Below are 57,671 nucleotides of genomic sequence, written 5' to 3'. Positions count from 1 at the left end.
TAAATTTAATGACATACTTTTCTGGCGATGATGTTGATGGCGAATATGCTATTGATGTTTTGATGGTCGCTAAATATATTGAACGTATCGGTGACCATACGGTTAATATTGCTAAATGGGTAATTTTTTCTATTACTGGGCAATTAGACGGAGATGACATATGATTTACTGTGTTGAAGATGATGATGATATTCGTGAATTAGAACTTTATACTCTAAAAACAGCGGGATTTGAATCACAAGGTTTCGCAGACGCAGCTGACTTTTGGCAGGCTATGCAGGTACAAAAGCCTGATTTGATTTTACTAGACATTATGTTGCCCGGTAGCAGTGGATTATCTATTTTAGAGGAGTTAGAAGAAAATAGTGCTACCACTGAGATTCCTGTCATAATGGCAACAGCAAAGGGAACTGAATTTGATAAAGTTAAGGGGCTTGATATGGGAGCAGATGATTATCTTGTTAAGCCTTTTGGTATGATGGAGATGATTTCTCGGATTAAAGCAGTTTTACGTCGAAGTCAAAAAAATTATAAACCCAAGCAAGTTCGATTTGGAAATCTATTACTTGATGTTCAGAATTATGTTGTGAAAAAAGATAATCAAGTGATTCATTTGACTTTAAAGGAATTCGAACTTTTAGCTCTTTTGATGCAAAATCCTAATCGAGTATTCACTAGACAAGATTTACTTGAGCAAATTTGGGGAGTTGAGTTTTTAGGTGAAACAAGAACTGTTGACGTTCACATTGGAACGCTTCGAACAAAACTTGGTGATGCTAGTCATTTTATTCAAACCATTCGAGGAGTAGGTTACCGACTGGAGGATGATAATGGTTAAGAAAATTTTTCGTTCAACACTTTTAGTGAGTTTAGGTATCCTTTTTTCGGCAATTTTACTGATTATGGGAACACTTTATGGCTATTTTGCCCAGGTTCAAAAAGAGCAATTGAAAGCTGAGACCTTATTGGTTGCTCAAGGTGTTAATCTTGAAGGGAAAAAATATTTTAATCATTTGAAGGTATCAGGGATACGTATGACTTGGATTAATCACAATGGAACAATCCTTTATGATAATGAATCCAATCCTAAAAAAATGGACAGCCATTCTGATCGTGAGGAATTCAAGGAAGCTTTGCATGATGGCTATGGAGAAAGTACGCGTTATTCTTCAACCTTAACAACTAAATCCTTATATTTGGCACAGCGCTTAGATGATGGAAGTGTTATTCGATTGTCAGTGACACAGCATAGTTTATTGCTTTTGTATATTAGAATGTTCCAGCCGTTTGCATTGATTATTCTATTAGCGATGATTTTATCAATTTGGGCTGCACGATACACAGCTAAACGTATTGTTTCACCTTTGAATGATTTAGATTTAGATCAACCATTACAAAATGAAGCTTATGATGAGATCTCACCATTATTGAGACGGATTGACTATCATCAGAGAGTATTAAGTGAACAAGAAGCTCTATTGAATCAGAAAAAGGAAGAATTCGATACCATTATTTCAAAAATTAGGGAAGGTATTATTTTATTAGACGCAAAGCGCCGTGTAATTAGTATTAATAATGCTGCTCAGCAACTGTTTATGGTAGATCGAAATTGTTTAGGAAAAGATATTTTACAAATTACTAGAGATTTATCGTTTAATAATTGGTTAAGGTCTGGTTTATCTGGTAAAAAACAAGAGGGAATTATTCACTTTGGCAATGATAGTTACAAAATTCTTATCCGTCCAATTTTATTTGATAATAAGGTGACTGGGGTTGTTGTTCTATTATATGATGTGACCGATCAGCTACAGTTGGAACAATTGCGACATGAATTTACTGCGAACGTTTCACATGAGTTAAAAACACCATTACATGTTATTTCAGGATACTCAGAGATGCTTGCTAATGGAATGGTTTCAAGTGATGACACTCCTTATTTTGCAAGTAAAATTTACAAAGAATCTCAACGTTTGGTTCATCTAGTAGAAGATATTATTAATCTTTCTCACTTGGATGAGACTGATCAAGTACCAATGGAAATTTTAGATATTTATGCCATTGCTAAAAATGTTCTGGATAGCTTAGCAACTAAAGCAAATCAAAGAAATATTCATTTACAATTGACAGGTCAATCAGTCAAGATGTTGGGAAATCCTGCTTTAATTCACTCAATCTTGTACAATCTATGTGATAATGCAATTGTTTATAATCGTGATGAAGGTAGTGTAGATGTAGCTATTACATCAGATAAAGATCATATCTTTTTAACAATTAAAGACACTGGCTTAGGGATTCCAAAAGAAGAGCAAGAGCGAATTTTTGAAAGATTTTATCGTGTTGATAAAAGTCGTTCACGAAAAGTTGGTGGAACAGGGCTAGGATTGTCGATTGTGAAACACGCTCTAAATCTTCATAAGGCAACTATTCAAGTTCAAAGTCAGGAAAATGTCGGAACACAGATGCTACTTACATTTAATAAATAAAAAGTTGAACCTTTTGGTTCAACTTTTTAATATCTTATTTTTCTACCGGAAGCTTGATGCTTGATTGGTCCAAATCAACAGTCAAAATGTAGTTGCTGTTATCGCGGATAGTGTGTTCGAAGTCTGTTGTGTAGAGAAGGACACGTAAATTATCACCTTTTTGGAGTTTGTAGATGCTTGGTTGAAGCGTGAAATCAAGTGTCATCCATTCGTTTGGATTAATGTCTTCAATTGTCAACAAATCTGTGCGGTTTTGAAGATTGAGAACACCTTTTGTAATGACACGTTCTTGTGTTTTGACAAATGGGAGTTCCTTAAGAGCTTCGCGTGAGAAGTTGCGACCATTATCGATAGCATGTAAAGCTCGATTAGTTGGCACATCTTTGAAACGTTTTTTAGGACCATAATCAAGGACTTGAGCAGAAAGAATGCCCTTGTTTTCACTTGATTTAAGCGTTAAATGCAATTCTACTTGACCGTTGATATGGTAATCTTGGTTGATTGGAATATCAAGGCAAACAGCGTTAGCTTTACCAGCAAACAAATCACTCTTGAAGTTTCGGAAGTTTTTGCTGTAACGCTCAAATTCATCTTTGCCGTAATGGTTATCAATGATTTGACGGTCTTTTCCAAGTGGTAAAGTTTCTTTGGTATCACTACCAAATTCAGTAAGACGACTTGTCCAAGTTTGTTCCTGACTATTATCCTGCCAAATCAATGTTGGTAAATCAAAGTGATTATCTTGACCTAAGAGTTTTTGAGAGAGCAAAGCATTCATGCTTTCACGGAAATCAATGGATTGCCAGTTGTGCATGTAGACGTGCTCACCATTGTGAAGGAAGGCATGTTTTTCAACAGAGCTTGGTAATGCGTTAAAAATGTTAAAAATGTGACGTGGTTTAACGTTCCAATCTTGAAGACCGTGTGTGTAAACACAAGTAGCTTTAACTTTATCAGCATGTGGAAGATAGTTGCGGTCGTGCCAGAATTGGTTGTAATCACCAGAAGTGCGGTCGAGTTCCGCAGACTGTTCGTCAAGAAGTTTTTGATAGTGCTCGTTATTACGTAGATAATCACCAGAGAGCAAATTACGTGAGTAAGTCAATTCGGTAAGGACATCGAGGTCTTCACCAGGGTAACCACCAGGGCTGCAGACAAGACCATTTTCACGGTAGTAGTCATACCAAGATGAAATAGCTGATTCAGCAATGATGACTTTTAGTCCTTCAACGCCGGTTGTGGCAAGGGCAGTTGACATAGTCCCGAGATAAGATTTACCAGTGGTACAAACTAAACCATTTGACCAATCAGCTAGCACTTTTTGATCACGACGGTGGCTAGAAAAGGCGATTGCTCTGCCATTTAACCAATCAATAACAGCTTTAAAACTTTCTACTTGAGCGTAATCACCACTTGTCATAAAGCCATTTGAACCAGCTGTTCCAACTCCAGAGACATAGATATTGGCAAATCCGCGAGCTAAGAAATAGTCATTCAGGGTATAAGGGTCGATGAAGTTGAAACTTTCTTCAGTCTCACCCACTGGAAGATCAAGGTCAGGAGTTTCAAGTGGCTCGAAGTCACGTGTCTCAACACTGATTTTACCAGCGGGTTTAACAGCTAAATCGCCTTCCATTTTGTAAAGTTTCTTGTCGTTAGCAACGCCATTTGTTCCTTCGTGGTAAGGACTTGCAGTCATCATGGTTGGCACGTGATGTTTGGTATTTGGTCGAATGATATTGACTTTAATCAAATCTAATTGTCCATCTTGATCGGTATCAAGAGGAGATTGAACGTAGACAACTTCACGAATCAAGTCATTCGTATCAAATGTTGCTAAAGATTTGCCGTTGAAGAAATGGTAATCATTATCAACCGGAATCAGACCTTTGCTGATTAAATCATCAAGTAAAGTCATTCCGCCTTTTTGACGACTCACAAGTAGGTGGTAAAGGGCTTCAATAATGTGTCCTTTTTGATAATTGATTGGAAAGTCGATTTTTTCTAAAAAGTCAGTTGTATCTGTAAAATCAACGTGTGGTGTGAATCCGAGTAATTGAAGGGCAACGGTATAAAAAATATCTGCCGTTAGAGGACAATCAGATTGGAAAAATGTCAGTAAATCTGTCTCGAAATCTGCGATAAGATTGTGAAGTGGGTAATCCGTGTCTTTATAATTAAAGAAAATCTTACGACAGAAGTGCTCCAGTGCCTCTTTATCAGATTGACGTTTGTTAAGCTCAAATCCAAGAGCTTGTAATTCTTGTTCACAAGCATCGGCAGGCCTTGGTATGTAAGAGAATTGGTTATATTTCATGAAAATTTCTCCTTCTAAAAGTAAACGTTTTAATTTTACAGATAACCTTTACATTATCTATTATACTTGATAAAATGTTAGTTGTCTAAACTATATTTTTTTTGGAGGAAACAAAAAGACATGGACTTTTCATGGACTGTGAAATACATCACAGAATTTATTGGAACAGCTCTTCTTATCATCCTTGGTAACGGTGCTGTTGCAAACGTTGATCTTAAAGGTACAAAAGGACACAACTCAGGTTGGGTTATCATCGCTCTTGGTTATGGTTTTGGTGTTATGATGCCAGCTCTTATGTTTGGTAACGTTTCTGGTAACCACATCAACCCTGCTTTCACAATTGCACTTGCAGTTTCAGGTTTGTTTGAATGGTCACACGTTGCTCAATACATCATCGCTCAAGTACTTGGTGCAATGTTTGGTCAATTGCTTGTTGTTATGGTTCACAAACCATACTACCTTCAAACTGAAAACCCAAATGCTATCCTTGGTTCATTCTCAACTATCTCAGCTGTTGACGATGGTACAAAAGAAACTCACAAAGCTGCATGGGTTAATGGTTTCTTGAACGAGTTCCTTGGATCATTTGTACTTTTCTTTGGTGCAATGGCTCTTACTAAAAACTACTTCGGTGCACAATTGATTTCTCAATTGACTGCTGCAGGTTATGATGCTTCTACAGCTGCAACTCAAGTTGCTCCTTACACTACAGGTTCACTTGCTGTTGCTCACATGGGTATCGGATTCCTTGTTATGACACTTGTAACTTCACTTGGTGGTCCTACAGGTCCTGGTCTTAACCCTGCACGTGACCTTGGTCCACGTATCGTCCATGCTTTGCTTCCAAAATCAATTCTTGGTGAACACAAAGGCGATTCTAAATGGTGGTATTCATGGGTACCAGTTGTAGCTCCAATCCTTGCTGGTGTTGCTGCAGTTGCCTTGTTCAAATTCTTATACCTATAAGATTACAAGATAATAAACCAGAAAAGAACCTTCGGGTTCTTTTTTATTATGCCAGGAGAGCATAATTTCTTGTCAAACTGACTATTTTTTTCTAAAATAGAAAAGACCCGGTCCTTATTTTGTAAGAACTTGTATAACATCATCTAACAAAAAACACTGTGAGGAGATAATTATGACTTTATTTAACGGAGTCACGTTTAGGCATCCCGTTTTACGTATCAATAATCGTGATCACAACATCGATTTTTATCAAAAATTAGGCTTTAAATTAGTGAACGAAGAAAATGCTATTGCTGTATTTTCAACAAAACAGCGAACTGCTCGTTTCGTCATTGAAGAATCACCAGCACCAGACACTCGTGCTGTTAAAGGTGATAAAAAAGTTAATAAAATCGTTGTTAAAATCCCTAAAGCAAGTGAGATCGAAGGAATTTTAGGTAACGGTATTGATGTGGAACGACTTTTCAAAGGTAAACGAGGCTATGCTTTTGAGACAGTATCTCCAGAAGGTGACCTCTTCCTCTTGCATTCAGAAGACGATATTCAGGAGTTAAGAGAAATTGATAACCAAACATTTCCTGAAAATGACGCCTTAAAAGAAGTTTCTGATTTCTACTTTGAAGGTTTGACACTTAATGTTGCTGACAAAGCTGGTACTCAAGCTTTCTATCAAACTGTATTCGGTGGTAAATTGCCATTAGATCTTCAGTTTGAACAAGGAAATGGAGCAGATTTAACTGTTGACCCTCAAAAAACATGGGATTTGGAAATTCTAGAATTTAAAGTTCCTAAGAACTATGATCTTAAAGCTTTAGCTGATTATTTAGAAGCTAAAGGACAATCTATCTATCTAGATAAAAAAGAAAGTGTCCTGGTTCTTTCAGATCCTAGTCAAGTTGAAATTTGGTTTATCAAATGACAGATTTGCTAGACATTATCAATGATCAGATTGATCGCAATATTTATCATGGAGCTAGTTTAGCTCTTTTTAAAGACAATCAATGGACAGAGCACTATATTGGAACGATTGATGGTAAGAATCCTGTTGTTTCTGGTTTAATATATGATTTGGCCTCTGTATCTAAGGTGGTTGGTGTCGGAACAGTTGTTATTTCACTTGTCCGTGAAGGAAAGTTGGATATTGATGCGCCGCTTAAGCAATATTATCCTGATTTTCATGAGGAGAATCTGACGCTTCGCCAACTATTAACCCATAGCAGTGGGATTAATCCTTTTATTCCAAATCGTGATGCGCTTAATGCCAAGGAGTTAAAAGAGGCTATTAATCACATTACGGTAGAAGATAAAAAGGATTTCTTGTACACAGATATTAACTTTTTATTGCTTGGTTTTATGTTGGAAGGTATTTTTGGAAAATCTTTAGATGAGTTTTTCAAGGAAAAGGTATTTGAACCTTTTGACATGACTAAGACAGGTTTTGGGCCAGTTAAAGGTGCTGTGCCAACGGTAGCTGGAATTTCTGACGGCCTTGTCCATGACCCTAAAGCTAAGGTGCTTAAAAATCACGCCGGCTCAGCTGGGTTATTTTCTAATCTTGCTGACCTTAAAAAACTGTGTCAGCATTATCTGACGGATGATTTTGCGCGTGATATTTGGCAAAACTTTAGTCATGCCAATAAAGAACGCTCGCTAGCTTGGAATAAAGAGGGAGATTGGCTTGACCATACAGGTTATACGGGAACTTATGTGGCTATTAATCGCGAAGAACAAAAAGCGGCTATTTTCTTAACCAATAGAACCTATTCTTACGATGACCGTCCGCTTTGGATTAAAGAACGTCAGAAAATTTCTAACTGGATTCAGGAAAATTTTTAAAAAGACTGCTATTTTTATGAAAACGTTTTACTTTTTCTCGGCTTTTTTAGTGCGAAAGTGCTATAATGAAGGTAACCAGAGAAAAGGAGGACAAGGTTATGGCAGATGTACTTACTGTTGTTTTCAATGTTGAAAGTGAAGCTTATCAAGCATTTTCAGAATTAAAAGCTTTCAAGCAAGACAGCCACACCCAAATCGCACAAATTGCCTTGGTCAAGAACGAAAATGGTAAAATCACTATTAAAGATTCTGTTGATTTTGATGATACCAGCCATGAATATGCAACGATTGGTGGAATTGTCGGTGGTTTGATTGGTATCTTGAGCGGACCGATTGGTGTTATTATCGGCTACGGTATCGGAAGTCTTGCCGGTGCTGCGAGTGGTAGTATGACAGACGCTACCAACAATAGCTTGATTGAAGAAGTGACAACTAAGCTACTTGATGGCGATGTTGCTGTTATTGCTTTGGTGCATGAAGAGGATGAAAGTATATTGAACCATGTCTTTGCTCCTTATAAGACAAATATCATGCGTTGGGATGCTGTCGCTCTTGCTCGTGAAGTTGAACTTGCAGGTCAAGTTCAAGATGAACTTTATGACAAGGTTCAAGAAGACATGAACGAACGTCGTGTTAATCATTTAAAAGAACAAGGTAATGATATTGCAGAAGCCATTAAGGCTAAATTCCGTCGCTTACGAGGAAAAGAATAGTTTTAAGCAGTCAATCGCTATTCATCTCTAAACAGTGAAAAATAAACACTCTTGACTTTCGGTCAGGAGTGCTTTTTTATTTTATAAAGTTTTCATCATGCTGATATGTTGGATGCCTGCTTCCTCAAATTCTTCACCAAAGGGAGTGAAGCCAAGTTTATCGTAAAAGCCTTTTGCTGTTAATTGCGCATGAAGAATCATTTCTTTAAACCCTTGTTGTTTACAAAAAGTGATGACTTCTTCTAGAAGGTACTTTCCAAAATGCTTTCCTTGATGGTCAGGAAGAACTGCCATGCGTTGCAAAGTTGCTTTGCTGTGGTCTTGATTTGGCAAAATGCGGCAAGTAGCGACAGCATTTTCTGAGTCATTATAAAGGACAAAATGCAGACAATAAGCTTCGTTTTCATCGATTTCAAGAGATAAAGGAACACCCTGTCCTTTTACAAAAACGATTTGTCGGATTTTCATGGCATCTAAATAGGTGTCTGAAAGTGTATTTCTGGTTTGTTTGATTTTCATAGCTCTATTTTAAGGACAAAAAAAGACTCTGTCAACTGACAAAGTCTTTTTCGATATTTATTATTTAGCAGCAACAGTTTCAGCAACGTCATCCATTGAAAGAACTTCGTGGAAGACGCGTTGTGTCAATTCTGTCTTTTGTTCTTTAGTAAGGTATTTAGTGTTGACACAGTAACCTGAGATACGAACGATAACATCTTCACCATTCATAATCTTGTCATAAACATCTTTGAGGTCCATGACGTTTAAGTTAACGTGTTGTCCACCGTTTTCGAAGTAACCGTCAAGGATAGTTACCAAGTTATCAACTTGTTCATCAAATGTCTTACCAAGAGCGCGTGGAGAAACTTGAGTTGTAAGTGAGATACCATCTGCAGCGTATGAGAAGTCAAGGCTTGCAAGAGAGTTCAAGTTTTGCAACCAACCACCGCGAGCTTTGTTAGATGGGTTAGCACCTGGTGAGAAGAATTCAAGTTTAGAAAGGTTTACAGTACCATCTTCGTTGAGGTAAACACCTTTGTGAACTGGAGAGTTACCAGTTTGTTTAGAGTAGGCAACGTTTGAAGTGATTGTAAGAAGTGATACAGTAGCTTCAGCGTTCTTGTAAAGTTTGTGGCTACGAAGACGAGTAGTGTAAGCTTCTACCAACCATTCAGCAAGTTCGTTAGAACGAGGGTCATCTTCACCCCAACGAGGGAAGTCACCAGTTGTTTCGTAGTCGTAGATGTAACCATCTTCGTCACGGATTGGTTTAACAGTAGCGTATTTGATTGCTGACAAAGTATCAACAGTATTGGCAAAACCACAGATACCGAATCCCATGTTGGCACGTTGTTTAGTTGGCAAGAATGCCATTTGAACAGCTTCGTAGTTGTATTTATCAGTCATGTAGTGAATGATGTTAAGGGCATCTACGTAAGTTGAAGTCAACCAATCAAGAGATTTTTCAAAGTTAGCTTTAACAGTTTCGAAATCAAGGATTTCGTCACGAACTGGTTCAATATCAAATACTTTGTAATCTTTGTGGACATCGTCGTAACCACCGTTCAAACCAGTAAGAAGAGCTTTAAGGACGTTTACACGAGCACCAAAGTATTGGATGTTGTGACGTTGTTCTTCGTTTTCTGGGTCAAGTGGTGATACACAACATGAGATACATGACATTTCACCATAACCGTCTTTAGCCATTGTTGTTACACCTTCGTATTGGATTGAAGAGTGTTTGTGTGACATTTTCATACAGTAGCGACGGAATGAATATGGCAATTTATCGGTCCAAAGAACTGTCAAGTTTGGTTCTGGAGCGTTACCGATGTTATCAAGTGTGTGCAAGAAACGGTAGTCCATTTTAGTAACACGGTGACGACCGTCAGCACCCATACCAGCCATAGATGTAGTGATGAATGTTGGGTCACCTGAGTAAAGTTCGTCGTAAGCTTTAGTACGAGCAAATTTTACAGTACGAAGTTTCAAGACAAAGTCATCGACAAATTCTTGGATTTCTGATTCTGTGAAAGTACCACGAGCAAGGTCACGTTCGGCAAAGATATCAAGAACGATTGGGACACGTCCAAGAGAAGTAGCAGCACCGTTGATAACACGACATACGGCCATGAAGGCGATGTTTACCCATTGGATAGCTTCTTTAACGTTCATGGCTGGTTTACGGACATCAACACCGTAAAGGTCACCAAGTTTAACAACTTCACCAAGAGCTTGGTATTGCATGTTAACTTCTTCGCGAAGACGAATAGATTCTTCGTCGATTTCAGTGATAGCGTTCCAGTCGTTAACTTTTTCTTGCATCAAGTAGTCTGCACCATAAAGAGCAAGACGAGCATAAACACCGATGATACGTCCACGTGAGTAAGCATCTGGAAGACCAGTTACTGTGTGAGCGTGACGGGCACGGCGGATATTAGATGTATAAGCGCGGAAAATTCCGTCATTTACTGTAGTAGTGTATTTTGTGAAAATTTCATGAACAGCAGGATCTGGTTCATAACCATGTTCTTTAAGTGCTGTTTCTGCCATGCGGATACCACCTTTTGGCATGAAATTCAATTTGAACAACTCATCATTTTGAATACCGTAGATTAATTCATCGTCTTTTGAAATATAGCCGGCAGGAATATCTGCGATTGATGTTGGACGAGTGTCCATTGGGAAACGAGTTGCTTCGTATTTAGCTTTAGTGTCTTCAATGATTTTCTTGATTTTAAGAGAGCGTTCAGTAGCTGGTGCTAAGAAGCTTTCATCACCATCATATGGTGTGTAGTTAGCTTGAACGAAGCGAGAAACGCTGGCTTTTTCTTTCCAGTCAGTACCTTTAAAGCCTTCCCAGGCTTTTTCAAAAACATCTGCATTTGTTTTAACAGTCGCCATAATGAGATTTCTCCTTAAATTCTAGTAACAAGTCATCTGTTACATTTACAAGTATAAGTTTAGCACAAAGGAAGCGTTTTCCCAAGCGAAAAAATTGGAAAAAACAAGAATCTTTTCTAGTACAGTTTCAGAAACTTGGACAACTGTACTAGAAATTTGTAAGTTTTGCTTGAAAGCAATGAAAATTGTTATAATAGAGTCAGAAAGGACTGGATGATGCTTATTTTTCCATTAATTAATGACACTTCTCGAAAAATTATTCACATTGATATGGATGCCTTTTTTGCATCAGTGGAAGAAAGGGATAATCCAGACCTCAAAGGAAAGCCTGTGATTATCGGCTCTGATCCGCGTAAGACAGGTGGACGAGGCGTCGTATCGACATGTAACTATGAAGCCAGAAAATTTGGCGTTCATTCGGCCATGTCTTCAAAAGAAGCTTACGAACGTTGTCCACAGGCTATTTTTATTTCTGGAAATTATCAGAAATACCCAGAAATCGGAATGCAAATTCGTGAGATTTTCAGACGTTACACCGATCTTGTTGAGCCTATGTCGATTGATGAGGCTTACTTGGATGTGACTGAAAATAAACGCGGCATCAAGTCAGCGATTAAAATCGCTAAAATGATTCAATATGATATTTGGCAAGAAGTTCACCTGACTTGTTCAGCCGGTGTCTCTTATAACAAATTTCTAGCTAAACTAGCTTCGGATTATGATAAACCGAAAGGTTTAACCTTAGTATTGCCAGAAGATGCGCAGGATTTCTTGAAAAAATTACCAATTGAAAAATTTCATGGTGTTGGTAAAAAATCAGTTGAAAAGCTACATCAAATGGGTGTTTTTACGGGGGCGGATTTATTAGAAATACCAGAGATGACCTTGATTGACCATTTCGGGCGCTTTGGCTATGATTTGTACCGTAAAGCGCGAGGTATTTCAAATTCACCAGTCAGACCCAATCGTATTCGAAAATCTATTGGGAGTGAACGTACCTACAGTAAACTACTGTATGAGGATGCTGATATTAAGTCGGAGATTTCAAAAAATACACGTCGAGTTGTGGACAGCTTAATGCGAAATAATAAAGTTGGTCGCACTGTCGTTTTGAAGGTTCGATACGCGGATTTTTCGACTTTAACCAAGCGTAAAACACTAGATGATGTCACCAATGATTTTGAGGTGATTGACCAAGCTGCTCATGCGATATTTGACAGCTTAGAAGAATCAAAATCTGGCGTGCGTCTTCTTGGGGTTACTATCATGGGATTAGAAGATAATATTCGTCCATTAAATCTCTTTTAAAAATTAAAATACCGTCTTAGCTCAAGTTCTGAGACGGTATTTGATTTCTTAAAAGTTATTGATTAACACTTTCAGAATCAGTCTCATCGTCTTCTTTGTCTAATAGCTGCGCTGCTTTGTTGTACACATAAGCATAAAGTCCCAAAAAGACAAGTGGCAAAACGATATTGAATGGTGAAAGTGGGATATTGAGATATACAGTCAAGGCAAAGCTTGCAAGATTGTAAACAACAGTATAAATCAAGGCAATGCGGTAAGGTGATAAACTTGGAGCATTGTCTTTGATTTTTGATAAGTTTTTGAATGCTAAAACAGCTACAATGATGTTAACAACAAGAGCGATAACAGCAATAATAACGTTGCCCACATTGGTAGTAGCTTCAAGAACCTTGATTTTTTCAGCATCAAGTTGTCCTTTAAAGGTATCAAAGTTATTAACTAAGACATAATAGCTAATAATACTCCAAACCTTACTTAAAGCAGCAAGAACATTTACCCAAGCGATAAAAAGCGTCCAAGAACGCAAAGATTGACGAATTTTTTCATAAGAAACCATTTCAAACCTCCTAAAAACAATGGTAATCCTATTATGATAGTACAGATATTATAACACAATTTCCTTATATGTAAACACTTTTCTGTCAAGAGATGTTATATCAAGAAACCCTTTAGTTTCAAGGATTAAATCGTTTTAAGCCTCTAAATGTTTTAAGTGTAAAGCTATTCTATCATCTGAAAATTTATATTTATACAAAATAAATGCATAAGAAAAACTAGGAATTTAGTACAAAATTAACCTAGTTTTTTCTTTTTATTTTTTGAAAAATTGTTCGATATCTTCTTGAGTGATACCAATCATTGGATCAATAAATGGAAGATTTTCTTCTGTTAGACGGTATTCTTTGACGTTATCTGGTTTGTCTTCGTCAAAATCAAGGCTAAGTTGAACAACTTTTTCGGATTTTTCTTCTTCTACGTGAGCAGAAGAAGAACTTGTTTTATCTTCTAGTGGCTCATTTTGGCTTTCTTCTGCCTCGGCTTGATTTTCTATCGTTTCTGAGTTGTCAAGTTTTTCTGGATTTGCTGTGAAGCGTTGGACGAGGTAAGTCTTGCGTTTAGAGCCTTCGTTTTTTATGGCGTAATCAAAGGCAGCAATCTCTCCCAGCATGACTAATTTACTTTTAGAGCGGGTAATGGCTGTGTAAATCAGATTGCGTTGTAGAAGACGACGACTTTGGCGTGTGATTGGCAGAATAACTACTTGGAATTCACTCCCTTGTGATTTGTGAATGGACATGGCGTAGGCAAGCGTGATTTTGTGCCATTCGTTACGAGGGTAAATCACTTCTGTCCCATCAAAAGACATGTAGAGTTCATCTTGCTTTGATTCTGTGTATTTGGCGGGAATCAAGTCTGTGATATATCCGATATCACCGTTAAAGACATTGAGTTCGGCGTCATTAATCAAATGAAGAACTTTGTCCCCTTTACGGAAATTCATATCACCAAAGGCAAATGATAATTGGTCACCGAGTGGATTAAGCAAATCTTGAATGATTGTATTGAGGCGGTTAATGCCGGCAGCACCACGGTACATAGGCGCAAGAATTTGAATTTCTTGAGGGCTAATGCCGCTTTTAATAGCTGCGCTGACAATTTTCGGAATCATCTCAGGAATATACTGGGCACCAGCTTCAAAGTAAGAACGGTCCGCTTTTTTCTGGGTAAAATCAGCTGGCAAGACGCCTTGTCTCATCTGATTAGCTAGAGTGACAATAGTCGAATCTTCAGATTGCCTAAAGATTTTTGTCAATGCTATTTGTGGAAGAGTTTTGATTTTAAGCAAATCAGCTAGCACTTGCCCAGGCCCAACGGATGGAAGTTGGTCGCTATCTCCAACAATAATGACTTGAGTATTTGATGAAATGGAGCTAAAGAGCTGATTAGCTAGCCAAGTATCTACCATTGAAAATTCATCGATGATAATCAAATCACAGTCCAAATAATCATCCATGGCTTGATAGTCATTGTCACCGTTTAATCCAAGATGACGGTGGATGGTTGCACTTGGAAGCCCAGTTAATTCGTTCATGCGACGTGCTGCACGACCTGTTGGCGCAGCAAGAACGATTGGAATATCTTTTTTCTCTAAATCAATGCCGTGCAAATCAGCATAAGCAGCAATCAAACCATTAATGACGGTTGTTTTACCAGTTCCTGGTCCCCCAGTCAAAATGAAAACTTTACTTTGAAGTGCTTCTTTGATGGCATTCTTTTGAACGGTATCATAGGAAATGCCAAAGGTGTCTTCGATGTCTTCAATTTCTTCTTGTAAGTCTTGATCTGAAAACTGTTTAGTTAATGGAGTATCAAGGATGCGTGTTAGATTTTTTTTGATACCCGCTTCGGCATAAAATAGTGTGTTATCAAAGATTTTTGTGCCGATATTTTGCACCTTGTCTTCAGCGATAAGCGTAGATAATTCCTTAGCAACAGCAGCAGGGTCTAGCTCAATTTGGCGGGCTTCCTCTAAAATGGTAATAGCATTTTCTAGTAAATCACGCGCCTCAACGTAAGTATCTCCATTTTCAACCGAGGTTTCAAATAAGCTGTGAACGAGTGCTGCACGAAAACGCTGCGGTGCATCTGCCTCAATGCCCAATTGTTCGGCGAGCTGGTCCGCAATTTTAAACCCAATGCCTTGAATATCTTCAACCAATTGGTAAGGATTTTCTTGGATAATCTCTAAACTTTCTTCCTTATAATGATTGAAAATATCAATAGCTACACGATTGGTTAAGCCGTATTCAGCGAGTTTTGAGAGGATTTGCTCAGTACCATAGTTGAGCTTTAATTTGGCAACAAAATTGTCACGATTTTCTTTAGATAGTCCTGAAATGCTCTCGAGCTTACTTGGGTCTTCTAGAATTTTATCAATCGTATCATCACCGTAGAGTTGGACGATTTTTTCAGCTGTTTTCTTCCCAATGCCTTTAAAGTGGTCGCTTGAAAAGTACTTGATGAGCCCAGAAGATGTTGGTTTTGTTCGCTCGTATCTGGTAACTTTTAGCTGTTCACCATATTTTGGATGCTGGGTTAATTCTCCCCAGAAGGTGTAGTTTTCGCCTTCGATGACATCAGCAATGGTTCCTGTGACAATGATTTCAAAATCATCAAAGTCAGAATCGGTATCTTCGATTTCGAGTAATATGATTTTAAAGAAGTTACTGGCGTTTTCAAAAATAATACGGTCAATGGTGCCAGAAAAAAAGTATTCCATAAGTCATCCTTACTTGATTGTTATAGTGGCTTTATTATATCATTCGCCAATGTGATAGACAAACATCGCATTAAAAAGACCTAACTCATGTGAGTTAAGTCTTCATTGAACTTAGTTGACGCCTCCAATTTTTGAGAGTGGCCAGAAGCGGAATTTGACTTCGCCGACGATAGCTGATTTTTTGAAGGAACCAACTTCACGGCTGTCTTTTGAAACGATGCGGTCATCTCCAAGCAAGAAATACTGATTTTTGGGAACTTTGACAGTAAATTCAGTGCTGCCATCCTTAGCAGTAGTGAAGGCATCAGAGCTTTCAGCTAGTTGTTGGAATAAGGTGTTGTAAGAGTAAATGTCTTGCAACTCATCATCATCGAAAGCTTTTTGGTATTTGTCTAGATAAGGTTCACTTGTCTTTTTACCGTTAACGTAAAGGGTATCGTCTTTATAGGTAATGGTATCACCTGGGAGTCCGATGACACGTTTAACGATTTCTTTGGTTTTGTTACCTTCTTTTTCTTTCGCTACAACAATATCAAAGCGATCAATTTTGGCAGTTCTTAGAACGATTAGGCGTTCTCCATCAGCCAGTGTAGGGTCCATAGAATGACCGTCAACACTCACAGGCTGGATAAGGAAAAGACGAACAAGACCAAGAGCGATGAAAAAGAGGATAAAGGGTCCCCATTCTTTGATGAATTGTTTCATAATTGGTTCCTCGATGTTATTTTTTTAATAAATTTTGTGCTTTTTGGGTGTTTGCAAAGTGGAGTTTTGCAGTGTGTTCTAAACCAGGCATGCCGTAAGCTGCTAAAATTTGACTAGCTACTTTATCAGATTTGCTACCAGCACCACTTGTGAGTTTGTACTGTACTTCTTGGCTTAGCTTATCTAAATTCTCTAAGAAAAGGTTACGGGCGATAATGGAACTAACTGCGACAGCTAGGTATTTTCCTTCAGCCTTTTCTTCTAGCGTTAGAGGATTGTCAAAGTGATTTACCTCATTTTTGAGGTATTTTTCGTAATTTTGACGGCTTGTAAAAGCATCAATCACGATTTTTTCAGGTTTTACACCATCTTGCAGCAGCAGATAAATGGCTTGGTTATGAAGTGCAACCTTGACAGAGACAGCGTTATGCATCTTGCCCTTTCCGACGACTTGGTTGTATTTTTGAGGGGACAATAGCAGAGCTTTATGCTTGATTTTCTCTTCTAAGATTGGGGCGATTTGGCGAATTTTGCTATCTGTTAAATTCTTAGAATCATCGACACCAAGTTTCTTTAAAAGCGCGTGGTCATCAGGAGTTACAAAACTAGCAACAACCGCTAAGCCACCAAAGTAAGAACCGTTGCCAACTTCATCTGAGCCGATTAAAGGCATGGCTTGACCAGCCTTAGTATCTTGTGTATCTTCTGACGCTTGATAGCCAAATTGGCTTGCGATTTCTTGTGCAGCATTTCCCTGAAAAACGACTTTACCAGAGGTGTACACAAGCACTGTGACGCCATTTACTTTTGCGGCAAAAGTGACGTAGGGATTATTGTTTGCGACTTGTTTGCCAGACAGTGTTTTAGTGAGGTTTTGCAAGTCAGTTTTCCCTAGTTTCATAACAATTGTATTCATAATTTTATTGTAACATAAAAAGATGACAAGGTGGCAAAATAGCCTGTTGAAACTGGGATTTTCACGCTTTCATTTTACGAAATGTTTATTTTAAGGTATAATGTCAAGGAGGTGACTATATGGAAAGCAAAAATCGTTATAAATTCGTCTTTGGAGAAAAGTCGCTCACATTGACAACAGATAAGGATAACCTCTTTATGGAGGAAGTTGAGCGTGTAGCCAAAGAAAAATATAATACAATCAAAGAAAAATTACCACAAGCTGATAATGAAACGATTGCTATTTTGATGGCTCTCAATTCGCTTTCAACTCAGCTTAGTCGTGAGATTGAAGTTGAAAAAATGGAAAAAGAATTGACGGCTCTCCGTTCTGAGGCGATTGACGATATTAAGGAGAAAGCCAGCAAATCTGATTCTGATGAGGAATAATATATGTTATCAGTTTTTATTTTGCTGATTTTAGCTTGGCATTTTTACATTGGTTATTCACGTGGCATTATCTTGCAAGCTTATTATTTTGTAGCTAGTATTGTGTCATTAGTCGTGGCTAGCCGGTTTTATGAAGCGTTGTCTGAAGAGATTACTTTGTGGATTCCTTACTCAAATGCTGGGCAAGGTGCTAGTATGAATTTCTTCACAGATGTTAATATTTTTGATTTAGATAGAGTTTATTATGCTGGGGTGGCTTTCACAGCTATTTACATGCTGGTTTATGCCATCTTTCGTTTTATAGGGATTTTGGTGCATTTGGTACCGATTCATCATTTTGATAGTGTCAAGCTTAATTGTTTTAGCGGTGTCTTAGCCGTTTTGGTAGCGCTAGTCTTTTTCGGTTTAGTCTTGACATTACTTGCAACAGTCCCAATGTCAATGGTTCAAAATCTTCTCTCAAGCAGCTGGATTGCACGTTTGATTATTAATTATTTCCAACCATTGACAGGTGTTATTAAGGCACTTTGGGTAACAGCCATTTTAGGATAAGAAGAAGGGCGTTTAGCCCTTATTTTTGTATGAACATGAGTGTGCTAAAAGAGCACTAGAATAAGGTAAGTTTTGGTATAATAGTGATATGAATAACAGAATTTTAGAACAGTTAGAATTTGATAAGGTCAAGCAACTTTTTGCTGGCTATTTACAAACTGAACAAGGGCAAGATGAATTGCGTAAGCTTGCTCCAATGACAGATTCTGACCGTATCTCACGTTCTTTTGCTGAAATGTCAGATATGGAGCAGATTTTTGTTGAGCAACATGGCTTTGGTTTAGGCAGTTTACGTGATATTTCTGAAAGCATGCGCCGCTTGGAATTAGATGCGGATGTCAATGTTTCAGAGATTATTGATATTAAGAAAATCTTGCAAGTATCAGCAGAAGTTAAGCATTTCTATAATGATTTGGAAAATGTTAACTTGACGGCTTTAAATACTCTTTTTGAGAAAATTGAACTTTTGCCAAGTCTGCAAGGAAGCTTACAAGCCATTAACGATGGTGGATTTATTGAGAATTTTGCAAGTCATGAATTAGACCGAATTCGTCGTCAAATCAATCATGATGAAAGCAGAGTTCGTCAAGTCTTGCAGGACATTTTGAAAAAGCAAGCTGACCATTTGACAGAGACTTTGATTGCTAGTCGTAATGGACGTGCGGTTTTGCCGGTGAAAAATAGCTACCGCAATCGCATTTCAGGGGTTGTACATGATATCTCAGCATCAGGAAGTACGGTTTATATTGAGCCGCGTGCAGTGGTGCAATTAAATGAAGAAATCACACAATTACGAGCAGATGAACGCCATGAAATGGCTCGTATTTTACGCGAATTGTCAAATATGCTTCGCCCTCATACTAATATTATTCGAAATAATGCTTGGGTTTTGGGACATTTGGATTTTGTGCGTGCAAAATTCCTCTTCATGCAAGAAAATAAAGCAGTTGTCCCACAGTTATCCACAGATAAGACTGTGCAACTCTTGCAAGCTCGTCACCCGCTGTTGACAAATCCAGTCGCAAATGACCTGCATTTCTTGGATGAATTGACAGTTATCGTCATCACTGGTCCAAATACCGGTGGTAAAACTGTCATGTTGAAAACTTTGGGATTGGCACAATTAATGGCGCAATCTGGTCTACCGATTTTAGCTGATAAAGGTAGTAAAGTTGCTGTCTTTAATGAGATTTTTGCTGACATCGGTGATGAACAATCTATCGAGCAAAGCTTGTCAACATTCTCAAGCCACATGACAAATATTGTGGATATCTTGGCAGCTGCTGATAAAGACAGCTTGGTCCTTGTGGATGAATTGGGTGCAGGGACTGACCCACAAGAAGGAGCAAGTCTTGCCATTTCTATCTTGGAACATTTGCGTTTAACGCAAGTCAAAACCATGGCGACAACCCACTATCCTGAGTTGAAAGTTTACGGCATCGAGACAGAATTTGTTGAAAATGCCAGCATGGAATTTGACACAGAGACTTTGAGTCCAACTTATCATTTCATGCAAGGTGTGCCAGGGCGTTCAAATGCCTTTGAAATTGCTCGTCGATTAGGTCTTGCTGAAGTGATTGTCAATGAAGCAGAGCGTTTGACGGATTCTGATACAGATGTTAACCGCATCATCGAACGTTTGGAAGAACAAACGCATGAAAGCCGCAAACGTCTTGACCACATCAAAGAAGTGGAACAAGATAACCTCAAATTCAACCGTGCAGTCAAGAAACTTTATAACGAATTCTCACATGCCAAAGATAAAGAACTTGAAAAAGCTTCTGCTAAGGCACAAGAAATTGTGGATAAAGCTATGGCTGAAAGTGAAGAAATCCTCAAAAATCTTCATCACAAAGCTAGTCTTAAACCACACGAAGTTATCGAAGCTAAGAGCCAGTTGAAAAAATTGGCGCCTGAAGTTGATTTATCGAAAAATAAAGTTCTTAAGAAAGCCAAGAAATTGCGTGCACCGCGCGTGGGTGATGATATTATCGTCACAGCTTATGGTCAACGCGGAACCTTGATTAACCAAACCAAAAATGGCAAATGGGAAGCACAAGTTGGTCTTATTAAGATGACACTTAAAGAAGACGAATTTAGCCTTGTCAAAGTTCAAGAAGAAGCGCAAAAACCTAAGAAAAAACAAGTTCATGTGGTTAAGAAAAGCAAGAAATCTGCTGGACCACGTGCACGACTTGATTTACGTGGCAAACGCTACGAAGAAGCCATGCAAGAATTGGATGAATTTATCGACCAAGCCTTGCTTAACAACATGGCTCAAGTTGATATCATTCACGGTATCGGAACAGGTGTTATCCGTGAAGGGGTGACAAAATACCTTCGACGCAACAAACACGTCAAATCATTCGGCTACGCTCCACAAAATGCAGGTGGTAGTGGCTGTACAATTGCAAATCTAGGGTAAAAAAACTGTCCAATGGACAGTTTTTTTCTGTGAATAGACAAAAGCCTGCAATTTTGCAGGCTTTTTAAATGTAGAAAATGCAAATCAATTTATTTTTGTCCAAGCAGAATCATTTGGTCGATGGCATGACGAGCACCTTTGATAGTGTCTTCGTCAAGCTCAATCTCTTCACCTGCTCGTCCAAGTAAACAGTTGTAAATGTCAGCTAGAGTTGTCATTTTCATGTTGTGACAAACACATTCAGTTGATAGAAGATAGAAGCGTTTATCAGGGCATTCAAATTGTAAGTGTTCAACAATGCTGCTTTCAGTACCAATGATAAATTCTTTGTCAGTGCTATTTTTAGCGTAAGCCATGATTTCTGTTGTACTTCCAGCAAAATCAGCTAACTCAGTAACTTCAGCTAGACATTCTGGGTGAACCAGTACTTTAGCATTTGGGTGAGCTTCACGTGCTCTGAGCACATCGCGTTTACGCATGCGCATGTGTGTTGGACAACCACCTTTGAAAAATTCAAATTGTTTATCAGGACATTGTTCAGCGACCCATTGTCCAAGATTGCGGTCAGGGACAAAAAGGATTTTATCGTTGTCAATGTTGTTGATAATTTTGACAGCTGAAGAAGATGTAACGCAGACATCGACCATTGTTTTCACTTCTGAAGTGGTGTTGATATAAGCAACGGTAGTGTAGTCTGGGTGAGCATCTTTTAGCCAAGTAACAATTTTTTTGTCAATTTGAGCTGCCATTGGGCAACCAGCCATTGGGTTGGCTAGAAGAGCTGTCTTTTCAGGTGATAAAACTTTAACGGTTTCTGCCATAAAGCGCACGCCACACATCATGATGGTATCTTGTGGTGCTTTGGCAGCATATTTACTTAAAGCAAAAGAATCGCCTACAAAATCGGCAACTTCCCAAATGTCGTGACTTTGGTAGGCGTGTGCTAAAATACAAACCCCTTTTTCTTTTTTGAGACGTAAAATTTCGTCTTGCATCTCTCTTGTATTCATTATATGTTTATGGGATCCTCCTAGGATTGTCTTAGTTATATATTATAGTACCGAGTCAAGAAGGTGTCAAGACACCTGTAAATAAATTTTAGCTAGGTGTCTTGTCAGGTGTCTTGATTGGTGGTAAAATATGTTCTAAGTCGTATGATTTTAATTGATAAGAGTTGATTGAAAAAGTTCCTAAAGACTGATTTAAGTATGCCTCGCATTGATATCATACAGAAAATGAGAAGCTTATGCTTAGGTTAGTGATGATGGTATTATAGGAATTCTTTTTTTATCTGACTCGCCAAATGGATTGTTTATTCAACAATCGTTAAAAAAGAAGGTTTGTATGAAAACAAATGTACTTATTGTCGGTAGTGGTTGTTCAGGACTTTATACAGCCCTTAATTTGCCACAAGAACTTCAAATTACTATTATCTCTAAAGATACATTAGAACACAGTGATTCATTCTTAGCCCAAGGTGGTATTTGTATGCTAAAAGATGAGTCGGATTACGATTCATTTTTTGAAGATACTTTGCGTGCTGGTCACTACAAAAATGACAAGGTTTCTGTTGATTTGATGATTAAGTCATCACCTGATGTTATCAAAGATTTGATTGGTTATGGTGTTGATTTTCAACGTGATGAAAATGGTAACCTAGCCTTCACTCGTGAAGGTGCTCACTCTGATAAACGTATTCTTTTTTACCAAGATACTACAGGTAAAGAAATCACAAGCAGACTGTTAGCTGCGGTCAAAAAACGTCCAAATATTACCTTGATGGAACACACTTGTCTTCTTGATATCTTGGAAGAAGATAACCGTTGTTATGGTGGTGTGGTCCGTCTTGAAAATGGAGATTTGCAAAAAATCACAGCTGATGTGACTGTTCTTGCTAGTGGTGGTGTCGGTGGTTTGTACAAAAATAGTACCAACTTTAAGCATTTGACTGGTGATGCGCTAGCCATTTCCCTAAAACATGACATTGAGCTTAAGGACATGTCTTATGTGCAAATTCACCCAACAACCCTTTACCAAGAAAATCCAAAAGAACGTTCATTCTTGATTTCTGAGTCCGTTCGTGGTGAAGGAGCTCTTTTATATGATAAGAATATGAATCGCTTTGTCGATGAATTGCAACCGCGTGATGTGGTAGCACAAGCCATTTTAAAACAAATGGAAAAAGATGGGACAGACCACGTCTGGGAAGATTTGCGTACCATTCCGAAAAAAGAATTGGAAGAACATTTTCCAAATATCTTGGCACACTGTCGTGAGGCTGGTTATGACCCATTCACAGAATGTATTCCAGTTGTGCCAGCACAGCATTATTTTATGGGTGGTATCAAGGTTAATCACCATAGTAAGACAAGTATGGACTTCCTTTATGCCGTTGGTGAAACAGCTTGTAATGGGGTTCACGGTCAAAACCGTCTAGCAAGTAATTCTCTACTTGAAAGTCTCGTTTTTGCAAAACGCGCAGCTAAAGACTTGGTTGCTAAGTATGAGAGCGTATCAGAACTTCCAAAAAATTTGGCTGAGCTTGATTTGCTAGATTATCAAGATGACGATATCTTGGCAGACGACTATAAAAAATTAGTTGTTGAAAAATTAACAGAAAATAATCAACTAGAAACTGTTATCGGTTAATGGTTGTGAGATATGAGAAAGGATAATGATGTTAGATCCAATTACCCTAAAATTAAATGTTGATCCGCTGATTTTGAGCGCTCTTTCAGAAGACATCAATAACGAAGACGTGTCAACTAATAGTGTCATGCCAGAAAATGTAGCTGGTCAAGTTGACTTGATTTGTAAAGAAAATGGGATTATCTGTGGACTTCCTGTTTTCGAGCGCGTCTTTTATTTACTTGACCCACAAACGAAGTTTGACGTTTTGGTGAAAGATGGCGATGCTGTTAAGGCGGGACAAAAGCTTGGCACAGTCTATGGTGACATCCGTGTGCTTCTTTCAGGAGAACGCACAGCATTGAATTATCTGCAACGCATGAGTGGGATTGCTACTTACACCCATGAAATGGCTGAGCTCCTAAAAGACAGTCCAATCACGCTTCTTGACTCACGTAAGACCACACCTAATAACCGTATTTTTGAAAAATACGCTGTTAAAATCGGTGGCGGTAAAAACCATCGTTACAACTTGTCTGACGGTGTTCTTTTGAAAGACAACCATATCGGTGCTGCTGGTGGTGTTAAAGAAGCCGTTCTTGCTGCCAAAGCTTACGCACCATCTGTCCGCAAAATTGAAATTGAAGTGGAAACACTTGAGATGGTTAAAGAAGCCGTTGAAGCAGGTGCTGATATTATCATGCTTGATAACATGGACCATGACCAAATGCAAGAAGCTGTTGCTTTGATTGCAGGCAGAGCAGAAATTGAAATTTCTGGTAATGTGACTAAGGCTAATGTCGCTTCTTACTTGGACTTGGATGTGCAGTACGTCTCAAGTGGTGCCCTTACTCACTCTGCTAAAATCTTGGATTTATCCCTTAAAAATTTGCATCCTGTTGATAAATAAGTGGATAAGTTTTAAGGCAAAAAAATTATTGTTCAAAAAAATCCCTAGCTCGTTGAGTTGGGGATTTTGTGTTGATAACTAAAAAAGAAATAAAAATAATCCACAGATAAGACCAATAAGATAACCTGCCACGACATCACGCGGGTAATGAACCCCACCTAGCACACGACAAAAAGCAATGACAAGCGATAGAATTAGTAAAATAAGACCTAAAAAGCTTGATTGTGTCAACACAGCCATGCTAATGATGCTAGCAGAAAAGACATGACGACTTGGAAAAGAGTGCCCTTTGGTATCTTTAGAAATGAGTGGTGTGATGTTCCAAGTCTCATAAGGACGTGGGGCATTAAGCAAGTGACGACCAAGCGACACCAAGACAAATGATAACCCTGGGATAAGAATAAAAATAAAAAGTTTGTCAGGAGTGTTGATAAAAAGGTGGATAAGAAGAAGTGGGTAAACCAGATACATGACTTTGGTTAATAAACTGTTGATAACTTGTAAGCTGCGGATAGCTGCTGGTTTATCTTGAAAAGTTTTTGTTAGCTTGTTATAAAATTCAGCGTAATTTTTCATAAGAATCCTCTATCTAATAATAGTTTTATTATAGCATACGAGCATACCAGATAAGGAAAATGAGAAGACTTTCAAAAAATCATTTTTGCGTAGCAATTAGTTGTCAAAAAGACAATTTTCCCGTAAAATAGGCTCATAAACTAATAGAAAAGGAAAAAGAACTTTGGGATGCTAGGCTGATTCGTATCCGTTTTTTAATGAAAAAACAAGTCAGTCCATCTGGGAGTTCAAGGTAATTACATTATGGCACACAATATTACTGATGCTACATTCGAAGCAGAAACAAATGAAGGTCTTGTCCTTGTTGACTTTTGGGCAACTTGGTGTGGTCCATGTTTGATGCAAGCTCCAATCTTGGAACAGTTGTCAGAAGAAATGGACGAAGACGAACTTAAAATCGTTAAAATCGATGTTGATGAAAACCCAGAAACAGCTCAAAAATTTGGTATCATGTCAATCCCAACATTGCTTTTCAAAAAAGATGGCGAAGTTGTGAAACAAGTCGCTGGTGTTCACACTAAAGACCAAATCAAAGCAATCGTTGCTGAATTGAGCTAATCAAGCATTTATAGACGACAAACTCCCGAAGTTTTCGGGAGTTTTTTGGTGTCAGAAATAGTATAATGGTAAAAAAGCTAAAGAAAAGGATTTTAGGAGGACGTGAGATGAATTTCTATAATTTAGATTACATAACGCAGCATCAGTCTTTTAATCTGGTTTTGAGGTCTGTGATTTTGATTGTCTTGCTTGCTATTGTGATACTGACAAGTCTACATTATATGCGAAATAGGCTGAAGACGCGTCTTCGCGATATTAGTATTGGTATCGTGGTGTTGATGTTCATTCTTCTGGGGATTCAAGTTGAAGATTACATGCAAAATAACCATGATTTTTCACAGTCACAAGTTCTTGTCAAATTCATCAAAAGTGTGGCTACGGATAACGATTTAAAACCTGAGGATGTCTTAGTCAATTCAACAACCTTAAAAGATGGTATCATCGTTCGTTATAATAAAGAAGACTACACTGTTCATCTGAATGATGATAATAATTCTTACACACTTGAGCGCACACACGTGATTGATCACCGTGTTTACCTTAATGGAGGAAAGTAGCCGATGAATATGTATGTGTTGATAAGTATCAAATTTTTCCTAGGAATTTTAGCGACGATTTTACAGATTAACGTTCTCGGAAAATATGAATTTTCAGCAAACACACCGTTAAATCAGATTCAAAACTTTGTCCTTGGTGGCATTATTGGTGGTGTGATTTACAACAGTTCGATTTCTATTTCGACCTTTTTAATTATTTTGTTGATTTGGTCTTTGGTGGTTATTATCGTAAAACTCTTGATTAACAATAAATACATTAAATCTGTTGTTGTGGGAAATCCAGTGATTTTGATTAAAGACGGCAAAGTAAATGTGGAAAATTGTGCACAATTAGGTGTTACAGCAGACCAGCTGATGCTCCATTTGAGAATGGAAGGTTTGAATTCGACCCAAGATGTGAAGAGTGCCATTATGGAGCCAAATGGCAAGCTAACGATTCTAGATAAAAACTCGGAAAATCCGAGATTCCCACTGATTAGCAATGGTTTCATTAATTACGATGTCTTAGAATTAATCAATCAGGATGAAGATTGGCTGCTAGAAAAACTTAAGAAACAAAATATTGATAACCCTAGAGAGATCTTTTTAGCTGAATACTTAAATGGAAAATTGTACCTAGTCCCTTATTCAGAAAAATAAAATTGATAAAATCACCAGATTTTCTGGTGGTTTTTCTTTTCTTTTTCGAATAAATAAGTAGGAGGAAAAGAGATGCGACTTGTAACGATTTTTGGCTTGTTATTGCTAGCCTTTTTATTTCATTGTGGGGATGCTAAAGCTGAAACGGCAGATAATATTCAATTTGTAAGTCTTGATGAGGTCAAGGGTAAAATGGCAGCCAAAGAGGACTTTTATTTGCTGATTGGTCGGCTTGATAATGTCGATACTCAAAATGCTCTGGACAGACTCAGTCAAATTGATCAAGTGATTTATTGCCTTGATACCAAAGACATCGATTATGTTGCTTACAAAAAATTTGCCAAGAAATACAATATCAGAACCATGACACACTTGGCACATTTTCGTGGAAAATATCAGTTTGCAGTAGCTAATGTCCTAACTGTTGATTTAGCAGGATTTTTTGCAGTTTGAGTGAAAAACTGCTATCTTTTTTTAAATTTGTTATACTAAAGCTGACATAAAAACACATCACAGTTGGTAGTCTGCGAGTACAGTAATTGTATCAGTAACCTTCCCCTTCCGAGGTCGTCCATTGTCAATTCATATCAAGGAGGGGCTGTTATGAAAATGACAGTATATTTTGATGGTGCATTTTGGTCAGCTTTAGTTGAATTTACGGATTCGAATAAACGTTACAAGGCTTTTCGTTATGTATTTGGCAAAGAGCCAAAAGACGATACAATTCGACATTTTGTCGATTTTTCTTTAGGAGAATGGCTGAGCAAATATGATAAGTTTGAAACCAATCTTAGTGTTGAAGCGTTAGCTATTTCTCAAAAGAAAAAGAATCCAAAGCGTATGCAACGAGAAATTAATAAAGCAAAACGCAAGCCAGCAGTATCAACTAAGGCTCAGCTTGCTAAGCAGGAGATGCATGAACAAGCTAAGAAGATGAAACAGTCTGACCGAAAATTAAGACGGGAACTTGAAAAAGAGCGAAAGTTCACACTTAAGCAAGAAAAGCGTCATCAGAAAAAACGGGGGCATTAAGGAAGTTAAGCTTTCTATAAGAAAAAATTCAGGTTGGCTTAAGCTAGTCTGGCTATACTATAGTCAATCCTAAATAAACTTTCTTTTTCATAGTTGTAGCAGCTGTTGACATAAAGTAGCTGTTGCGAATCTCCTAGAAATTCCAGATTTTAAATCTGGAATTTTTTTGTATGTAAGAGGATTTGAGATCATCAAAAGATTGTGAATTACGTAAAAAAGCACCCTTTATCTTGGCGGATAGGGTGCTTTTCTTATGCCTAGAAGATTAATTCTAAACACTCTCCTTGGTGTTGACTATTTAGTCAAGATATTCAGCGATGGCTGTATCAGTTGCGATACGTCCAAATGTGAAGATGTCTGTTAATGAGTTACCACCGAGACGGTTACCTGCGTGAAGACCACCTGCGACTTCACCAGCGGCAAAGAGTCCTTTGATGACCTTGCCATTTTCGTTGATAACGTGAGCGTGTGTATCGATTTTCAAACCACCCATGGTGTGGTGTGTGGCTGGTTTACGTGGTGTCGCGTAAAATGGTGCTTTTTCGACCTTAAGGTCAAAGGCACCTTTGTCAAATTCAGGGTCGTGTCCAGCGTCAACGTAAGAATTGTAATTGGTAATTGTTTCTACCAAAGTAGCTGGATCAATATTGATTTGCTCTGCTAATTCTTCTAAGGTATCAGCGCGGAAAAGGGTACCGGCTTTGACTTGTTCATCGATTTTTTCTTGACTGGTATTGTAGGCTGTTTCTTTGATATTTTCATCGGCAATCAGATAGAAAAGCCCACCGTTATCAATGGCTGCTTGTGATAATTGGTCACGGCTACCATATTCATCAACAAAACGTTTACCTTTGGTGTTGACCATGATAAAGTTTGCTGGCGGAACTTGAAGACCGGTAAAAAGTGCACCAGTCACTGGGTCTGATACGGGCATCATTTGGCTGAATCCCATTCCGACAAGGTCTGCACCAACAGATTGACCAAGTAGGATACCGTCACCAGTAGCAGCAGGTGTATTTGATGTCGCAATGTCATCATCGATTTCTGACCAATAAGTGTTGTATTGTTGAAGCATTTTAGTATTGGCAGCAAAACCACCTGTTGTCAAAATCACAGCTTTACCATTGACGGTAATGGTTTGTCCATTGCGTCCGCTACCTTTAACACCTGTGACGACACCATTGGTTACAATGAGTTCTTTAACTTGGGTGTCTGTTAGAATAGTACCGCCATTTTTCAAAACGAAATCTTTCAAGACAGCGATATAAGCAACTCCCATCGGAACTTTTGGTTTATGACCACGACGCCAAATAGCACCAACTGGCATAGTTACTTCGTCACGTAAGAATTCAACACCGATATTTTCAAGCCAACGAACAGATTCAAGAGCACGTTCTGTTAAGACGCGAATGAGTTCGTAGTTCCCGTGAATTTCGTGACCTTTGAGGTCTTTACGTTTACCGCCAAGATAAGTTTGGATGCGGTAGAGAAGTTTTGAGTCAAAGAGGTAAGTTGGGTCTTTGAGGTATTCTTCAATTTCGGTCTTAAGAGCACGGAAATCAGGCAAGAATTCAGGGTCAATAGTTGATTCATCAATGTCGTGAAGCTCTTGTAAATTGTGCGCTTCACCAGGATTGGCAGGAAATGTATTTTGCCAAGCAGGGTCAGGAGCATTCATTGGTCCACCAGCACGAACAGTGTTTCCACCGACAGCTGGGAATTTTTCAACGAGAATGACTTTTTTGCCAGCTTGAAGTGCACGAGCAGCTGCGGTAAGTCCAGCACCTCCGCCACCGACAATGACAAGGTCAGTATCATAATTCTTATCTTCTTTGTCTAGAGCTGATGGTGCTTTTGGACGTGAACGAAGGGCGTCAGGATTAGCACCAGCTTGGCGCACCGCACGCGCGACCCCATTTAGGACACCTTTTGAAGTAACTGAAGCACCAGAAATGGCATCGACATTAAGGGTTTGTCCTTCGATGATTTCATCTGGAATACGTGTGAAGACCACGTCAGCAATACCACCAGTTTCACCAGAAGAATCAATATCAATAGCTTCAATGCGGTCCTCTGACAAAGTCACAGACATTGGTAAATCACCGTTGTGACCGACAGTAGTGACGTGATAAGTACCAGGTTCAAATCGAACTTCTTCAGGTTGGTTGAGTTGATTAGCAATATTAGCAAAGCGAATAAAGCGGAAGAAGCAAGATTCCAAGAAATCAATGGTTCCTTGGTCTTTGAGGTCACCATTTTCATCAAAGGCATGTTGGACACGTCCAAGTAAAAATTCACTACCAGGCATGACAACGGCATTAACTCCTGGGGCGTCTAGAATTTGACGTAGGTGAAGTTGGGCGCGTGAAGAGCCTTGAATATCGTATGAAGCTCCCACAATCATAATTGGCTTGCCTGTCAAAGGGTGAATGTTAAATGACAACCACTCGATAAGACTATTTAGGCTTGATGGAATGGTGTGATTGTGTTCTGGTGTAGCGATGATAACCCCATCAGCTTCAGTGATTTTAGTGTTGAAAGTTTGGATAACAGCAGACTCTGTTTGATCATCAGTTTCATTAAACATTGGCACATCAGTGATTTCTAGAATTTCAATGTCTGCTTCTTTGGCAAAATGTTTTGCCATGTATTTGAGTAGAAGTCGGTTGTATGAGTGTTTGGCATTTGTTCCGACGATGGCCACTAATTTCATAATAAACCTCCTAGTCTTTTTCCCAAGCAAAAGCTTTTTTACGGTCAGTATTAGCTTTGCTGACAACTTGATTGGTAATGTCTACAAAAGCTAGAAATTCCTTGAAATTATCTTCCAGTTCAGCGACTTTTTCAGGGTTATTTAAGTTAAAGTTGTCATCTAACACTTGTTCGGAATGACCAAGAAGAAATTCTGTGCCAGGCATGATACGAGCTTTTAATTCAGGAGCATCCAAGATTTGACGAAGATGAGCTTGAGCGCGTGAGGTTCCCAGTGCTCCAAGAGAAGCTCCCACGATCATGGTTGGTTTATTGATTAGCGCGCGACTTGTGTAGGCAATCCATTCAAGAGCAGAAGATAGCGGTGCTGGAATGGTATGGTCATACTCAGGTGTAGCGATGATAACCCCGTCTGCGCTAGCAATTTTTTCAGAAAATGCAGCAACAACAGCAGGAGCAATCTTATCCTCAGGTTCATTGAAGGCAGGCAAATCCTTGATTTCAAGAAGTTCAATATCAGCCACATCAGCAAAATGCTTAGCCATAAATTTTAACAACTTACGGTTTGTTGAACGAGCTGAATTTGTCCCAACAATAGCAACTAATTTCATATAGTCTACTCCTTTTACACAAATAATTACCTTTATCATACTCCTTTTTTAAAATAATTGAAAACGTTTTTGTTATAGGAGAGGAAAGTATCATTTTTTAGGAACATAGTATGACAAGAAAAAAAGCCCTGAAAAATCAGGACTTTTACTTGAGGATACGTTTTTAATATCTGTGAACGATTCATCTTGAGATATTATCATTAGGAATGGCTATATTATAAAGCTTTGCTTAAATTGGTCTTAATCAATTTTCTTAAGATATTCTGCCAGCATCTTCTTCTGTGGTGTAGCCATGGGGAAGTCTTGAAGTTGGTCTTGTGAGACCCAGCGGAGTTCCTTATTTGTAGTCACTTCGTTTGAGTTTACCAAACCTTCAAGAAGTTCGATAGTCCATTTTTGATGGCTAAAGGTGTGTTTGACTAGGTTGAATTCTCGCTTGGTCCAGTCAGGAGCGACCTGATAATCTCTTTCAAAAAGTGCCTTTTGTGAAACGGTTTGAAGGGAAGTGGTATCTTTTTCAAATAAATCTAGCTGCTGTCCGATAAAGTCTGTTTCCACGATTGGAAATGACCAGAAGCCGCCAAGCAAACGCCCATCAAGATTTTTTTCTAATAAGAAATCACCTTTGCTATTCCGAATGACAAAGGCTTGAATTTGCAGCGGCTTTGGCTTTTTCTTAGGGAGTTTAATCGGGTATTTATCGTAAGTTCCATGCAAATAAGCTGCGCTGAAAAAGCGAATAGGAGACTCATCTGGACGAGGATTCTTGGCTGATTCGATATCTGTTCCCAGATCCATCAGTGCTTGGTTGAAATCCCCAGGACGTTCTGGGTCAATCAAGATTTCCATAATCGCCTGGAAGATTTTGCGGTTTTTGGGGTCACCAATATCGTAATTGACTTCAAAAAGTCGTGCCATCACGCGCATGACATTCCCATCAACAGCAGGTTCAGGTAATCCAAAAGCAATACTAGAAATAGCGCCAGCAGTGTAAGGACCAATCCCTTTTAAAGAAAGAATGTCCTTGTGATTATCTGGAAAGACACCATCAAATTTTTCCATGATTTCCTGAGCTGCTTTTTGCATATTACGCACACGTGAATAATAGCCTAGCCCTTCCCAAGCTTTGAGCAATTTCTCCTCAGGAGCATTTGCCAAATCTCCAATTGTCGGGAACCATTCTAAAAAGCGCTCATAGTAAGGAATTACCGTAACCACCTGTGTCTGTTGCAGCATGATCTCAGAAATCCAGATAAAGTAAGGGTTCTTAGTTCTGCGCCAAGGTAGGTCGCGTTTTTCATTATCATACCAATTGAGCAGGGTACGGCGAAAAGAAGCAATCTTTTCATCGTCCCACATCTCAATCCCATAATCAGTTAAATTAATCATGTTTCCATTTTAGCAAAGTTCATATCTTAAGGGTAATAAAAGTTCTTGGAAAAAATTTTTAATAAAAAGCACATATCTCTTGACAAAAGGTAAGCGGTTACATTATAATAAAAGTGTAAAGAAGGATGACAAAAGAAACGAAGTAAGGAGGTAACAGTTCTTATGATGAAACCACATGTCGCCCGGTATAAAAATGGTGATAAAGTCTCTAGTCGGAGTTAAGTAGGCACAGTTAACTTTACGTTATGGAGGTGGCGCTTATGTTGAAATTAAACTTAGGACGCTATAAAAATGGTGATTAGTCACTTTGATTAGCCATAAAGATTTATACCTCAAATCTCAAAAAATTTGTAACAAAAGAAACATCGGAGGAACGTCTTATGTTGATGATAAATGTAGGTCGTTACAAAAATGGAGACTAACAACTAGTTGAATTTAGGTCAATGAAGGAGTGATGTCACATTTTAGATGAAGATATTAATTGGAAGTGAACGATTAGAAATAGCTGGTGCAAGAAATAATACCGGTTGATCTTGTTGCTAGTAACAGTAGTAATCGAAAGGGCTTCTAATCATATTGCTTCCATGTTTGAAAAAAGCTTTTAATTTTTTAATGAAAGTTGTGATAGATGTGAAAGCAATCAATGTAGGCCGTTACAAAAATGGAGACTCAAAAAAGATATGGCGACGAGTCAATCGCCCTATCAAAGAAACAGAAAAAAAATAATAATTATCGTTGTTATGTGAGTATTTTCAATTAATGGAGGTATCTTATGAACGTAGCAAGATATAAAAATGGTGATACTTTAGCTAGTTGCATAAAATAGCTAAAGGAGTGATACCAATGTAAAAAAGTAGTGACTAAAAAACTCATGGAGGTATATGTACAATGCTGAAAATGAATTTAAATCGCTATAAAAACGGAGATAATAATCTAACAGCCTAACTCCTTATGAGAATGGTATGTTAGATGACATACGAAAAAAATTTTTTGGAAGCTGAGACAAAGAGCTCAGCTTCTTTTTTTGTCTTTAAAAGATATTTTTTCATAAAACCAAAATTGCCGAAATTTTTTAAGAAAATCTACAGAAAATAATTGAAAATCAAAGTCAAAAGTACTAAAATAAGATTAAAGGAAAACGCTTAATAATAAGAAGAATCGAGGCGATTTATGTGAGTAGAAGTAATTTTCGAAGATTAAAACGTATCGAACTATATGAAATCATGCTAGCGCAGAGTAAAGAAATCGACCGATTAAGAGATGAATTGGCAAAAGCCAATGAAAAATTAGAAAATCAAGAGATAAAACTAGCCAACGCTGGTTCTATCGCAGAAGCTTCCCTTAGTTTGACAAAAGTTTTTGAAGAAAGCCAAAGAGCAGCAGACTTGTACCTTAAGAATGTCAAACAAATGAATGGAGAAGCGGAGTATGAAAAAGGATAATGAAATTACTCTTCCCACAACCAGTGAGATTGAAGAGTTATATAAAAAAGCGAAATACCGTAAACTTTTTACCGAGAAGATAAGAAGTACGGTTTTTATGTTAATTGTTGTAGCTGCCTTTGCTATTTTGGTAGCTATGCTTTACCTTCCAACCCTTAGGATTTATGGGAAATCCATGAAGGGAACCCTAGATAGTGGAGATGTGGTCTTGACAGTTAAAAGTAATCACTTTAGGACAGGAGACATCGTCGCTTTTTATTACAACAACAATATTTTGGTAAAACGAGTTATTGCAGAATCGGGTGATTGGGTTAACATCACCAAGGATGGAACGGTTTATGTCAATAGCAAAAAAATAAAAGAACCTTATATCGAACACAAATCTTATGGTGAGACAAACATTAAGTTTCCTTACCAAGTTCCAGAAAACCGTATCTTCGTTTTGGGAGATAACCGTAGCGTTTCGATTGATTCACGAAATACTTCTGTTGGTACAGTTTCTGATGAACAATTAGTTGGTAAACTAATTTTTAGGATTTGGCCTTTATCGGATATTGGTACTCTAAATTAAAAGTAATTGTCGACATATTTTCACTGATGTTTTAGGAGGGAAGGAGAGTGAAAATCGATGAGAAATTTTTTTAGACGAAAAGATTTAATCAAGAATCATAAAAAACTTGCCACTTTCCTTGCCGTTATAGTAGCTCTGGTGACAGCTTATCTTTTGATTTTACCAGCTATCACCCTTGATAATGAGACTGCTTCGCAAGATCCTGGTATAGAAGTTGAACAAAGTAGCCAATCGCCACCATCGCTGCCAGCACCACAGGATAATCAGTTAGGATCTACAACAGAAAGTTCCTCAGCTGATACATCAAATAGCGGTGCTACACAAGCAGCAAGTGATGAACCTGATTTAATTACACAAGCGACAACCTTGACAGCAGAAAATCAAGATTACACGATTAAAGCTGATGTTGATGAAAAGGCACAGTTGCCTAAGGATACAACATTAACCGTCAAGGAAATCAAAAATGACGATGCTGCTTACCAAGCGAATTATGAAAAAGTACAAAATTCTCTAGTAGGAAAGAACATCGAAAGTGTTCTTCTCTACGATATTACCTTTGTATCAAATGGTCAGAAGGTTGAGCCAAAAGCTGACGTTAAGGTGACAATTACACCGAGCGAGGCTATGGCTGCTAAAGATAACTTTGATGTCATTCATTTCCCAGACGATGGTTCACAAGAAAACATCACTCAAAAGGATGTCAAAGAAATTGACCACAAGATTACATCGGTTTCCTTTGAAAACAGTAAATTCTCAGCTTACGCTTTGGTCACATCAAGCGACCCTAAAGATGACAAAGCAACTGACGGTGCTAAACTTCAAGCTAAAAATACACCACGATCAGTAACTCACACAGTTACCTTCAAGTACACTGATAACAGCGGCATTGAACATACAATGACAAGTGCTGAAGTTACCGATGGCGGAACGATTGAAGTTTTCCCAACGCCCGTTTATCGTGAAGGCTATCGCTTCACAAGATGGAAGAATCAAGCTGATGATTCAACTGTTACAGAGGACACAACGATTACTAGTGATATGACAGTTGTTGCAGAGTACTCAGAAATTAAGATTTACAATGCAACAATCCAATATTTCTATCACAATAATACGACTAACAGTGATACGGTCTTTGGTAATGACGTTCACCAAGTCGAAGCCAAAGATACACCATATCGTGTCACACCCCCACCTTCTGTAAGACCAGGAGATGATCCTAGTGTATCGCAAGATGAAATCTACTATCCAAGCCAATCAATCATTGAATTTGCTAATGCGGCTGATTTAGCAGCTAAAGATTCATCAGATGGTAACATCGACCAAAATATCACTGTTAGAGTTGAATATGTTGAAGCTGACGCGACCTACAATGTTCACTACATGTTGAAAAACTTGAACAATGATAACTACAGTGAGATTGAAACTGTTCAAGCTCACGGTGTTCTCGGTTCAACCATTAGACCGCAAGTTTTGACTTATGATTTTGCTGATTTTGAACGAACAAATTCAGTAACTCTTACACAAGCTCAAGGTCAAGACCTATACGTTTACTACACACGTAAGACTTTTGAACTTAGCTACAATACCAACGGTGGTTATTATATCGAGCCAACAGAAGGTTTGTATGGTGAATCTGTTGCGATTACAAGTAACGTGCCACAGAAAAAAGGTTACTCTTTTGATGGTTGGTATGATAACCCAGAATTCAGTGGTAATAAGGTTACAGGAAATGTCACACTTAATGGTGACAAGACCTTATATGCTAAATGGAAAGCAGATACAGTACCTTATACAATAGCTTATTATAAAGAAGTTTATGATAATGCGACAAATACCACACACTATGTTTACGATAGTGCTATCGTACGTACTGGTACGGTTGATACAACCATAAATGCTTCAAGTGCTCCAAATCTATCTGTTGTTCCAAAAGGTTATGAACGTGAAAATGCTTCTGGCGGACCAAATAGTACGTCATCGATCGTCGTAGCAGCGGATGGTTCATCTGTCCTGAACGTATATTATAGTCTAAAACGATATACCTTTATCTTTGACTTGAATCTTTCTAGTTGGGGATATTCATTAGGTCGTATTGATATTGGTGGACATACCTACCAAGGAACGGAATATCGGTTGACAAATGTTGTTTTAGGTCAAGATGTTTCAAGTGTTTGGCCAAGTTCAACGTCAAATCCGAGGGAAGTTTATTCACTTAACTATCTTGGCCAAGTTTCAACAGAACGTTTCTTTGATTCTTGGGAAAATGAATACAAGACTAAACGTCAAGAAGTGACACCTGAACTTCTACCAGATACGGGAACAACAAGAACTTTTAAAGCTACTTGGACTAACCGTGGTAATACCTATACAGCTGAATACTGGTTACAACAGCCAGATGGTTCATATGTAAAATCTAGTAAGTATAGTCAATCATTCATCTTTAACTCTGGTACATTTACTGCCAAAGAAATTTATGGTTATACTTACCGTACGGACCAAAGCTTTACTCAAAACGGTGTTCATTATGAAGGTACCTCAACTTCTCAAAGAACTTATCGTTTCTACTATGACCGTGATAGTTTCCAAATTGACTACTATTATGGTAATGATGAAGTAGGTCACAAGCTTAATATTCCATTTGAAGCCGACATTTCATCATCAGAGTATAATTACCAACCTAGCCGACCAGCAGGTGTTGATAGTGATTATACTTGGGGTGGCTGGTATGAGGATGCTATGTTAACAACACCTTATACCTTCAACACAATGCCAAACCACAATTTGGTCTTGTACGCGAAATGGAATGCCCCACGTTACAACGTGTCATTTGACTTAAATGGTGGTGAAGGAACAGCTCCACCGACACAATCTGTTGAAAAATACGTTTGTGCACAAGCGCCAGCAGATCCAATCAGAAATCACTATACCTTTGATGGTTGGTTCGACCAAGAAGGTAAACGATTTGACTGGACTAAGCCAATCACTAAAGATACGGTCTTAACAGCTCACTGGAAATTAAATCCATTGACTTACACCGTTCAATATGTCGATGCTGATAACAATGAAAGTAAGTTAGCACCTGACAAGGTGGTAACAAGTCCGGCTCTTCAACTTGGCGATACCATTACTGAAACAGCCCTTGCTATCACAGGTTACCGTCCAGGTAATAACCAAAAATCTGTAACCCTTGGTTATGAAAATAATGTGATTACTTTCTACTATACTAGAAAACAACCTAGTGTAGATTACACCGTTCGTTACTTACTAGAAGGTACTGAGACTGAATTAAGTCCATCAGTTACTAAGACTGTTACTGGTGATACGGTTCGTGTTAAGGAAGTCGCTCCAGATGTTGGTAGTGACTACTATCCACTAGATGATACTTTGAGTTTGACTTTGACATCTAATGCGGCAAATAACGTCATTACTTTCTACTACAGTCAGAAGTCTGATGGTCACATTACTTTCCACTATCTTGATATGGATGGTAATTCAATTCCTGGTCAAGCACCAGTTGAAGAAACCTTCCATGAAGGTGGTACTTGTAATACTATCGACCATCATCTAGACATTTCAGGTTACACTTATGATTCAGGACAAGATGTCACAAATCAGAATAACCCGACAAGTGTCAAAAATATCTATACCTTTAGAGGTGGTGAAAATATTGATATCAATCTTTATTATAAGAAAGATATTAATATCGTAGCGCGTGATAAAGAAAAATCTTACGATGGTCAAGCTCTTAAGAGTAGTGGTCTATCGGATTTGACAGATGTCTATCGTCAATCCCTTCAAAGTGGTGATAAGTTAGCTTCGGTGACTTACTCAGGTTCACAAACTAACGCTGGAACAAGCAGTACAACACCAACAGCCGTTACCATTACTGATGACGATGGTAATAATCGAAATGATTACTACAATATCATCTATACTCCTGGTACCTTAACTGTTGGACAACAATATGTTTCAGTTATCATTACTGGTGATACGATTTCTAAAGTCTATGACGGAACTTACTCAACAGTAGGTTATGAAGTGACACGTATCAGTACAAATCTGTATTCAGAAAATAAAATTCAATTTAACGGTGCTGAGCCATCTATCACTCAAAAAGACGCTGGTACTTACTTATTGAATTTGTCTAACCAATTTACAAATACAGATCCTAACTTCGATGTTCACTTCCAAGTGTCAAATGGTGCTCTTACTATTTATAAGCGTGATGTTGTTTTGACATCTGCTGAAGCAACGAAGACTTACGATGGTACACCATTGACAGCGCATACCGTCACACCAAGTCCAATGACTGACACCGAAGGATTTATTTTAGGTGAAGGTATTCAATCTTACAACTTCACTGGTAGTCAAACAAATCCTGGTACAAGTTATAATCGCTTTACTTATACTTTGTTGCCAAATACTAAACCTACAAACTACAACATTTCCATTACACATGGTCACTTGATTGTTACGCCAACAATTAATTTACAAGTAACTGGAAGTGGCTGGTCACCCGCTCTTTCTGGTGGAAATTTCAAACTTGAAAAACGTGGTGCTGGTGTTTGGGAAGATATCAGTAGTGAGTTTGATAGCTTTGATGTAACATCCACAGATGGCTTTAATATCAATGGATTAACACCAGGGCGTTATCGCCTTACACAAAATTCTGCACCAGATGGTTATAGAGTTGTTAATAAATACGTCTGCTTCAATGTTCTTGAAGATCGTGATGAATATGATAATTCTATTTACACTGTTGAACTTTGTGATGAGGATGGTCACGTTGTTGCTGCCGATGATAATAAACGAATTATAAATGGTATTGGTAATTACAATTATCGTCTCCAAGTTGTCAACCAAGCAGGTAGTGAATTACCAAGTAGCGGTGGTATCGGAACGAAGAAATTCATTATTGTAGGTGTTATATTAATGGTTGTCGCTGTACTAGTTACTATCTTTAATAGATGGAAAAAAGCTATTAACGATAGTGGTTAGGAGGTGATGCCAAATGATGTCGTTTTAAAACTTTTAGGATAAAATTAGAAAGAAGGTTCACTATGAAAAAGATCAGAAATGTGATGACATTACTCCTCGCAGCTCTTGCACTTCTTTTCACCGGAAGTCAAGTCTTTGCGGATACAACCGGAACCATTACGGTTCAAAACGCCCAATTGGGACAAACTTATACCCTTTATAAACTTTTTAATGCCACAGTAGGTGATAATGGAGCTATTGCTTATACACTACCAGATGGTGTAACAGCAGCACAGGTTGCAACTTACTTTGATGTTGATGATGCTGGAAACGTTACAGCGAAATCAACGACTACTCAATCAGTAGTGGGAAGTGATGAGTTTAAAGCTTGGGCTGAAGGTGTTGGTACTCAAGTAGGTACTCCTAAAGAAGCTACTAGTAACACAGTAACATTTGATGGCCTAGATTTTGGTTACTACTTCATCAAATCTTCACTTGGTGCAACTATCACAGTTGATAGTACTACTCCACAAGCATACGTTGTTGATAAAAATGCTGCTGGTCCAAGCAATGCTACAAAGGATGCAAATGTAGAATCAGCAAAAATTGGTGATACTGTTAACTATACTGTTAAATACACTGCAACAAACTATGTAATGGTTAGTGGTGAAGGTAAACAAATTACTGGTTACACTATCGTCGATACTCCAACTAACTTAGCAATCAATGCAGATTCTGTTGTTGTTAAAGTAAAAAGTACAGTCAGCGGTACTGAACAAACAGTTACTCCAGAAACTAAAATGGTTGATTCTGCCGGTAAATTGACAATTGTTCTTCCTTGGGTTGATAGTGATAATAATTCACTTTATGACACTCCTTCAGAAGTAACTATTACTTATTCTGCTACTGTATTGCCAGGTGCAGCAGGTGTTACTGCTCTAACAGGTCAAGCTACCAACGGTGCTAAAATCACTTATGCTTACGATGGTGGTTCAAATAATATCAGCACTGAAACTGAATCTGTTAAAACTTACGGATTTACAATTATTAAAACAGATGGTACTAACACTTTGACAGGTGCTGAATTCAAAGTTTATGATTCTGAAACAAGTACAACTCCACTTAAATTTGTGAAACTTTCAGATACTATGTATCGTATTGCTGTTTCAACTGATGCTGCTTCAGATTGTGTAGAAGTTATCCCAGCTGGTATGACTTATATCTCAGGTCTAAAAGATGGTTCAACTTTCTACCTTGAAGAAATCAAAGCACCTGCTGGTTATAATAAATTAACTAGCCGTCAAGAAATTGTAGTTAACAAGGATAGAGGTATTGCTAGCGTTCTTAACCACAAAGGTGCTGAATTGCCATCAACTGGTTCATTTGGTACTAAAATGCTCTATGTCGTAGGTGCTACAGCTATTCTAGTTGCTTTCGTTTACATGGTTGCAAAACGTCGTGTTAAAAATCTTTAATGATTAAAGGATTGGAACATCTTCGAAAGTAGCACGAGTCTATTTTCGAAGATGATTCTTTTTAGAGAAAATTTGCCAGCAGAAAGGAGAAAAAGCAGTGGCGTGGTTAAAGCAACATTGGAAATCTTTGATAATGCCCTTCGTCTTTCTCATCGGGCTGGGCTTGGTTAGTTACCCTTCGTTGAGTGACTATTGGAATTCCTTTCACCAGACAAAAGGAATCATGAATTATGCTAAAAGCGTCTCAAAGATGTCTGATAAAGAATACGCTAAGATTTTAAATCAGGCAAAAGATTACAATAAGAGATTGACTAGCATGAATTGGGACATGAATGATGCGCAAAAGGCAGACTATGAATCTCAATTAAACTTCAATCATGATGGTGCTATGGGCTACATTAGTATCCCTAAAATCAATATTAAATTAGGTGTTTATCATGGAACAGACGACAAGGTTTTGCAGACATCCATCGGACATCTGGCGGGGACATCTCTTCCAGTTGGCGGAAAAGGCACACACTGTGTCTTATCTGGTCACCGTGGATTGCCTTCAGCTAAGTTGTTTTCTGACTTAGATAAATTGCGTGAAGGAGATACCTTTACCATTCACGTTTTAAATGAAACCTTGACTTATGAAGTCGATCAGATTCGAGTGGTTGAACCGACTGATTTTAGTGATTTGACCATTGATCCAAATCAAGATTATCTAACCTTGGTGACCTGTACACCGTATGGGGTTAATACACAACGTTTGTTGGTTCGTGGACACCGCATTCCAAATGCTGATGGCGAAGCTAAGACCACTTCCGATGCCATGCAGCTCAATGCGTTATATATTGCACCGTTTATCGGTATTCCAATCTGCCTTGCTATTGTTATCTATATCTTTGTTGTAACAAGTAGCAGGTACCTCAAACGTCATGGTGACCGAGTTGGTAAATACCTCAGTCAAAAGGGACTTAAACGACCACAAATGAACTCTAAAAACTACCAAGAAACGATTAATCAATTAAAAAGAATTTTTAAGGATGATTAAAAAAGATTGAAGATGAGCGATAAGCTCATCTTTTTTTGTTACGCTTTCACAAAGTTTTTGTTAAGTCAATTTGAAGTTTATATTAAAAGTTAAATACAAGACTTAATTTTGCAACAATTCATAAAATTTATGCTATAATTGGAGTTATACTAGCGAAAAGCGAGGTAAGGATATGTGGGTTGTTAGGAAGATGTACTGGCGCAGTGGTCAACAGTACGTTCAAGCACAAAAGATTTTTGAAAGTCGTGAAGAAGCAAATGCTTTTAGAAAAGAATTAGATTTTGCAACGGAGATTTATGAGACAAACTTAGCCGTTTCTAATAAAGGCGATTTTTAAGCAAAGAAGCAGAGCGCACCTGCTTTTTTGTTTTGGGAGATTTTGGGGAAATTAAATGACAAAAAATTTAGGATAAAAACACTTTCTTTCACGCATATCTCTTGCGCAATTTCGGAAGCTATAGTATAATAGTTTATTGTGAGTATACCTCACTTACTCGTGATTTCGGTCACGGGTCATTAGACCAAAAGGAGGAAAAATATCAATGGCTAAATACGAAATTCTTTACATTATTCGTCCAAACATTGAAGAAGAAGCTAAAAACGCTTTGGTAGCACGCTTTGACTCTATCTTGACTGACAACGGTGCAACTGTTGTTGAATCAAAAGACTGGGAAAAACGTCGTCTTGCATACGAAATCAAAGATTTCCGCGAAGGACTTTACCACGTTGTTAACGTTGAAGCAGAAGATGCTGTAGCTCTTAACGAGTTCGACCGTCTTTCAAAAATCAACGGTGACATTCTTCGTCACATGATCGTTAAACTTGACGCGTAAGAAGGTATTTTATGATTAATAATGTAGTACTTGTCGGTCGCATGACCCGCGATGCAGAACTCCGTTACACACCATCTAATCAAGCAGTTGCGACATTTACACTTGCTGTAAACCGTAACTTCAAGAATCAAAATGGTGAACGCGAAGCAGATTTTATTAACTGTGTGATTTGGCGTCAGCAAGCTGAAAACTTGGCTAACTGGGCTAAAAAAGGCACATTGGTTGGTGTTACTGGTCGTATCCAGACTCGTAACTATGAAAACCAACAAGGCCAACGTGTTTACGTAACTGAGGTCGTTGCAGATAATTTCCAAATCTTGGAAAGTCGTGCTACACGTGAAGGTCAATCAGGTGGTTCTTACAACGGTGGATTTAATAACAATTCATCATTTGGTGGAGCTTCTAATGGTGGTTTCTCATCACAACCTTCACAACAAACACCTAACTTCGGTCGTGACGAAAGCCCATTTGGTAATTCAAACCCAATGGACATTTCAGATGACGATCTTCCATTCTAATGGATATGGACACCTCAAGTGTTAAACTTGAAACAACAATAATATAAAGGAGAATAAAACATGGCTCAACAACGTCGTGGCGGATTCAAACGCCGTAAAAAAGTTGATTACATCGCAGCTAACAAAATTGAATATGTTGATTACAAAGATACTGAGCTTCTTAGCCGTTTCGTTTCAGAACGTGGTAAAATTCTTCCACGTCGCGTAACTGGAACTTCAGCTAAAAACCAACGTAAAGTAACAACAGCTATCAAACGCGCTCGCGTTATGGCTCTTATGCCATTCGTAAACGAAGACTAATTCGTTGCGGTGATCAGAAAAAAACGACTTCGAAAGAGGTCGTTTTTTTGTGTGGAAAAATCTTTTTTGAGTTTACAAGTTGGAATTACTGTTTTATAATAATTTCAAGAACACGATTATTGTAAAACAATAATTTAGAGGGAGACTTATGAAAGAGATTGCTTTAAAAGTTGGAAGAGAAGTTGTTAAAATAATACGCTATCTATCTCTTGTAGGTATGATTTTGATGGGATTTGGTATTTTTGCAGTATTTTTTGCTGGGCAAAATCATGGTGGCTTATTTACTTTGGATTATGGTTATCAAAGTGTTCAGATCTCTGTCTGGATTCCGATTGTTGTCTTAATAATGGCTATGATTATTTTTTATCTTCTGTTTAGGATAATGCGAGCTTTGGATAAGCTGTTGATAAATTTTCAAGATGAAGAGTATTTTTGCTCCGAAAACATCAATTTGCTTTCTAAAGTTCTTCTTTACCAGATTTTATTCACAGGTATTCAATTACTTGTTAACATCTCACTTAATTTTTCTAAAATAGCAGATGCAAGTAGCTTATTTGATTTATCTTTAAAAGATTATCTTGTGAATGTTGTTTTTATCATTATCAATGATATTGCTATTATTGTGCTAAAACGTGGTTATGAATTGCAAAAAGACCACGATGAGATTATTTGACATGGAAGAAATAAAAGTACATTTAGATAAGGTGTTAAAATCAAGAAATATTACCTCTAAGGAGCTGGCTGAGAAAATAGGAATCACCGAGGCGAATTTGTCTATTTTGAAGACTGGGAAAGCAAAAGGGGTCAGGTTTAATACCTTGATGAGTATTTGTAGAGAGTTGGATTGTCAGCCGGGAGATATTTTAGAATATAGGAGAGATTATGATGAAAGCAATTAAGATTTTAGGAGTGGCTTTATTATTTGGATTGCTATCTGGCTGTGGTATTGTCTCAGAAGCTTCTTATGATACTGCTGGTGCCATTAAAGCAGAAAGTAGTAAAGCTTGTCAAAGTGAAGAAGAACAACTAAATGTTAAAGATGTTTTGGTAGTAAATAAAGACGAGGTTTTACCTTTAGAGAATCACTTTTCTGGGGCAGTGTATGTCATGTTTACAAAAGAAGATTTGAACAAAGGTCTGAAGACTGATTTTTCATTGAATGACAAATCATTAACTGATGTTCAAGAAGATAGTCAGGATGATTTCAATATTCGTTACGACAAAAAAACATATTTTTCAGCTAAAAAAATTACGGTTGAAAATCTTGAACAGATTAAAATGACTTCAACTTGGCCAGATGACATTGTTTTAAGTTTACGTTCTAAATAAAAATAACCTCACTAAACATTATGCTTAGTGAGGTTTTCTTTTTATTGTTGTGGTGTCATAGCGTTTAGGATGTTATATTTTTTCTGTAAGAAATAACGTCCGACAAGTGATGCAGCACCGATGACTAACATGACGATTGGTGGTAATTGTGGGTTAAGAGCGGCTGGTAAGAATGCAGTTGCTGTGTATAGGAGAACCCAACCGAGCATTGCTAAACCAAGTACAAGGAAAGTTTTTTTCCAACCTGGACGTTCGCTCTTAGGTTTACCAGCGAAGCGATAGATGAAGTGGTAAGTTGCGTACATAGCAGCACCTCCACCAAAACCAAGGGCAAGAAGTGAGAAAAGTCCAGAGCTAGTTGCTGCTGAATTAAAGAATCCCATAAGGGCGTTAAGTAGAGCGACGATTCCGATGAAAAGAAGTGATGTATCTAACCACATTAACCAAGGGTTATCATTTTTCTTTTCTTGGTTTGCTTTAGCATCAGAAGCTTTTTCAGTGAAAGAAGCAGCCCAAACTGTTGGTGCACCAAGAAGAGCACGAGCAGTTAATCCTTTTTTCTGATTTTCAATGATTGTTGGTAAAACTTCTTCCAAAATTGCTTGGATTTCTTCATCAGATTTACCATCTTCAATCAATTGATTAGTAGCAATGTGAATAAATTCTTGGTTCTTTTTAGTAAGATTAGTTAAATCCATAAATATTCTCCTATATAAGGTCTTATAAGATAAAGCCAGTTATTAGTTAGAGAAAACAAAACCTTTGCTTTTTCTAACTAGTAAATGCCCAAAATTCAATTTCAATAAAGTCACAACGAGAGAAAAGCGATTCAGTATTAATCACTTTTTAAATTAGCCAGAGAGTTAGGAAATCCCAAACAAAACTACGAATTAGTAAGATGCTTAGGAAGAATCCTGATAGATTCTTCCGTATTTCTGTTAGCGACTTTAGTCGCAACAGAAATTGGCAGGTTAAAACCATTTCTTCCTGAAGAAGTAGAATACCACAGACAAGCTCATGGCAGCGGCGATGAAGACGATGTACCAAAAGGCATGTGGTAGGCCGTTTAATGGCAACCAGTTGTTTTGGAAGTTCATCCCGTAGGCAGAGAAGATAACCGTTGGAATATCAAGTGCCATGGTCATCAAAGCCAAGGTTTTCATGATGGTATTCTGGTTGTTGTTGATGATTGAAGCGGTTGTTTCAGTCATGGCATTCAAGACATTTTCGTAAATGCCAGCCATCTCAATGGCCTGTTGCGTTTCAATCAGAGTATCTTCAAGCAAATCTTCGTCTTCGATGTATTTTTTCAAAGAGCTGGTACTACTCGAAAGTTTTTTAACGATACGTTCATTGAATTTCAATGAGGCTTTCAAGTAGACGATAGATTTTTCAAGCTCCATCATGTCGATTAATTGTTCGTTACGTGTAGCATTTTCCAATTCTGCTTCGATTCGGTCGCTTTGACGGTCGATAGAACGAAGGGCTGTTAGGAATAGCTCTGCGTTACGATAAAGCAGTTGGAAAACAAAACGTGTCTTCATGAACGTATAGAAGTTTTTCACACGACGATTGAAGAAGTTATCAAATAATGTTAATTCTTGTAAACACGTTGTGATAACTGCGTTGTCAGTTACGATGATACCTAGCGGAATTGTCACATAATAGCTTTTGTTATTACGTTCTTCGTAGGTTGGAACGTCGACGATAATCAAAGTATAATCGTCTTCGACAGAAATACGTGATGTTTCTTCAAGGTCGAGTGGCGCACGAAGGTCAGTGATATCGATATTAAATTGTTCGGCTAAACTCACAGACTCTTCCTGGGAGGGGTTAACCAAATTAATCCAAGCTCCTGGCTCGAATGTATTGATTTCTTTAAACTCTAACGCTGTTGATAGAAACATTTGTTCCATAAAAACAACCCCTCCTTTTGCGATGAGATACAAGAACTATTAAACTATGATAACTAGTTAGGACCACCAGCGATAGTGCCGTCTTTAGTTCTTGTTCAATGATTTTTTTAAGTTGTAAAATAATCTCTTTTTAGACAAAATTCTACATACTAATCTATTATACTACAATTAGCAGTTTTTGGGGACAGAGAAAAGTAGAAAATTTGTTATAATAAAATAAGAAGAAAATGTACTCGCAAAGAAAGGATGGAAAGCTAAGCGTGGCCTAGTGTCAAGCTTAGCTTATCTCATAGATTATGCAAGATAAATTAATTATTCGTGGGGCTCGTGCCCACAATTTAAAGAATGTCAATGTTGAGATTCCGCGGGACAAATTGGTTGTTGTGACTGGTTTGTCAGGGTCCGGAAAATCAAGTTTGGCATTTGATACGATTTACGCAGAGGGGCAACGTCGTTACGTTGAAAGCTTGTCTGCTTATGCCCGCATGTTTCTTGGTAACATGGAAAAACCAGATGTGGATTCGATTGAAGGTCTTAGCCCAGCTATTTCCATTGACCAAAAAACGACAAGTAAAAACCCACGTTCTACCGTAGGGACAACGACAGAAATCAATGATTATCTGCGCTTGTTGTATGCTCGTGTGGGAACGCCTTACTGTATCAATGGGCATGGTGCCATTACAGCGTCATCGGTTGAGCAGATTGTTGATCAAGTTTTAGCTTTGCCAGAACGGACGCGAATGCAGATTTTAGCACCGGTGGTGCGTCGTAAAAAGGGGCAACACAAGACAATTTTTGATCGCATTCAAAAAGACGGCTATGTGCGTGTGCGTGTGGATGGTGACATTTATGATATCTCAGAAGTGCCAGAGCTTTCTAAGAGCAAGATGCACAATATTGAAATCGTCGTGGACCGTTTGATTAATAAAGACGGTATTCGTTCACGTCTTTTTGATTCTGTGGAAGCTGCGCTTCGCTTGGCAGATGGTTATGTCATCATCGATACCATGGATGGCAATGAATTGCTCTTTTCTGAACACTATTCATGTCCTGTTTGTGGTTTTACGGTGCCAGAGCTAGAACCGCGTCTTTTCTCATTTAATGCGCCATTTGGTTCATGTCCAACTTGTGATGGTTTGGGAAATAAACTGGAAGTTGACTTGGATTTGGTGATTCCTGATCGTAGTAAAACGCTTCGTGAAGGAGCGTTAGCGCCATGGAATCCAATCTCATCAAACTATTATCCTGCTATGCTTGAACAAGCCATGGAAGCCTTTGGGGTTGATATGGATACGCCTTTTGAGGATTTGAGCGAAGACGAGCAAAATCTTGTCCTTTATGGTTCAGGTGAGCGTGAATTCCATTTCCATTATGTCAATGATTTTGGTGGCGAACGTAATATTGACCTTCCGTTTGAAGGAGTGGTTAATAATATTAACCGTCGTTACCACGAGACAAATAGTGATTTTACCCGCAATGTCATGCGCGGTTACATGAATGAATTGCCATGTCCAACTTGTCATGGTTACCGCTTGAATAATCAAGCGCTCTGCGTTCGTGTGGGTGGTGAAAATGGTTTGAATATTGGACAAGTGTCTGATTTGTCAGTTGCTGACCACTTGGAACTCTTAAATCACCTAGAACTCTCTGAAAATGAAAAAACGATTGCCACACCAATCGTTAAGGAAATCAAAGACCGTTTGACTTTCTTAAATAACGTTGGACTGAATTATTTGACCTTGTCACGTTCTGCGGGGACTTTGTCAGGTGGTGAAAGTCAACGTATTCGCTTGGCGACGCAAATTGGTTCCAACTTGTCTGGCGTCCTTTATATCCTTGATGAACCGTCGATTGGGCTTCATCAACGTGACAATGACCGTTTGATTGACAGTTTGAAGAAGATGCGTGACCTTGGCAATACCTTGATTGTTGTCGAACACGATGAAGATACTATGCGTCAGGCTGACTGGCTGATTGATGTTGGACCAGGTGCGGGTGAATTTGGTGGACAAATCGTGGCATCTGGTACGCCAGAAGAAGTTGCTAAGAATAAAAAATCAATCACAGGACAATATCTATCAGGCGCCAAAGAAATTCCAGTTCCTCTCGAACGTCGTAAAGGTAACGGACGTTTCCTACGTGTTCTTGGAGCTTGCGAAAACAATTTGCAAAATATTGACGTGACTTTCCCACTTGGGAAATTCATCGCAGTGACAGGGGTATCTGGTTCAGGGAAATCAACTTTAGTTAACAGTATTTTGAAAAAAGCTGTCGCTCAAAAATTAAATCGTAATTCTGATAAGCCAGGTAAGCACAAAGCGCTTGAAGGTGTGGAAAACATTGAACGTTTGATTGATATCGACCAAAGCCCAATCGGTCGTACACCGCGTTCAAATCCAGCTACTTATACAGGTGTCTTTGACGATATCCGTGAATTGTTTGCTAAGACAAATGAAGCTAAGATTCGTGGTTACAAGAAAGGACGCTTCTCATTTAACGTCAAAGGTGGACGTTGTGAGGCTTGTTCTGGTGACGGAATTATCAAAATTGAAATGCACTTCTTGCCAGATGTTTACGTGCCATGTGAAGTTTGTCATGGCACACGTTATAACAGTGAAACGCTTGAAGTTCATTACAAAGACAAAAATATCGCTGAAATCCTTGATATGACAGTCAATGATGCGGTTGAATTCTTTGCACCAATTCCTAAAATCGCCCGCAAATTGCAAACCATCAAAGATGTTGGTCTTGGTTATGTTACACTTGGTCAGCCAGCCACAACACTTTCTGGTGGTGAAGCACAGCGTATGAAATTGGCTAGTGAACTTCATAAACGCTCAACTGGTAAGAGTCTTTATATCCTTGATGAACCAACGACAGGTCTTCACACAGATGACATTGCCCGTCTGCTTAAAGTTCTTCAACGTTTTGTGGATGATGGCAATACTGTGCTTGTCATTGAACACAACCTTGATGTGATTAAGACCGCTGACCACATTATCGACCTTGGACCAGAAGGTGGTGTCGGCGGTGGACAAATCATCGCTACAGGCACACCAGAAGAAGTCGCCAAAGTCAAAGAATCTTACACAGGACAATATTTAAAAGATAAATTGAAATAAAAAAATCACCCAGGTAAGCTATCTTGCCTGGGTTTTGTGCTATAATGTAGCCAATTATAGGGAAATAGCGCAGTTTTTACTGCTCTTAAGTTGAGGTTTATCGAAGAAATGAAGACTTATTCAAAAGAGGTTAATCGCTATGTTTTGCCGTTGATTGCGACAAATGTGGCGCAGCTTTTAATTAATCAATTGTCACTGCATTTTGCGGTTAATGATTCCAGTGTTGTCCTTTCTGGAATTTCGGTGATTCAAAATTTCTTATTTGCCTTTGGCGGGATTTTAGGGGCTTTTAGCTTGTCTTTTAATATCAAAGGGGCGCGTGCTTTTGCAGAAAATGATGACCAGCGGTTTAAAGATTTGCTCAAATCCTCTTTGCTACTGGATATCATGATAGGCCTTAGTTTTTTACTGATTTGTTTAGTTTTTGGAAAATCCTTTTTGCGTCTTTTTTATGGTTTTTCTGGTGACTTACTTAGGTTATCAAGTCTTTATCTTGTCATCATGTCACCATATATTCTCTTGACTTTGTTAACCTTTTTGCTGACGAATGTCTTGAAAGTTGAAAAGAAAACCAAGCCAATTTTTGCCATAGGTGTGGTTAGTTCGCTTCTTGATGTGGCTTTGAATTATTATCTTGTTCCGATTTTTGGCATAAAAGGCGCAGCATTTTCAGCTATCATCTCACTTTTGGTGGTGGTCTTAGCCTATCTTGCTTTGGTTTATCGAGTGATTATTGACGCTTTGAAAATTCCTTCAACTTGCAAGAAAGAATTGGTTGTTTTTGGGCTTCCTTTAACAGTTCAAGAAATTTTAGAAAGTGTCCTTTTTATCATGGCTTTTGATGCTTTGATGGGACGTCAAGGTCTAAAAATACTTTCTATTTATGCAGTCATTAGCCAGCTCTTTTCAATGGTACGCTTGCCTGCGTTCATGTATGCAGGTGCGGTTTCTGTCTTTTTGCCGCAGGCTAATCAAAAACACGAAAGCAAGCAATTTATGCGTGTGATTTATCGAAATAGCTATCTGTTAAGTGCAGTTTTTGCAGTGCTTGTGACGCTTTGTGCCAATGTCTTTGCAAACTTTTTGTCAAGTCAAATTGTGTCAGACATCGTGCCTTTGACGGCTTATACTATGCTTGTCATGGCAGCTACGCCGCTTTATGAAAGTTCAAAAATGCTTTTGCAAAGTAGCCATGCTGAAAAATGGGTGGTCAGTATGACGACTGTGGTTAATATCGCAAGCATTGCTGGTTTACTAATTATTCAAATTCTAGGTTTTCAAACTTATCAATCGCTTTATTTTATTTACGGCTTAAGCCTAGTTATTCTAAGTATTTTGTTTATCAAAAAAGCAAAAATAATAAATTAGAAAGGACCTTGTGTCCTTTTTAGAATGTGTACAAACCTATTTTTAATCTAAATTGAATTCTAATTCGTCATTGCAATACTTTAATTTTAGGATTCATTTGCTCGCAATAAAAGAATACTTTCCGCTGTGGTGAAAGTGGCTGAAAACTAATAATGTTAGTCACCCGGAAGTTTTGAGACTTTAGGCTCAAAACTTAGGCATGGAATTCCGTAGGAAGTCGCTGCCGACGGCACCACCTAAGGAAAGTATCAGAAAGAGGCTTTGTTTTTAATCCCAAAGAACTTGATGGTTCTTTTTTTACGATAAAATTGATTTACCGGCTAAGTATTTTTATGAAAAAACGTGAAAAAGGCGATTGTTTCAAGGATTTTCTGGTATAATTATCTTAAAAAACGAGAGAGGGAGAGGTTCATGTTAGCCAGACTGGAAAGATTTGATGCTAAATTAGATGAAAAAGAGCTGGATGCCATGTTGGTGACTGGTCAAAATAATATTTATTATTTGACAGGTTTTTGGGGGACAGCAGCAACTGTCTTTATTTCCAAAACACGTCGTTTGTTTGTAACGGATGCTCGCTACACTTTGATTGCTAAGCAAACGGTTCAAGGATTTGATATCATCGAAAGCAGAGATGCGCTTTCTGAGATTGCTAAGGCGATTGCATCCGATGCGATTTCGACGATTGGTTTTGATAGTCAGGTGTCATTTGCTTATTACCAAACTTTGCAGGCAATTTTTGAGCACTATGATTTGCGAGCACAGAGTGATTTCATGGAAGAATTGCGCATGATTAAAGATGCTTCTGAAATTGCGACTATCCGAAAAGCTTGCTCGATTTCTGACCGTGCCTTCACAGACATGCTTGATTTCATCAAACCTGGGCAAACAACAGAATTGCAAGTAGCAAACTTCCTTGATTTTCGTATGCGTGAATACGGAGCTTCTGGGGTATCTTTTGAAACCATTGCAGCATCAGGTTACCGCTCTGCCATGCCTCACGGCGTAGCCAGTGAGAAAGTTATCCAGTCAGGCGAAACCTTGACCCTTGATTTTGGTTGCTACTACAATCATTACGTCAGCGACATGACGCGTACCATCCATATCGGTGAGACGACTGACGAAGAGCGTGAGATTTATGATGTGGTTTTACGTGCTAATCAAGCTGTGATTGATTCGGTCAAAGCTGGCATGACACGCCGTGATTACGATAAGCTAGCGCGTGATGTGATTGAAAAAGCTGGTTATGGTGAGCACTTCACACACGGAATTGGTCATGGAATTGGACTTGATATTCACGAAATCCCATTCTTTGGAAATTCTGATGAATTGGTTGAAGCTGGCATGACTATCACCGATGAACCAGGAATTTATCTTGATAACAAATACGGTGTTCGTATCGAAGATGACCTTGTGGTCACTGAAAATGGGTGTGAGGTTCTGACCTTGGCACCGAAAGAATTGATTGTCTTGTAGGTGAATATTGTGAAATCATTGTTAAACAAAGAAAAAATTAAACTTTTCTTATCCATCTCATTATTTATAGTGCTTATTTTTATGCTAGTTGTTGATGTTATGCAAGGAAGCAGTAAGAATTATTTTATTTTGGAATTCATTGTTGTTCTTTTCTTGTCTGCATTGAGCAGCACGCATCAGTTTAGTATTAATAGTATTGCTCATTATCTCGGGTTGGGATTAGTTGGATTAACATTTTTTATTGAAGCAGCAAGTGGGATGTATAAAATTGCTTCGTATTTTTGCATGGCAATTGCTGTGATTGGACTTATTTTAATTTATCTTAAAATGCGTTTAGAAAAGGAGGAAAACAATGACTGAAAGACTTTCTTGGGAAGATTATTTTATGGCAAATGCGGAGTTGATTTCAAAACGTTCAACTTGTGATCGCGCCTTTGTCGGAGCTGTTTTGGTTAAAGATAATCGTATCATCGCTACTGGTTACAATGGTGGCGTTTCTGAAACTGATAACTGTAGCGAAGCAGGACACAAAATGGAAGACGGTCATTGTATCCGTACCGTTCACGCAGAAATGAATGCCCTTATCCAGTGTGCTAAGGAAGGCATTTCAACCAAGGGTACAGAGATTTACGTGACACATTTTCCGTGTATTAACTGTACCAAAGCGCTTCTTCAAGCAGGAATTAAGAAGATTACTTACAAAACAGCTTACCGCATGCATCCATTTGCTATCGAATTGATGAAACAAAAAGGTGTCGAATGCGTTCAGCACGATGTCCCAGAAGTGAGACTTGGCATGGATGATTTTGATGACTAATAAAAAGAGCACTCAAAAGAAGTGCTCTTTTAGTCTTTTTAGTTCAATTTATCTTTTAGAATTTTTTCGTCAATTTCGGAAGCTGGCGTCCAACCTTTTTTTAACAAATCATTGATGTAAAAGTTGTTGTATAAAATAGCAAAAGCAATGTTTAAGCCAAGGCCGATGCCAGTACCAACATTAAGACTTAGTGAGAGCATTCCTCCTAAAATCATTGCTCCAAGCATAATGCCAAGCCATTTCCAATCTTTACGGAAAAGTGGCACAAAGCAATAAAAGAATAGCGTTGTCCAGCTGAAACCAACTTTAACTTCTTTAATCTCTCCTTCTGGACTCTCAAGTTTTACTTTCATATTCAATAAATCTCCCTTTTTAAAAAATTTCTAGAGTTTTATTGTATCAAAATTGGATTTTTTTAACAATGAAGTCTAAAATAGTAGGAGAGGGTTATTCTTTTGAAACCCAAAAAGATTTGAGCCATAGCGTATTTTATGGTAAAATGAAGTGATAAATAATTTATAAGAGGTAATGAATAAATGATTGAAGCAAGTAAGCTTAGAGCAGGTATGACTTTCGTAACATCTGATGGAAAACTCATCAAAGTTCTCGAAGCAAGCCACCACAAACCAGGTAAAGGTAACACTGTTATGCGTATGAAACTCCGTGACGTACGTACTGGTTCAACATTCGATACAACTTACCGTCCAGAAGAAAAATTCGAACAAGCAATCATCGAAACACGTGCTGCACAATACCTTTACAAAATGGATGACACAGCATACTTCATGGATACTGAAAGCTACGAACAATATGAAATTCCAGTTGCTAACGTAGAACAAGAATTGCTTTACATCCTTGAAAACTCAGAAGTTAAAATCCAATTCTACGGAACTGAAGTTATCGGTGTAACTGTTCCTACAACAGTTGAATTGACAGTTACTGACACTCAACCATCAATCAAAGGTGCTACAGTTACTGGTTCTGGTAAACCTGCAACTCTTGAAACAGGTCTTGTTGTTAACGTACCAGACTTCATCGAAATCGGTCAAAAATTGGTAATCAATACGCAAGAAGGTACTTACGTATCACGTGCCTAAGCTTGCCAGTAGAGCGGGTAGAGAGGGCACCGCTCTCTTTACTTTTTAATCCTTAAATTTAATTAGAAAGGAAATGCTTATGACAACTGAAAATATCGGTGATATTGTTATTTCACCACGAGTACTAGAAGTTATCACAGGTATTGCTGCAACAAAAGTTGATGGCGTTCACTCACTTCGTAACAAAGCCATGACTGATAGTTTCAGCAAAACAGTTTTAGGTAAAGGTGTTTACCTTCAAACAGAAGAAGATGGCACAGTTAACGCTGATATCTATGTATATCTTCAATACGGTGTCAACGTTCCTGCTGTTTCAATGGCTATTCAAAAAGCTGTTAAAGCTGCAGTTTACGAAATGGCAGAAGTGACTATCTCATCTGTCAATATTCACGTTGAAGGAATTGTTCCTGAAAAAACACCAAAACCTGATTTGAAAGCATTGTTTGACGAGGATTTCTTGGATGACTAATAACTTTACAAATTCAAGACGTGACCTTCGTGAGCGTGCCTTCCAGGCACTCTTTAGCCTCGAATTTGGTGGAGAATATTTGCAAGCAGCTGAATTTGCTTACACTTATGATAAGACTGTCGAAGAAGACGAAGAAGTTCAAGTTCCAGTATTTCTTCTAAATCTTGTTAAAGGTGTTTGTGATTTGCAATCAGAACTTGATCAACAAATCGAAGCACACTTAAAATCAGGCTGGTCACTAGAGCGTTTAACACTAACTGACAAAGCTTTGCTTCGTTTAGGTCTTTATGAAGTGAAATACTTCGAAGAAACACCTGGACGTGTAGCGGTCAATGAAATCATTGAAATTGCTAAAAAATATTCAGACGAAACATCAGCAAAATTCGTCAATGGATTGTTGAGTCAGTTTGTTACTGAATAATAAATGAAAGAGAGATGCTTGTCATCTCTCTTTTTTTGTACCTAAAAAGCACAGACATAAATGCCTGTGCTTTTGTGTTTATTAGATACTGCCACCAGGAAGAAGTGAAATTGGTAGGATGTAGTCTTTGCTTGTTTTTTCGCCTTTAATATGTTTTAGGAGAATGTCCACAAGTAGACTAGCGATTTCATCGATTGGCTGACGGATAGTTGTCAATTGTGGGAAGAAGTTCTCGATAAATGACGTACCGTCGTACCCGATAATTTTCAAATCTTCAGGGATTTTTAAATCTAATTGTTTTGCGATTTTCATGGTTAAAATGGCTGTCAAATCATCGGAAACAAAGATACCATCAGGTCTAGTTCGTGCGATGATGGATTTGATTTCCATTTCGCGGCGAATTGTGGATAAGTTGTTAGGAACTTTGAAAACTTCACCGTGCGGAATTTGAAATGTAAAACCAAGGGCACGTAATTCGGTTGGTGAGTCAGTGTTATCGTGTCCGGTAATCATGATGATATTTTCGCAACCATTTTTTTGAAGGGTGCGAGCAGCTAGCTTGCCTCCTTCAAAGTTATCTGAAGCAATGATAGGAACGTTTGGGGCCAGGTTTCTATCAAAAGCAATAATAGGTGCACTGACGCGTTCGTAATCATCGATACCAAGGTTGTGACTTGATGAGATGATGCCATCTACTTGGTTAGCTTCAAGCATTTCGATGTATTCACGTTCCTTGGCAGGGTCATTTTCACTGTTGCAGATAATCGTTTTATAACCATGTTTGAATAGTTCGATTTCAAGATATTCAATCAGTTCAGAATAAAAGATATTGCTAATATTAGGAAAGATAAGTCCGATGAGTTGGGCTGATTTTCCTTGAAGTCCACGAGCGAGGTTATTAGGTTTATAGCCTAAAGTTCTCATAGCTTCTTGAACTTTTTGTTTTGTCTTTTCTGACAAATAACCTTTGTTGTTGATAACGCGTGAAACGGTTGTTGGGCTAACCCCAGCAAGTTCAGCAACGTCAGTTAATTTTGCTACCATATTAGTACTTCAAATCAAAGTATGTACCAGTAACGTCTCCAGATTTAATAGCGATGCCGTTTTGGCCAGCTTCAGAGAAGACACGGCTAGTAAATACTTTTTCTCCTTTATTGATAAAGATTTCAACGACTGAATTATCTACAAAAATATTAGCACTTGTTTCTTTCGCATCGATTGTGCATTCACGGCTTGTGCCAAATTCTGTAGCGTATTGAACACCAGCTTTACTGCGGTCAAGAATAATTTTACCGTCTTTAGTATCGACCGTCAAGCTGAGTCCATTGCCTTTGTCATCAGCAAAGAGAAGGATTTCAGATTTTTGATTTGCTGGGAAATTGAGCTCTAATTCATAAGTGTTTGTTGTTTTAGCTTTATTGGCAAATGCTTCAGAGCCAGCACGAAGTGACGTAATAGCTTCAACTGGATATTGGTAAAGTTTTCCATCTTTGATAGAAAGTTCTTTAACAAGACTTAGAGCGCCTTGATAATCGTATTTATCTGTTGGGTAATCAACATCTGGAAGTCCAATCCAGCTAACAGCTAAAGTACGTCCATCAGGGGCATTGAATCCTTGAGTGGCATAAGCTTCAAAACCGTAGTCAAGATTTTGAATGTCTGAAGCGCCAACTAATTTTGCGTTTTCTGTGTCAAACGATTGACATACTTTATAAGTATTTGGATAAATGTTGCGATAATCAAGTTCAGATTTATCAAGGCCTTGTGGGCAGTAAAGAAGAACTGGTTTATCATCAACAAAAACAAGGTTTGGACATTCAATCATGTACTCTGAACCAGTGCCACCAAAGTCGAGATTGCCAACTTCTTCCCAGTTTTCAACATTGTTATCAACTGCTTTATAAAGTTTAACAAAACCTGATTTTTCAGGGCTTTGAGCACCTACGATAGCGTAGAATTGACCTTTGTAGTTGAAGATTTGAGGGTCACGGAAGTGCTCTGTTGCGTCTTCTGGTTGGCGGATAAGAACGTCATCCATTTTAGTGATCTTGTGGTCTTTATC

55 protein-coding genes (2 of these 55 running past the window's edge) are annotated in these 57,671 nt (G+C 38.2%); 38 read left to right on the top strand and 17 right to left on the bottom strand.

Features of this window, described 5'->3' with window-relative positions:
* The 3 genes in view from phoU to BLR83_RS06305 are tightly spaced (each overlapping or abutting the next) and all read left to right on the top strand, a layout consistent with a single transcriptional unit that may run on beyond the window.
* Positions 1–164 carry the 3' end of a phosphate signaling complex protein PhoU gene (phoU, locus tag BLR83_RS06315; RefSeq protein WP_074560898.1) on the top strand. The gene continues 490 nt to the left of window position 1, outside the view, so 164 of the gene's 654 nt are visible here — the last part of the coding sequence; its start codon lies beyond the left edge, outside the window; the stop codon is at positions 162–164.
* Positions 161–838 carry a response regulator transcription factor gene (locus BLR83_RS06310; protein ID WP_074560897.1) on the top strand — a complete coding sequence of 226 codons (678 nt, stop codon included), beginning with the start codon at positions 161–163 and terminating at the stop codon, positions 836–838. Before phoU ends, BLR83_RS06310 begins: the two co-directional genes overlap by 4 nt.
* Entirely contained in the window at positions 831–2,483 is a 1,653-nt protein-coding gene (locus BLR83_RS06305; RefSeq protein ID WP_074560896.1) for a sensor histidine kinase, read from the top strand. Before BLR83_RS06310 ends, BLR83_RS06305 begins: the two co-directional genes overlap by 8 nt.
* A 34-nt stretch (positions 2,484–2,517) precedes the next feature.
* Here the strand turns inward: BLR83_RS06305 and BLR83_RS06300 are convergent, their stop codons facing one another.
* A complete protein-coding gene (locus BLR83_RS06300; protein ID WP_074560895.1) occupies positions 2,518–4,800 on the bottom strand; it encodes a Xaa-Pro dipeptidyl-peptidase in 2,283 nt (760 codons plus the stop codon).
* A gap of 120 nt (positions 4,801–4,920) precedes the next feature.
* Between BLR83_RS06300 and gla the strand changes: the two genes are divergently transcribed.
* The 4 genes from gla to BLR83_RS06280 all read left to right on the top strand — a co-directional run bounded on the left by gla (position 4,921) and on the right by BLR83_RS06280 (position 8,315).
* A complete protein-coding gene (gene gla / locus BLR83_RS06295; RefSeq protein WP_074560894.1) occupies positions 4,921–5,766 on the top strand; it encodes an aquaglyceroporin Gla in 846 nt (281 codons plus the stop codon).
* A 172-nt stretch (positions 5,767–5,938) separates the two neighbouring features.
* Complete coding sequence (locus tag BLR83_RS06290; protein ID WP_074560893.1) at positions 5,939–6,685, top strand: CppA family protein; 747 nt, start codon at positions 5,939–5,941, stop codon at positions 6,683–6,685.
* A complete protein-coding gene (locus tag BLR83_RS06285; RefSeq protein ID WP_074561110.1) occupies positions 6,682–7,602 on the top strand; it encodes a serine hydrolase domain-containing protein in 921 nt (306 codons plus the stop codon). The genes BLR83_RS06290 and BLR83_RS06285 overlap by 4 nt, the downstream gene beginning before the upstream one ends.
* A 98-nt stretch (positions 7,603–7,700) precedes the next feature.
* Positions 7,701–8,315, top strand: a complete 615-nt coding sequence (locus BLR83_RS06280; RefSeq protein WP_074560892.1) for a DUF1269 domain-containing protein — start codon at positions 7,701–7,703, stop codon at positions 8,313–8,315.
* Between the two features lie 81 nt (positions 8,316–8,396).
* Here BLR83_RS06280 and BLR83_RS06275 read toward each other — a convergent pair whose 3' ends face one another.
* Both BLR83_RS06275 and pflB read right to left on the bottom strand, forming a co-directional pair.
* Entirely contained in the window at positions 8,397–8,834 is a 438-nt protein-coding gene (locus BLR83_RS06275; protein WP_074560891.1) for a GNAT family N-acetyltransferase, read from the bottom strand.
* A 60-nt stretch (positions 8,835–8,894) separates the two neighbouring features.
* Positions 8,895–11,219, bottom strand: a complete 2,325-nt coding sequence (gene pflB / locus BLR83_RS06270) for a formate C-acetyltransferase (RefSeq protein WP_074560890.1) — start codon at positions 11,217–11,219, stop codon at positions 8,895–8,897.
* Between the two features lie 216 nt (positions 11,220–11,435).
* Here pflB and dinB point away from each other — a divergent pair, with 216 nt between their 5' ends.
* Positions 11,436–12,527: a DNA polymerase IV gene (dinB, locus tag BLR83_RS06265; protein ID WP_074561109.1), complete on the top strand. Its 1,092-nt coding sequence runs from the start codon at positions 11,436–11,438 to the stop codon at positions 12,525–12,527.
* Between the two features lie 55 nt (positions 12,528–12,582).
* Here the strand turns inward: dinB and BLR83_RS06260 are convergent, their stop codons facing one another.
* From BLR83_RS06260 to rnhC, 4 genes are all read right to left on the bottom strand, one after another.
* A complete protein-coding gene (locus BLR83_RS06260; protein ID WP_074560889.1) occupies positions 12,583–13,083 on the bottom strand; it encodes a hypothetical protein in 501 nt (166 codons plus the stop codon).
* Between the two features lie 255 nt (positions 13,084–13,338).
* Positions 13,339–15,807 carry an SF1B family DNA helicase RecD2 gene (locus BLR83_RS06255; protein ID WP_074560888.1) on the bottom strand — a complete coding sequence of 823 codons (2,469 nt, stop codon included), beginning with the start codon at positions 15,805–15,807 and terminating at the stop codon, positions 13,339–13,341.
* A gap of 111 nt (positions 15,808–15,918) precedes the next feature.
* Complete coding sequence (lepB, locus tag BLR83_RS06250) at positions 15,919–16,512, bottom strand: signal peptidase I (protein WP_074560887.1); 594 nt, start codon at positions 16,510–16,512, stop codon at positions 15,919–15,921.
* A gap of 16 nt (positions 16,513–16,528) precedes the next feature.
* Positions 16,529–17,428, bottom strand: coding sequence for a ribonuclease HIII (rnhC, locus tag BLR83_RS06245; RefSeq protein ID WP_074560886.1), 900 nt, complete (start codon positions 17,426–17,428; stop codon positions 16,529–16,531).
* A gap of 119 nt (positions 17,429–17,547) precedes the next feature.
* On the opposite strand from rnhC, the gene zapA reads away from it, so the two are divergent.
* From zapA to BLR83_RS06230, 3 genes are all read left to right on the top strand, one after another.
* Complete coding sequence (gene zapA / locus BLR83_RS06240) at positions 17,548–17,856, top strand: cell division protein ZapA (protein ID WP_006531956.1); 309 nt, start codon at positions 17,548–17,550, stop codon at positions 17,854–17,856.
* A 3-nt stretch (positions 17,857–17,859) separates the two neighbouring features.
* Positions 17,860–18,408: a CvpA family protein gene (locus BLR83_RS06235; RefSeq protein WP_074560885.1), complete on the top strand. Its 549-nt coding sequence runs from the start codon at positions 17,860–17,862 to the stop codon at positions 18,406–18,408.
* A gap of 88 nt (positions 18,409–18,496) precedes the next feature.
* A complete protein-coding gene (locus BLR83_RS06230; protein WP_074560884.1) occupies positions 18,497–20,833 on the top strand; it encodes an endonuclease MutS2 in 2,337 nt (778 codons plus the stop codon).
* An 89-nt stretch (positions 20,834–20,922) separates the two neighbouring features.
* Here BLR83_RS06230 and nadA read toward each other — a convergent pair whose 3' ends face one another.
* The gene (gene nadA / locus BLR83_RS06225; protein ID WP_074560883.1) at positions 20,923–21,843 is read right to left on the bottom strand and encodes a quinolinate synthase NadA; all 921 of its coding nucleotides are present in this window, start codon (positions 21,841–21,843) and stop codon (positions 20,923–20,925) included.
* Positions 21,844–22,177: 334 nt separating this feature from the next.
* Between nadA and BLR83_RS06220 the strand changes: the two genes are divergently transcribed.
* Positions 22,178–23,482, top strand: a complete 1,305-nt coding sequence (locus tag BLR83_RS06220) for an L-aspartate oxidase (RefSeq protein ID WP_074560882.1) — start codon at positions 22,178–22,180, stop codon at positions 23,480–23,482.
* A gap of 28 nt (positions 23,483–23,510) precedes the next feature.
* Complete coding sequence (gene nadC, locus BLR83_RS06215; protein ID WP_074561108.1) at positions 23,511–24,371, top strand: carboxylating nicotinate-nucleotide diphosphorylase; 861 nt, start codon at positions 23,511–23,513, stop codon at positions 24,369–24,371.
* A 78-nt stretch (positions 24,372–24,449) separates the two neighbouring features.
* On the opposite strand, the gene BLR83_RS06210 is transcribed toward nadC, so the two are convergent.
* Positions 24,450–24,947 (bottom strand): phosphatase PAP2 family protein, encoded by a 498-nt coding sequence (locus BLR83_RS06210; RefSeq protein ID WP_074560881.1) that lies wholly within the window; start codon positions 24,945–24,947, stop codon positions 24,450–24,452.
* A 243-nt stretch (positions 24,948–25,190) separates the two neighbouring features.
* Here BLR83_RS06210 and trxA point away from each other — a divergent pair, with 243 nt between their 5' ends.
* From trxA to BLR83_RS06185, 5 genes are all read left to right on the top strand, one after another.
* Positions 25,191–25,505, top strand: a complete 315-nt coding sequence (gene trxA / locus BLR83_RS06205; protein ID WP_015695637.1) for a thioredoxin — start codon at positions 25,191–25,193, stop codon at positions 25,503–25,505.
* 107 nt (positions 25,506–25,612) lie between these two features.
* Positions 25,613–26,062 carry a DUF3290 domain-containing protein gene (locus BLR83_RS06200; RefSeq protein WP_074560880.1) on the top strand — a complete coding sequence of 150 codons (450 nt, stop codon included), beginning with the start codon at positions 25,613–25,615 and terminating at the stop codon, positions 26,060–26,062.
* 3 nt (positions 26,063–26,065) lie between these two features.
* On the top strand, positions 26,066–26,701 hold the full coding sequence (locus BLR83_RS06195) for a DUF421 domain-containing protein (protein ID WP_074560879.1): 636 nt from the start codon (positions 26,066–26,068) through the stop codon (positions 26,699–26,701).
* Positions 26,702–26,773: 72 nt separating this feature from the next.
* Positions 26,774–27,154, top strand: coding sequence for a hypothetical protein (locus BLR83_RS06190; protein ID WP_074560878.1), 381 nt, complete (start codon positions 26,774–26,776; stop codon positions 27,152–27,154).
* A gap of 150 nt (positions 27,155–27,304) precedes the next feature.
* A complete protein-coding gene (locus tag BLR83_RS06185) occupies positions 27,305–27,733 on the top strand; it encodes a YjdF family protein (RefSeq protein WP_074560877.1) in 429 nt (142 codons plus the stop codon).
* A gap of 298 nt (positions 27,734–28,031) precedes the next feature.
* Here the strand turns inward: BLR83_RS06185 and BLR83_RS06180 are convergent, their stop codons facing one another.
* The 3 genes from BLR83_RS06180 to mutY all read right to left on the bottom strand — a co-directional run bounded on the left by BLR83_RS06180 (position 28,032) and on the right by mutY (position 32,445).
* Complete coding sequence (locus tag BLR83_RS06180; RefSeq protein ID WP_074560876.1) at positions 28,032–30,446, bottom strand: flavocytochrome c; 2,415 nt, start codon at positions 30,444–30,446, stop codon at positions 28,032–28,034.
* Positions 30,447–30,456: 10 nt separating this feature from the next.
* Positions 30,457–31,056, bottom strand: a complete 600-nt coding sequence (locus BLR83_RS06175; protein ID WP_074560875.1) for an NADPH-dependent FMN reductase — start codon at positions 31,054–31,056, stop codon at positions 30,457–30,459.
* Positions 31,057–31,296: 240 nt separating this feature from the next.
* Positions 31,297–32,445: an A/G-specific adenine glycosylase gene (gene mutY / locus BLR83_RS06170; protein WP_074560874.1), complete on the bottom strand. Its 1,149-nt coding sequence runs from the start codon at positions 32,443–32,445 to the stop codon at positions 31,297–31,299.
* 1,172 nt (positions 32,446–33,617) lie between these two features.
* Here mutY and BLR83_RS06165 point away from each other — a divergent pair.
* The 12 genes from BLR83_RS06165 (at position 33,618) to BLR83_RS06110 (ending at position 44,926) form a co-directional block, all read left to right on the top strand.
* Positions 33,618–33,887: a DNA repair protein gene (locus tag BLR83_RS06165; RefSeq protein WP_142349919.1), complete on the top strand. Its 270-nt coding sequence runs from the start codon at positions 33,618–33,620 to the stop codon at positions 33,885–33,887.
* Positions 33,874–34,458 (top strand): signal peptidase I, encoded by a 585-nt coding sequence (gene lepB, locus BLR83_RS06160; protein WP_074560873.1) that lies wholly within the window; start codon positions 33,874–33,876, stop codon positions 34,456–34,458. The genes BLR83_RS06165 and lepB (BLR83_RS06160) overlap by 14 nt, the downstream gene beginning before the upstream one ends.
* Positions 34,459–34,515: 57 nt before the next feature.
* Positions 34,516–39,456, top strand: coding sequence for an InlB B-repeat-containing protein (locus BLR83_RS06155; RefSeq protein ID WP_074560872.1), 4,941 nt, complete (start codon positions 34,516–34,518; stop codon positions 39,454–39,456).
* A 62-nt stretch (positions 39,457–39,518) separates the two neighbouring features.
* On the top strand, positions 39,519–40,910 hold the full coding sequence (locus BLR83_RS06150) for a SpaA isopeptide-forming pilin-related protein (protein ID WP_074560871.1): 1,392 nt from the start codon (positions 39,519–39,521) through the stop codon (positions 40,908–40,910).
* Between the two features lie 133 nt (positions 40,911–41,043).
* Positions 41,044–41,946: a class C sortase gene (locus tag BLR83_RS06145; protein ID WP_200796311.1), complete on the top strand. Its 903-nt coding sequence runs from the start codon at positions 41,044–41,046 to the stop codon at positions 41,944–41,946.
* Positions 41,947–42,136: 190 nt separating this feature from the next.
* Positions 42,137–42,283: an ATP-dependent protease gene (locus tag BLR83_RS06140; protein ID WP_228380491.1), complete on the top strand. Its 147-nt coding sequence runs from the start codon at positions 42,137–42,139 to the stop codon at positions 42,281–42,283.
* A 205-nt stretch (positions 42,284–42,488) separates the two neighbouring features.
* A complete protein-coding gene (rpsF, locus tag BLR83_RS06135; protein ID WP_006531977.1) occupies positions 42,489–42,779 on the top strand; it encodes a 30S ribosomal protein S6 in 291 nt (96 codons plus the stop codon).
* An 11-nt stretch (positions 42,780–42,790) separates the two neighbouring features.
* A complete protein-coding gene (locus BLR83_RS06130; protein ID WP_074560869.1) occupies positions 42,791–43,297 on the top strand; it encodes a single-stranded DNA-binding protein in 507 nt (168 codons plus the stop codon).
* Between the two features lie 60 nt (positions 43,298–43,357).
* Entirely contained in the window at positions 43,358–43,597 is a 240-nt protein-coding gene (gene rpsR / locus BLR83_RS06125) for a 30S ribosomal protein S18 (protein WP_000068664.1), read from the top strand.
* Positions 43,598–43,745: 148 nt separating this feature from the next.
* Entirely contained in the window at positions 43,746–44,270 is a 525-nt protein-coding gene (locus BLR83_RS06120) for a hypothetical protein (protein WP_074560868.1), read from the top strand.
* 1 nt (position 44,271) lies between these two features.
* Positions 44,272–44,496, top strand: coding sequence for a helix-turn-helix domain-containing protein (locus BLR83_RS06115; protein WP_043895293.1), 225 nt, complete (start codon positions 44,272–44,274; stop codon positions 44,494–44,496).
* A complete protein-coding gene (locus BLR83_RS06110; protein WP_074560867.1) occupies positions 44,480–44,926 on the top strand; it encodes a hypothetical protein in 447 nt (148 codons plus the stop codon). Before BLR83_RS06115 ends, BLR83_RS06110 begins: the two co-directional genes overlap by 17 nt.
* A 41-nt stretch (positions 44,927–44,967) precedes the next feature.
* Here BLR83_RS06110 and BLR83_RS06105 read toward each other — a convergent pair whose 3' ends face one another.
* Together BLR83_RS06105 and BLR83_RS06100 are read right to left on the bottom strand one after the other, a co-directional pair.
* Positions 44,968–45,624 carry a DUF1129 domain-containing protein gene (locus BLR83_RS06105; protein ID WP_074560866.1) on the bottom strand — a complete coding sequence of 219 codons (657 nt, stop codon included), beginning with the start codon at positions 45,622–45,624 and terminating at the stop codon, positions 44,968–44,970.
* Positions 45,625–45,897: 273 nt separating this feature from the next.
* Positions 45,898–46,842, bottom strand: a complete 945-nt coding sequence (locus BLR83_RS06100; RefSeq protein WP_020917419.1) for a magnesium transporter CorA family protein — start codon at positions 46,840–46,842, stop codon at positions 45,898–45,900.
* 296 nt (positions 46,843–47,138) lie between these two features.
* Between BLR83_RS06100 and uvrA the strand changes: the two genes are divergently transcribed.
* The 5 genes from uvrA (at position 47,139) to BLR83_RS06075 (ending at position 53,622) form a co-directional block, all read left to right on the top strand.
* Complete coding sequence (gene uvrA, locus BLR83_RS06095; protein ID WP_074560865.1) at positions 47,139–49,964, top strand: excinuclease ABC subunit UvrA; 2,826 nt, start codon at positions 47,139–47,141, stop codon at positions 49,962–49,964.
* Between the two features lie 108 nt (positions 49,965–50,072).
* Complete coding sequence (locus BLR83_RS06090; RefSeq protein ID WP_074560864.1) at positions 50,073–51,332, top strand: MATE family efflux transporter; 1,260 nt, start codon at positions 50,073–50,075, stop codon at positions 51,330–51,332.
* A gap of 411 nt (positions 51,333–51,743) precedes the next feature.
* Entirely contained in the window at positions 51,744–52,805 is a 1,062-nt protein-coding gene (locus BLR83_RS06085; RefSeq protein ID WP_074560863.1) for a M24 family metallopeptidase, read from the top strand.
* 9 nt (positions 52,806–52,814) lie between these two features.
* Entirely contained in the window at positions 52,815–53,165 is a 351-nt protein-coding gene (locus BLR83_RS06080) for a hypothetical protein (protein WP_074560862.1), read from the top strand.
* Positions 53,158–53,622 (top strand): deoxycytidylate deaminase, encoded by a 465-nt coding sequence (locus tag BLR83_RS06075; RefSeq protein ID WP_006531991.1) that lies wholly within the window; start codon positions 53,158–53,160, stop codon positions 53,620–53,622. The genes BLR83_RS06080 and BLR83_RS06075 overlap by 8 nt, the downstream gene beginning before the upstream one ends.
* A gap of 38 nt (positions 53,623–53,660) precedes the next feature.
* On the opposite strand, the gene BLR83_RS06070 is transcribed toward BLR83_RS06075, so the two are convergent.
* On the bottom strand, positions 53,661–53,975 hold the full coding sequence (locus BLR83_RS06070; protein WP_074560861.1) for a hypothetical protein: 315 nt from the start codon (positions 53,973–53,975) through the stop codon (positions 53,661–53,663).
* A gap of 183 nt (positions 53,976–54,158) precedes the next feature.
* Here BLR83_RS06070 and efp point away from each other — a divergent pair, with 183 nt between their 5' ends.
* From efp to nusB, 3 genes are all read left to right on the top strand, one after another.
* Entirely contained in the window at positions 54,159–54,719 is a 561-nt protein-coding gene (gene efp / locus BLR83_RS06065; protein WP_074560860.1) for an elongation factor P, read from the top strand.
* Between the two features lie 79 nt (positions 54,720–54,798).
* Positions 54,799–55,188 carry an Asp23/Gls24 family envelope stress response protein gene (locus BLR83_RS06060; protein WP_074560859.1) on the top strand — a complete coding sequence of 130 codons (390 nt, stop codon included), beginning with the start codon at positions 54,799–54,801 and terminating at the stop codon, positions 55,186–55,188.
* The gene (nusB, locus tag BLR83_RS06055) at positions 55,181–55,609 is read left to right on the top strand and encodes a transcription antitermination factor NusB (RefSeq protein WP_006531995.1); all 429 of its coding nucleotides are present in this window, start codon (positions 55,181–55,183) and stop codon (positions 55,607–55,609) included. Before BLR83_RS06060 ends, nusB begins: the two co-directional genes overlap by 8 nt.
* Positions 55,610–55,690: 81 nt before the next feature.
* On the opposite strand, the gene BLR83_RS06050 is transcribed toward nusB, so the two are convergent.
* Both BLR83_RS06050 and BLR83_RS06045 read right to left on the bottom strand, forming a co-directional pair.
* Complete coding sequence (locus BLR83_RS06050; protein ID WP_074560858.1) at positions 55,691–56,653, bottom strand: LacI family DNA-binding transcriptional regulator; 963 nt, start codon at positions 56,651–56,653, stop codon at positions 55,691–55,693.
* 1 nt (position 56,654) lies between these two features.
* Positions 56,655–57,671, bottom strand: partial view of a sucrose-6-phosphate hydrolase gene (locus BLR83_RS06045; protein WP_074560857.1) — the 3' portion only. 423 nt of this gene lie beyond the right edge of the window; only the last 1,017 of its 1,440 coding nucleotides appear in the window; its start codon lies beyond the right edge, outside the window — the gene reads right to left on this strand; it ends in the stop codon at positions 56,655–56,657.

The organism is Streptococcus equinus (assembly GCF_900101445.1).
Classification (GTDB): Bacteria; Bacillota; Bacilli; order Lactobacillales; family Streptococcaceae; genus Streptococcus; species Streptococcus equinus_B.
The sequence above is the reverse complement of the archived record's forward strand: the minus strand, read 5'-3'. Positions and strand labels throughout refer to the sequence as shown.

Coding starts and splice junctions, on each gene's coding strand:
- BLR83_RS06310 (WP_074560897.1), top strand. CDS start 161: ATGATTTACTGTGTTGAAGATGATGATGATATTCGTGAATTAGAACTT.
- BLR83_RS06305 (WP_074560896.1), top strand. CDS start 831: ATGGTTAAGAAAATTTTTCGTTCAACACTTTTAGTGAGTTTAGGTATC.
- BLR83_RS06300 (WP_074560895.1), bottom strand. CDS start 4,800: ATGAAATATAACCAATTCTCTTACATACCAAGGCCTGCCGATGCTTGT.
- gla (WP_074560894.1), top strand. CDS start 4,921: ATGGACTTTTCATGGACTGTGAAATACATCACAGAATTTATTGGAACA.
- BLR83_RS06290 (WP_074560893.1), top strand. CDS start 5,939: ATGACTTTATTTAACGGAGTCACGTTTAGGCATCCCGTTTTACGTATC.
- BLR83_RS06285 (WP_074561110.1), top strand. CDS start 6,682: ATGACAGATTTGCTAGACATTATCAATGATCAGATTGATCGCAATATT.
- BLR83_RS06280 (WP_074560892.1), top strand. CDS start 7,701: ATGGCAGATGTACTTACTGTTGTTTTCAATGTTGAAAGTGAAGCTTAT.
- BLR83_RS06275 (WP_074560891.1), bottom strand. CDS start 8,834: ATGAAAATCAAACAAACCAGAAATACACTTTCAGACACCTATTTAGAT.
- pflB (WP_074560890.1), bottom strand. CDS start 11,219: ATGGCGACTGTTAAAACAAATGCAGATGTTTTTGAAAAAGCCTGGGAA.
- dinB (WP_074561109.1), top strand. CDS start 11,436: ATGCTTATTTTTCCATTAATTAATGACACTTCTCGAAAAATTATTCAC.
- BLR83_RS06260 (WP_074560889.1), bottom strand. CDS start 13,083: ATGGTTTCTTATGAAAAAATTCGTCAATCTTTGCGTTCTTGGACGCTT.
- BLR83_RS06255 (WP_074560888.1), bottom strand. CDS start 15,807: ATGGAATACTTTTTTTCTGGCACCATTGACCGTATTATTTTTGAAAAC.
- lepB (WP_074560887.1), bottom strand. CDS start 16,512: ATGAAACAATTCATCAAAGAATGGGGACCCTTTATCCTCTTTTTCATC.
- rnhC (WP_074560886.1), bottom strand. CDS start 17,428: ATGAATACAATTGTTATGAAACTAGGGAAAACTGACTTGCAAAACCTC.
- zapA (WP_006531956.1), top strand. CDS start 17,548: ATGGAAAGCAAAAATCGTTATAAATTCGTCTTTGGAGAAAAGTCGCTC.
- BLR83_RS06235 (WP_074560885.1), top strand. CDS start 17,860: ATGTTATCAGTTTTTATTTTGCTGATTTTAGCTTGGCATTTTTACATT.
- BLR83_RS06230 (WP_074560884.1), top strand. CDS start 18,497: ATGAATAACAGAATTTTAGAACAGTTAGAATTTGATAAGGTCAAGCAA.
- nadA (WP_074560883.1), bottom strand. CDS start 21,843: ATGAATACAAGAGAGATGCAAGACGAAATTTTACGTCTCAAAAAAGAA.
- BLR83_RS06220 (WP_074560882.1), top strand. CDS start 22,178: ATGAAAACAAATGTACTTATTGTCGGTAGTGGTTGTTCAGGACTTTAT.
- nadC (WP_074561108.1), top strand. CDS start 23,511: ATGTTAGATCCAATTACCCTAAAATTAAATGTTGATCCGCTGATTTTG.
- BLR83_RS06210 (WP_074560881.1), bottom strand. CDS start 24,947: ATGAAAAATTACGCTGAATTTTATAACAAGCTAACAAAAACTTTTCAA.
- trxA (WP_015695637.1), top strand. CDS start 25,191: ATGGCACACAATATTACTGATGCTACATTCGAAGCAGAAACAAATGAA.
- BLR83_RS06200 (WP_074560880.1), top strand. CDS start 25,613: ATGAATTTCTATAATTTAGATTACATAACGCAGCATCAGTCTTTTAAT.
- BLR83_RS06195 (WP_074560879.1), top strand. CDS start 26,066: ATGAATATGTATGTGTTGATAAGTATCAAATTTTTCCTAGGAATTTTA.
- BLR83_RS06190 (WP_074560878.1), top strand. CDS start 26,774: ATGCGACTTGTAACGATTTTTGGCTTGTTATTGCTAGCCTTTTTATTT.
- BLR83_RS06185 (WP_074560877.1), top strand. CDS start 27,305: ATGAAAATGACAGTATATTTTGATGGTGCATTTTGGTCAGCTTTAGTT.
- BLR83_RS06180 (WP_074560876.1), bottom strand. CDS start 30,446: ATGAAATTAGTGGCCATCGTCGGAACAAATGCCAAACACTCATACAAC.
- BLR83_RS06175 (WP_074560875.1), bottom strand. CDS start 31,056: ATGAAATTAGTTGCTATTGTTGGGACAAATTCAGCTCGTTCAACAAAC.
- mutY (WP_074560874.1), bottom strand. CDS start 32,445: ATGATTAATTTAACTGATTATGGGATTGAGATGTGGGACGATGAAAAG.
- lepB (WP_074560873.1), top strand. CDS start 33,874: ATGAAAAAGGATAATGAAATTACTCTTCCCACAACCAGTGAGATTGAA.
- BLR83_RS06155 (WP_074560872.1), top strand. CDS start 34,516: ATGAGAAATTTTTTTAGACGAAAAGATTTAATCAAGAATCATAAAAAA.
- BLR83_RS06150 (WP_074560871.1), top strand. CDS start 39,519: ATGAAAAAGATCAGAAATGTGATGACATTACTCCTCGCAGCTCTTGCA.
- BLR83_RS06145 (WP_200796311.1), top strand. CDS start 41,044: ATGCCCTTCGTCTTTCTCATCGGGCTGGGCTTGGTTAGTTACCCTTCG.
- BLR83_RS06140 (WP_228380491.1), top strand. CDS start 42,137: ATGTACTGGCGCAGTGGTCAACAGTACGTTCAAGCACAAAAGATTTTT.
- rpsF (WP_006531977.1), top strand. CDS start 42,489: ATGGCTAAATACGAAATTCTTTACATTATTCGTCCAAACATTGAAGAA.
- BLR83_RS06130 (WP_074560869.1), top strand. CDS start 42,791: ATGATTAATAATGTAGTACTTGTCGGTCGCATGACCCGCGATGCAGAA.
- rpsR (WP_000068664.1), top strand. CDS start 43,358: ATGGCTCAACAACGTCGTGGCGGATTCAAACGCCGTAAAAAAGTTGAT.
- BLR83_RS06120 (WP_074560868.1), top strand. CDS start 43,746: ATGAAAGAGATTGCTTTAAAAGTTGGAAGAGAAGTTGTTAAAATAATA.
- BLR83_RS06115 (WP_043895293.1), top strand. CDS start 44,272: ATGGAAGAAATAAAAGTACATTTAGATAAGGTGTTAAAATCAAGAAAT.
- BLR83_RS06110 (WP_074560867.1), top strand. CDS start 44,480: ATGATGAAAGCAATTAAGATTTTAGGAGTGGCTTTATTATTTGGATTG.
- BLR83_RS06105 (WP_074560866.1), bottom strand. CDS start 45,624: ATGGATTTAACTAATCTTACTAAAAAGAACCAAGAATTTATTCACATT.
- BLR83_RS06100 (WP_020917419.1), bottom strand. CDS start 46,842: ATGGAACAAATGTTTCTATCAACAGCGTTAGAGTTTAAAGAAATCAAT.
- uvrA (WP_074560865.1), top strand. CDS start 47,139: ATGCAAGATAAATTAATTATTCGTGGGGCTCGTGCCCACAATTTAAAG.
- BLR83_RS06090 (WP_074560864.1), top strand. CDS start 50,073: ATGAAGACTTATTCAAAAGAGGTTAATCGCTATGTTTTGCCGTTGATT.
- BLR83_RS06085 (WP_074560863.1), top strand. CDS start 51,744: ATGTTAGCCAGACTGGAAAGATTTGATGCTAAATTAGATGAAAAAGAG.
- BLR83_RS06075 (WP_006531991.1), top strand. CDS start 53,158: ATGACTGAAAGACTTTCTTGGGAAGATTATTTTATGGCAAATGCGGAG.
- BLR83_RS06070 (WP_074560861.1), bottom strand. CDS start 53,975: ATGAAAGTAAAACTTGAGAGTCCAGAAGGAGAGATTAAAGAAGTTAAA.
- efp (WP_074560860.1), top strand. CDS start 54,159: ATGATTGAAGCAAGTAAGCTTAGAGCAGGTATGACTTTCGTAACATCT.
- BLR83_RS06060 (WP_074560859.1), top strand. CDS start 54,799: ATGACAACTGAAAATATCGGTGATATTGTTATTTCACCACGAGTACTA.
- nusB (WP_006531995.1), top strand. CDS start 55,181: ATGACTAATAACTTTACAAATTCAAGACGTGACCTTCGTGAGCGTGCC.
- BLR83_RS06050 (WP_074560858.1), bottom strand. CDS start 56,653: ATGGTAGCAAAATTAACTGACGTTGCTGAACTTGCTGGGGTTAGCCCA.